42 protein-coding genes (1 of these 42 running past the window's edge) are annotated in these 57,671 nt (G+C 58.5%); 22 read left to right on the plus strand and 20 right to left on the minus strand.

What is annotated here, in order from left to right; all coding sequences use genetic code 11:
• Positions 1 to 713: 713 nt before the first annotated feature.
• Both N0B31_RS21520 and N0B31_RS21525 read left to right on the plus strand, forming a co-directional pair.
• The gene (locus tag N0B31_RS21520) at positions 714 to 1,451 is read left to right on the plus strand and encodes a TrmB family transcriptional regulator (RefSeq protein WP_260644095.1); all 738 of its coding nucleotides are present in this window, start codon (positions 714 to 716) and stop codon (positions 1,449 to 1,451) included.
• On the plus strand, positions 1,451 to 1,903 hold the full coding sequence (locus N0B31_RS21525; protein ID WP_260644096.1) for a PadR family transcriptional regulator: 453 nt from the start codon (positions 1,451 to 1,453) through the stop codon (positions 1,901 to 1,903). The genes N0B31_RS21520 and N0B31_RS21525 overlap by 1 nt, the downstream gene beginning before the upstream one ends.
• A 131-nt stretch (positions 1,904 to 2,034) precedes the next feature.
• On the opposite strand, the gene N0B31_RS21530 is transcribed toward N0B31_RS21525, so the two are convergent.
• Positions 2,035 to 2,382: a hypothetical protein gene (locus tag N0B31_RS21530; RefSeq protein ID WP_260644134.1), complete on the minus strand. Its 348-nt coding sequence runs from the start codon at positions 2,380 to 2,382 to the stop codon at positions 2,035 to 2,037.
• 26 nt (positions 2,383 to 2,408) lie between these two features.
• A complete protein-coding gene (gene dgt, locus N0B31_RS21535) occupies positions 2,409 to 3,467 on the minus strand; it encodes a dGTP triphosphohydrolase (protein WP_260644135.1) in 1,059 nt (352 codons plus the stop codon).
• Between the two features lie 593 nt (positions 3,468 to 4,060).
• On the opposite strand from dgt, the gene N0B31_RS21540 reads away from it, so the two are divergent.
• Both N0B31_RS21540 and N0B31_RS21545 read left to right on the plus strand, forming a co-directional pair.
• Positions 4,061 to 4,378 (plus strand): helix-turn-helix transcriptional regulator, encoded by a 318-nt coding sequence (locus tag N0B31_RS21540; protein WP_260644098.1) that lies wholly within the window; start codon positions 4,061 to 4,063, stop codon positions 4,376 to 4,378.
• A 426-nt stretch (positions 4,379 to 4,804) separates the two neighbouring features.
• Positions 4,805 to 5,338 carry a DUF1643 domain-containing protein gene (locus N0B31_RS21545; RefSeq protein ID WP_260644099.1) on the plus strand — a complete coding sequence of 178 codons (534 nt, stop codon included), beginning with the start codon at positions 4,805 to 4,807 and terminating at the stop codon, positions 5,336 to 5,338.
• Positions 5,339 to 5,480: 142 nt separating this feature from the next.
• Here N0B31_RS21545 and N0B31_RS21550 read toward each other — a convergent pair whose 3' ends face one another.
• Positions 5,481 to 6,023 (minus strand): hypothetical protein, encoded by a 543-nt coding sequence (locus N0B31_RS21550; RefSeq protein ID WP_260644100.1) that lies wholly within the window; start codon positions 6,021 to 6,023, stop codon positions 5,481 to 5,483.
• Positions 6,024 to 6,695: 672 nt separating this feature from the next.
• Here N0B31_RS21550 and N0B31_RS21555 point away from each other — a divergent pair.
• Positions 6,696 to 7,229, plus strand: a complete 534-nt coding sequence (locus tag N0B31_RS21555) for a hypothetical protein (protein WP_260644101.1) — start codon at positions 6,696 to 6,698, stop codon at positions 7,227 to 7,229.
• A 5-nt stretch (positions 7,230 to 7,234) separates the two neighbouring features.
• Here N0B31_RS21555 and N0B31_RS21560 read toward each other — a convergent pair whose 3' ends face one another.
• Positions 7,235 to 8,662, minus strand: a complete 1,428-nt coding sequence (locus N0B31_RS21560; protein WP_260644136.1) for a hypothetical protein — start codon at positions 8,660 to 8,662, stop codon at positions 7,235 to 7,237.
• Between the two features lie 1,068 nt (positions 8,663 to 9,730).
• Between N0B31_RS21560 and N0B31_RS21565 the strand changes: the two genes are divergently transcribed.
• On the plus strand, positions 9,731 to 10,327 hold the full coding sequence (locus N0B31_RS21565; RefSeq protein ID WP_260644104.1) for a site-specific integrase: 597 nt from the start codon (positions 9,731 to 9,733) through the stop codon (positions 10,325 to 10,327).
• Positions 10,328 to 10,543: 216 nt separating this feature from the next.
• A complete protein-coding gene (locus tag N0B31_RS21570) occupies positions 10,544 to 10,879 on the plus strand; it encodes a hypothetical protein (protein ID WP_260644105.1) in 336 nt (111 codons plus the stop codon).
• Positions 10,880 to 11,140: 261 nt separating this feature from the next.
• On the opposite strand, the gene N0B31_RS21575 is transcribed toward N0B31_RS21570, so the two are convergent.
• The 5 genes from N0B31_RS21575 to N0B31_RS21595 form a co-directional block, all read right to left on the minus strand.
• Positions 11,141 to 11,812 carry a DUF192 domain-containing protein gene (locus tag N0B31_RS21575; RefSeq protein ID WP_260644106.1) on the minus strand — a complete coding sequence of 224 codons (672 nt, stop codon included), beginning with the start codon at positions 11,810 to 11,812 and terminating at the stop codon, positions 11,141 to 11,143.
• Between the two features lie 103 nt (positions 11,813 to 11,915).
• Positions 11,916 to 12,053: a hypothetical protein gene (locus tag N0B31_RS21580; RefSeq protein WP_260644137.1), complete on the minus strand. Its 138-nt coding sequence runs from the start codon at positions 12,051 to 12,053 to the stop codon at positions 11,916 to 11,918.
• Positions 12,050 to 12,418 carry a hypothetical protein gene (locus N0B31_RS21585; protein WP_260644138.1) on the minus strand — a complete coding sequence of 123 codons (369 nt, stop codon included), beginning with the start codon at positions 12,416 to 12,418 and terminating at the stop codon, positions 12,050 to 12,052. The genes N0B31_RS21580 and N0B31_RS21585 overlap by 4 nt, the downstream gene beginning before the upstream one ends.
• Entirely contained in the window at positions 12,415 to 14,700 is a 2,286-nt protein-coding gene (locus N0B31_RS21590; protein WP_260644139.1) for a hypothetical protein, read from the minus strand. The genes N0B31_RS21585 and N0B31_RS21590 overlap by 4 nt, the downstream gene beginning before the upstream one ends.
• Before the next feature lie 246 nt (positions 14,701 to 14,946).
• Entirely contained in the window at positions 14,947 to 15,483 is a 537-nt protein-coding gene (locus tag N0B31_RS21595) for a hypothetical protein (RefSeq protein ID WP_260644109.1), read from the minus strand.
• A gap of 483 nt (positions 15,484 to 15,966) precedes the next feature.
• Here N0B31_RS21595 and N0B31_RS21600 point away from each other — a divergent pair, with 483 nt between their 5' ends.
• From N0B31_RS21600 to N0B31_RS21650, 11 genes are all read left to right on the plus strand, one after another.
• Complete coding sequence (locus N0B31_RS21600) at positions 15,967 to 16,443, plus strand: hypothetical protein (RefSeq protein ID WP_260644140.1); 477 nt, start codon at positions 15,967 to 15,969, stop codon at positions 16,441 to 16,443.
• Positions 16,443 to 16,697 carry a hypothetical protein gene (locus N0B31_RS21605; RefSeq protein ID WP_260644111.1) on the plus strand — a complete coding sequence of 85 codons (255 nt, stop codon included), beginning with the start codon at positions 16,443 to 16,445 and terminating at the stop codon, positions 16,695 to 16,697. The genes N0B31_RS21600 and N0B31_RS21605 overlap by 1 nt, the downstream gene beginning before the upstream one ends.
• Complete coding sequence (locus tag N0B31_RS21610; RefSeq protein WP_260644112.1) at positions 16,694 to 17,209, plus strand: hypothetical protein; 516 nt, start codon at positions 16,694 to 16,696, stop codon at positions 17,207 to 17,209. Before N0B31_RS21605 ends, N0B31_RS21610 begins: the two co-directional genes overlap by 4 nt.
• On the plus strand, positions 17,202 to 18,779 hold the full coding sequence (locus N0B31_RS21615; protein WP_260644113.1) for a cell division protein CdpA domain-containing protein: 1,578 nt from the start codon (positions 17,202 to 17,204) through the stop codon (positions 18,777 to 18,779). Before N0B31_RS21610 ends, N0B31_RS21615 begins: the two co-directional genes overlap by 8 nt.
• Positions 18,776 to 21,097, plus strand: a complete 2,322-nt coding sequence (locus tag N0B31_RS21620) for a VirB4 family type IV secretion system protein (RefSeq protein ID WP_260644141.1) — start codon at positions 18,776 to 18,778, stop codon at positions 21,095 to 21,097. The genes N0B31_RS21615 and N0B31_RS21620 overlap by 4 nt, the downstream gene beginning before the upstream one ends.
• A complete protein-coding gene (locus N0B31_RS21625) occupies positions 21,097 to 22,974 on the plus strand; it encodes a hypothetical protein (RefSeq protein ID WP_260644142.1) in 1,878 nt (625 codons plus the stop codon). The genes N0B31_RS21620 and N0B31_RS21625 overlap by 1 nt, the downstream gene beginning before the upstream one ends.
• A gap of 301 nt (positions 22,975 to 23,275) precedes the next feature.
• Positions 23,276 to 24,871: an ATP-binding protein gene (locus N0B31_RS21630; protein ID WP_260644119.1), complete on the plus strand. Its 1,596-nt coding sequence runs from the start codon at positions 23,276 to 23,278 to the stop codon at positions 24,869 to 24,871.
• Positions 24,872 to 25,324: 453 nt separating this feature from the next.
• Positions 25,325 to 26,170 carry a replication factor A gene (locus tag N0B31_RS21635; RefSeq protein ID WP_260644143.1) on the plus strand — a complete coding sequence of 282 codons (846 nt, stop codon included), beginning with the start codon at positions 25,325 to 25,327 and terminating at the stop codon, positions 26,168 to 26,170.
• On the plus strand, positions 26,130 to 26,411 hold the full coding sequence (locus tag N0B31_RS21640) for a hypothetical protein (protein ID WP_260644144.1): 282 nt from the start codon (positions 26,130 to 26,132) through the stop codon (positions 26,409 to 26,411). Before N0B31_RS21635 ends, N0B31_RS21640 begins: the two co-directional genes overlap by 41 nt.
• 5 nt (positions 26,412 to 26,416) lie before the next feature.
• A complete protein-coding gene (locus N0B31_RS21645) occupies positions 26,417 to 27,214 on the plus strand; it encodes a DNA-binding protein (RefSeq protein ID WP_260644121.1) in 798 nt (265 codons plus the stop codon).
• Between the two features lie 2 nt (positions 27,215 to 27,216).
• Positions 27,217 to 27,594: an HNH endonuclease gene (locus tag N0B31_RS21650; protein WP_260644122.1), complete on the plus strand. Its 378-nt coding sequence runs from the start codon at positions 27,217 to 27,219 to the stop codon at positions 27,592 to 27,594.
• A 308-nt stretch (positions 27,595 to 27,902) separates the two neighbouring features.
• Here N0B31_RS21650 and N0B31_RS21655 read toward each other — a convergent pair whose 3' ends face one another.
• Positions 27,903 to 28,697, minus strand: coding sequence for a hypothetical protein (locus tag N0B31_RS21655; RefSeq protein WP_260644123.1), 795 nt, complete (start codon positions 28,695 to 28,697; stop codon positions 27,903 to 27,905).
• Positions 28,698 to 29,696: 999 nt separating this feature from the next.
• Here N0B31_RS21655 and N0B31_RS21660 point away from each other — a divergent pair.
• Positions 29,697 to 30,983 carry a Cdc6/Cdc18 family protein gene (locus tag N0B31_RS21660; RefSeq protein ID WP_380628635.1) on the plus strand — a complete coding sequence of 429 codons (1,287 nt, stop codon included), beginning with the start codon at positions 29,697 to 29,699 and terminating at the stop codon, positions 30,981 to 30,983.
• A gap of 405 nt (positions 30,984 to 31,388) precedes the next feature.
• On the opposite strand, the gene N0B31_RS21665 is transcribed toward N0B31_RS21660, so the two are convergent.
• Genes N0B31_RS21665 through N0B31_RS21675 form a run of 3 tightly spaced genes read right to left on the minus strand, consistent with a single transcriptional unit; the run spans position 31,389 to position 34,686 of the window.
• Positions 31,389 to 33,536 (minus strand): type B DNA-directed DNA polymerase, encoded by a 2,148-nt coding sequence (locus tag N0B31_RS21665; RefSeq protein WP_260644220.1) that lies wholly within the window; start codon positions 33,534 to 33,536, stop codon positions 31,389 to 31,391.
• Between the two features lie 2 nt (positions 33,537 to 33,538).
• A complete protein-coding gene (locus N0B31_RS21670) occupies positions 33,539 to 33,844 on the minus strand; it encodes a DUF8156 family protein (RefSeq protein WP_260644221.1) in 306 nt (101 codons plus the stop codon).
• Positions 33,845 to 33,846: 2 nt separating this feature from the next.
• A complete protein-coding gene (locus N0B31_RS21675) occupies positions 33,847 to 34,686 on the minus strand; it encodes a hypothetical protein (RefSeq protein ID WP_380628638.1) in 840 nt (279 codons plus the stop codon).
• Positions 34,687 to 35,727: 1,041 nt separating this feature from the next.
• On the opposite strand from N0B31_RS21675, the gene N0B31_RS21680 reads away from it, so the two are divergent.
• Positions 35,728 to 36,417 (plus strand): SOS response-associated peptidase, encoded by a 690-nt coding sequence (locus N0B31_RS21680; RefSeq protein WP_260644146.1) that lies wholly within the window; start codon positions 35,728 to 35,730, stop codon positions 36,415 to 36,417.
• A 15-nt stretch (positions 36,418 to 36,432) separates the two neighbouring features.
• Here N0B31_RS21680 and N0B31_RS21685 read toward each other — a convergent pair whose 3' ends face one another.
• Positions 36,433 to 37,461, minus strand: coding sequence for a Cdc6/Cdc18 family protein (locus N0B31_RS21685; protein ID WP_260644125.1), 1,029 nt, complete (start codon positions 37,459 to 37,461; stop codon positions 36,433 to 36,435).
• 439 nt (positions 37,462 to 37,900) lie between these two features.
• On the opposite strand from N0B31_RS21685, the gene N0B31_RS21690 reads away from it, so the two are divergent.
• Positions 37,901 to 41,203: a PD-(D/E)XK nuclease family protein gene (locus tag N0B31_RS21690; protein WP_260644147.1), complete on the plus strand. Its 3,303-nt coding sequence runs from the start codon at positions 37,901 to 37,903 to the stop codon at positions 41,201 to 41,203.
• The gene (locus tag N0B31_RS21695) at positions 41,203 to 44,970 is read left to right on the plus strand and encodes a UvrD-helicase domain-containing protein (RefSeq protein ID WP_260644148.1); all 3,768 of its coding nucleotides are present in this window, start codon (positions 41,203 to 41,205) and stop codon (positions 44,968 to 44,970) included. The genes N0B31_RS21690 and N0B31_RS21695 overlap by 1 nt, the downstream gene beginning before the upstream one ends.
• Before the next feature lie 69 nt (positions 44,971 to 45,039).
• Here N0B31_RS21695 and N0B31_RS21700 read toward each other — a convergent pair whose 3' ends face one another.
• From N0B31_RS21700 to N0B31_RS21725, 6 genes are all read right to left on the minus strand, one after another.
• Positions 45,040 to 48,969: a DEAD/DEAH box helicase gene (locus tag N0B31_RS21700; protein WP_260644149.1), complete on the minus strand. Its 3,930-nt coding sequence runs from the start codon at positions 48,967 to 48,969 to the stop codon at positions 45,040 to 45,042.
• An 87-nt stretch (positions 48,970 to 49,056) separates the two neighbouring features.
• The gene (locus N0B31_RS21705; RefSeq protein ID WP_260644150.1) at positions 49,057 to 51,957 is read right to left on the minus strand and encodes a DUF1156 domain-containing protein; all 2,901 of its coding nucleotides are present in this window, start codon (positions 51,955 to 51,957) and stop codon (positions 49,057 to 49,059) included.
• Between the two features lie 2 nt (positions 51,958 to 51,959).
• Positions 51,960 to 52,601 carry a DUF7680 family protein gene (locus N0B31_RS21710; protein WP_260644131.1) on the minus strand — a complete coding sequence of 214 codons (642 nt, stop codon included), beginning with the start codon at positions 52,599 to 52,601 and terminating at the stop codon, positions 51,960 to 51,962.
• Positions 52,598 to 55,897, minus strand: a complete 3,300-nt coding sequence (locus N0B31_RS21715; protein WP_368389265.1) for an ATP-binding protein — start codon at positions 55,895 to 55,897, stop codon at positions 52,598 to 52,600. Before N0B31_RS21715 ends, N0B31_RS21710 begins: the two co-directional genes overlap by 4 nt.
• A complete protein-coding gene (locus N0B31_RS21720; RefSeq protein ID WP_260644151.1) occupies positions 55,894 to 56,061 on the minus strand; it encodes a hypothetical protein in 168 nt (55 codons plus the stop codon). The genes N0B31_RS21715 and N0B31_RS21720 overlap by 4 nt, the downstream gene beginning before the upstream one ends.
• A gap of 200 nt (positions 56,062 to 56,261) precedes the next feature.
• Positions 56,262 to 57,671 carry the 3' portion of a DUF8612 domain-containing protein gene (locus tag N0B31_RS21725; RefSeq protein WP_260644152.1) on the minus strand. 279 nt of this gene lie beyond the right edge of the window, so only the last 1,410 of its 1,689 coding nucleotides appear in the window; the start codon falls outside the window, past its right edge; its stop codon occupies positions 56,262 to 56,264.

Genomic DNA, 57,671 nt, shown 5'->3' on the forward strand with positions numbered 1-57,671 from the left:
ATCGTATTCGGCTGCGATGCGGTGAACGCGAGCGAAGCGCCTGATACCGATACCCGTACGAGAAATACTGGACGCAGTAGAATGCAATCTGTGTCCAGTCCAACTCGTTGAACACCTCATAGCAGAGCCCCCGCTCATACGAAGTCGTGCCCTTCACCAGCGGAATCACGTCAATGCCTGCTTCACGGAACTGCGGAGCGAACTCTTTCAAATCCGCCACATAGACCCGAATCGTCTCAAGCCGTTTCGAGCGATGGTCTGTGTTGTACACGGGCCGGTCAAAGGGGACAACTGCATCCGCATCGACCCGTTCTGCAAGTCTTAGTTCCCGCTCAGGGAACCACTCTCACACCTCTCATCGTCCATCGTGGACGTCAAGATAACACGGGCGTCCACCTCAGCAAGGTCTACACCCCGCTGCTCCAGTAAGCGAGCATGGCGCAGGTTGAGCATGACCGACTCAATCTCGTCCACCTCAGAGGCGATTCTCAGTTGCTCACGCTTCGCCTCAATTCGAGGTATCGCTCCGGTGAAACAGCTACTCTGCATCGCCCACCCCTCTTATTCCGGATAGACCTCCTCGCCTCATATCGCGTTACAGCACGACCGACGTTGCCGGGGGGTATATAACGGGGTTGACACCACTCGGTTTATTGTGTTATAAACACATGTAGATAATGTTTTGAGTAGCAACCACAATAGTGGTTGTAACTGTGCCAGACACTTACGACCTTGATGAGTCGCTTCAGACCATCATGGATTGGGGAAAATACGAGGCAGCTGCCTATCGAGTCCTCGTCCGGTATGGGCCTTTAGAAGCATCTGACGTGGTCGTCCGCGCGGATATTCCACAGGGCCGGGTCTACGATATTCTGAACAGCCTATACAATCAGGACGCCGTGGTCAAACGGGGAATTCAGCCTACCGAATACGACGCTCAGAGTCCGCGCAAACTAATCGAACCGAACAAGCAGAAATTTGAGAACATGGCAGTTGAGGCGATTGAAGCACTGGAGCCTGCCTACTCTATGAATCTCGAGACTGAGTCGCATCCAGCGTGGGTCACGACCGGCATTGGAGATACTTCAACGAAGGCCCGAGAACTGTTCGATGAGGCTGATGAGCGAATTTGGATACTGGAGCGTTCTTTCTGGCTATCTTCGCCTGATACTGAGTTGCTACAGAGGAAGGCTGAAGCGGGAGTTGATGTGCGAATCGTTGGTTGGAGCGGAAGGCAGGGACTCCGTGAGATGCCTCGTGAGGTTCCGGGTGCAGAGTTCCGAGAGGCTAGCGAGGTGGAAACGTCGTTCTACGTTAGTGACGACGGCACCGTTCTAATCAATCTGAATCAGGGTGAAACAGGGCTGCTGTTCCACGATGTGGCCACAGCAACTATTTTCACTCAGCACTTTGAGTCGATATACAGGACGGCAGAGGAGGTAGAACTATAATGCACAGAAAACTGCTCCCGATGGCACTCCTCCACGCCTGCGGTGGGGATCAGATCGAGGGCAGAACCCGGCTCCAGAAACTCGTCTTCCTAATGGAGCAGGAATTGGATGAAGAAGCCAAGACCGCGCTAAATCTACCAGACTACAATTTCATCCCATACGACTACGGCCCGTTCTCGAAAGCTCTCTACGACGACTTGGACTCATTAGAGGAAGACGGCCTGATTCGCGTTGAAGAAGAAGATATGGCGGACGGGAAAGTCAAGTATACCTACCAACTGACGGACGATGGTAAGTCGTGGGTCGATCAGCGACTACCACAGGATGCCCCAAACTCGGTTCGCGAACGAGCTGAGGCACTAAAATCCGAATTCAATGGTGTTCTGCTTTCTGATCTCATAGACACCGTTTACGCCGAATACCCCAAGTACGCAGAGAATAGCGTGTGGTAGCGAGAATCTGTATAGCTCTGCTTAAGTGGTGGGGTTTGTGAAAAGAACAACACCGAAGTGAGGTCGGTTATGATACAGTGTCGCTATTTTAGAACGGGGCTCGGATTCTCTGGCAGCATTATTAGGGCTACTTAGTCCAAGATATTACTGACGAGGGATCGAGGAGTGTCTCCACGGATACGCCGATGTAGAGCAACAGCCTGCCGCTCGGTCAGTGAGGCAATCAAATCTGCGACGAAACGGGCACGCGGCACGTCACGATCTCTATACCCCTTGAGCCTCTCTCTATATGGCGATGGTATCGCACTTTGCGGCTGTACCTCCGGTGCAGATTGAGAATAAAATTCCTCGAATAGCTCCCTGACGACACGCTTCTGCCCCAACTGTTGTTGCATTAGACCGCTGTTGGTGATGACGTAGAACTTCGTCAGGTGTTTCAGAATTTCTATCTGCTGCTGAACGACTTCCAGCGCCTTCATGTCATATAGTCCGCTGTCAAGTGGCTCTAGCTCGACGTATGGTGTTCCATCAGTATCCTTCCCTTCCAAATATCAGATACCAGCATTGACACAAACTTGTTCAGCGCAATGCGGTCTTCATCCGAACCTGCGAACCGGGTATACAGGCTGGAGTCGAAGTTTTTAGACTCTGTTAGCCCACGGAAGAACTCCTCAACGCCGATTTCTAGTTCGCCAACTTCATACTCGAACGAGTCTGCGTCCACGAGGAAATCCATGAATTGGTTTATTTCTTCCCGTGAAGCTGTCTGGTACTCATCCTCGGTAGTGACTTCTAAGAATATTCGATTAAGCGGAATCAGTCCTGCTCGGTAGAAGTCAGCAGTATCATGGAGTGCATAGGTGAGATCGTCCGCGAAGTCCATAATTTGTGCCTCTAGTGTCTTCTCTCCATCTCGTTCTGGTGGCAACGGTTCTCGAGCGAATTTGAAGGCGTCCTCATCATCCGGGTAATAGCCCCATTTTGAGTCGTTTGCCTTCCTACTCCACGGATATTTCAACGTAGCATTCAGAGTCGCTCGGGTCAGCTCCAGTCCCCTCGGTGACTTGTGATTCGCGAGTCTGGTGATTATCCTGAATGATTGTGCGTTCCCCTCAAACCCGATTGTCCGTCCACATGACTCCGTTTTCTTAGTGACCAAGTCGTCTAATAGAGTCTCAATGGCGTGACCGAACGGGGGATGTCCAATGTCATGAGCATGTGCGGCTGCTTGTACGACGAAGGGGTCTAGACAATGGTATAGGGAATCTTCTCGCTCAGTCGGTTGGCCACAGACTCCGGGATCGACGTTATTCCGTATCATCAAGACCCGAGAAAGTGCATCACCAACCTGTGCTACCTTCAGCGAGTGGGTGAGGCGGTCGTGGTAGAGAGCCGATTCGTCGGCCCGTGCGACCTGTGTAACGTTCTTTAAACGCCGGAATTCACGCGCATATCTCAGCCGGTCACGATCCTGCCTACTGTGAGAGCGAAACCGCGGCTCTTCCTCAGTCGTTTGCCTATTGTGGCGCTCTGTCCTCTCTTTGTGAGAAAGTAGATTAGACATCGAGTGTGGCCTGCGAGCGATTCACTCAGCCTGTGGGCCAGTAAGAATTCGATAGCTGAAATCGGCTGAAGAACCCAACTCATGTTCTTCATCAATCTCGTTCACGATTTCTCGGGCCTGCTCTCGGGTCACCCCAAGCTCATCTGCCATCTCAGGAATCCGTATACCCCCTGAGCGCTGTAATAACTCGCGGGCCTCGTGTAGCGTTTCGGGTGATATGCTGGTCATTTCTCCTTACAGACTCCGTTGGAACGACGAATAGTTAATACTTTACTACGGTTTGAGATACGCCGGTATTGTGGGTTCTTAACTCGTAAATTTTCACTTTGGACTCAGAAACGCCGCATGTATGGGTTTTATTGAATCAAAAATCTCCGTCCGATAGATGTGATTTGCCTAACGAGCAGATGTCTTACCGACTTCTGAGACGCTACTCTACAGGGTTCCAGACTGCTTTTAAATCCTCTCATATCTATGCCGATTAGAATCTCAGGGATACAGCGAGGACGTCTACTCGGCGTCCCAACCCACACTCGCAGCACTTCTCACCGTTATGTACCTGTCTGAGAGACCACCTGATGAGGTCACACAGAATGCACAACTTGTCCTCATTCCAGAGAGACCTGCTCATAACCGTGGCGGGTATGGGCCCGATTAGCGGTACCGAGATCAAAGATCACATCGAGGAACGATGGGGTGAAGAAGTCAACCACAGCCGCCTCTACCCGAATCTCGAAGATTTAGCGATGATGAACCTCATCCGCATCAATAAGAACACTGGTGGGCGGCACAATCACTACAGCGTCATGCCGATGGGGGAGCGGAATATCACCTCATACCGCGAGTGGGAGTCAAATCATTTAGACGAAGAGGAGGATGCAGAGCGCGAAGAAAATGACGAAATAGAGTAGAGGGGGACAAGAGCCTTCTATCGACGACTTACAGTGGAAATGTGGGGGGTGTTCGGGAATGTTGTTGTCGAGAAAGGTACGTGGCGCGCCAAGGAGCGCCGCTTCTGACGACACGACCGACTCAACCACAGCCTTGACGAGAGAATCATACCTCCCAAGCAATCTGAGGGGGACTATATCCTCCTGAACACCTACTTCACGCTGCGAGTAACGTGTGGTCGCTCTCGGCGTTCTCCACTTACATTCGCAACGAACCTCATCAGGGCTCTGCTTGGACAGCGCACAGGATACATTCAACCGAGGTAGTCTGATCAAGATCCCTGTTTGGTCCGTTCACACAGAGGTATGCGCCACTAATCAGAACAGACTATTTTCCAACCTCGAAGCCTCCAAAGGATACTTGCAATAGGGGATTGACAAGAATACGTGGACTGTAAGAATATCTCTGTAGACCAGACTAAGCGGGAGCCTGAGTACACCCGAAGTAATGCAATCCCAAAACAAGATTCGGAATACCGATATCTGTTAACTCGCCACTGGGATGATACACGCCCTACCGTCTGTTATATCGGACTGAACCCTAGCACGGCAACGGCAAGTGACAGTGACCCTACGATGACTAAACTGGCAACCGCTGCTAACATGATGGGGTTCGGGGGCATGCTGCTGGTGAATCTGTTCCCTGTCCGCAGTCCAAATCCATCAGATATTGATCGGCATGACTCCCCGAAAGGAAGCGATGCGGACAGTTATATTGAAGACGCAGTCGACAGCGCAGAAGCCGTGTTTGCCGTTTGGGGCGGCAAAGGAAAACAATATACCGACCGGATCGCAGAGGTGATCGATATTATCGATAAGCCAGTATGCGTCTTGGATTATAATAAGGATGGAAGCCCGCTCCATGGGGGCGCTCGTGGAGAGTTCTACAATCGGCTATCACCACAACCGTACTCTCTGTAGTGGATTCCAGTCGCTTTGTAGACTCCAGTAATCAAGTCAAAATCATAGCCCCAGTCGTGCTGTGAGGAGCTGACCGTTTGCTCTGTGTTGATATACACTGACACATCTTTAGCGATATTACCAACTCTAAGTAGGTCTGCCTCTAGTCCTTCGAGTCGTCCCGCTCTACGTACACCGGTGTGACACAGATGATGCCATCCTCTCCTTCGAGCAAGAGCCGCGGGACGGTCTTGTGGAGGGTGTAGTCGTCGGTGTTGTAATGCCCGCCACCACTCAGCACTCGCAGGGCAACTTCGACGTATTCGGCGTGCCAGACAGCCCACACCTTCATACCGTCCAAGTCCATCGGCCGGTCGCTCACGACGAAATCGAACTCCTCACGGAAATCCTCACCAAACTGCTCATTCCATACGGTGTAGGTATCCGGAATCGTGATTTCACCCTGTTTGCGCTCTTCGATATACTCGTCCACGCCCCCGACAACCCATCCGATCCGCCCCGGAGTCAGTGTGAACCCAGCTGCCCCGCCCCATGAGGGGAGAAAGACTAAAGCGCCACTCGTCTTCGGCCGCCGTCGGAATGTTGCGTTCTCGAAATTCGGTGCGAGGTCGACCATCCGGCTCAGGTCGAACCCTCCTTCTGCCGTAATTCCTGTTGCTCGCGGGTCAAAATGGTCGGCAGTCATCGGAATACCTCGTGGTGATCCGGGGTGTCGTGATGTGTCGCCTGTCGAAACACACCGACTGTACTCGTGCAAGGATGCGACCCTGTTCCGCTCTCTCCGTTTGGTTGCGTCCTCATATGAACTGTTCACAGACATCCCGCATAAGCGCTTGGGGCTTCAACCGGCTAATGTGGATTAACAACGTCTCTATGCCTCGAAACCCCTACTTCCGATACTTCCAGTTCGTTCCATACTTCCGATTCTTGTGCTGGCTTGGCTGTTGTCGTCTTGCGCCCTTAGAACGTGCAATAAAGGCTTGTGGCGTCATGGTAGCCCCATGACACTCCCGTAAGAGTACAGAGGAATAACACTTCTCGCTCCCCACTGTCGGTGGCCAGAAGCCCCGTGCCACCGGAATCCGATCTGATACTGACTCCCGCCAGATTACTGTTTCCGGATAGGCGATGAACTCACCCACCCACTCCTCTCGACGCTGACAGACACCCGGAACCCGGCCCCATTCTCACCCCTCTGTTGAAATCGGGCCGGGGTGTAGGGTCTACTATTGACGTTATTTTCGGGGAAGTGTGTGATATGTCTGCTCACAAGTGTCCTCGGGTATCTTGTCAAAGATGTCCGTGGAAACAGAAGTAGCCACAAACCCTTATCAGGGAAGTGACTATAGTTCCGAGTATGGGAGAAATCACGCACAACACACACAAAATCGACGAAGAGAGTCAGCGACTCGCCGGAGAACTGTATCGGGAAGGGTCGCTGACGACGAGCGACGTGCGCGAACTGCTCGCGTGTAAGAACGGCAAAGCCAACGGGAAGATAGACCAGCTAGTCCGACCGGGGTTCGCAGAGGCGCCCACTCCGGAGAAGAAGCCCGGAGAGCCATGGCCGCCGAAGGAAATCGAACTGACCGAGCGGGGGCGTCGGTGGGTGGAGAAGCACCGTCTGCACGAGGAGACGCCCGGTAGCGTCGAAGATCGCATGGACGCTATCGAGAGCCGTCTCAATCGAGTTGAGGAACGCCAGCGACAGATTATCCGGATACTTCGGGGTGGCGAGTCGGCTGCCTACCCGACCGTCCCGCAGGCGGTCGCTGGCGTGTACGGTATTAATCGGTTCCTTAGCGACAGTGTTGACGAGTTCGACGGGGAACTCCCCGACAATATCGAGCGGCGGATGAAAGACTTAGAAGAAGATTTAGACGGGTTATAAATGAGTTATAAAAGACTACGCAACATATCTGGCTTCGACAGACGTTTTGCATATTCTGGGTATTTATCTGAGTCAACTTCCGGATACTCAGCATCTCTAGTCCAGTCGACACTCTCACGATACCGTCGATCCAACTCAACAATACCCTCGACGAGCGAACCCTCTGGCAGTCCCCCGCAAGCAAAGGTAAACAACTCTGCACGAACTCGTGGATACACATACGTACTCTCGTCGGAAGTTGTGTAAACCTCTTTTCGATACTCTCGATAAACCGCTTCAAAGCCGTCTCTGACGCCCTCTGGACGCTCGTCCGTCCATATCGAGTCGAGTGGCTCGTAGTCGGGTTCCTCAGCGTCGTCAGCGGTGTCGTCGGGCCGCTCATCGCCCATCTCGCCACCGTCGTCGGTGGGCGATGAACTCCCGTCAGCGACCGTCTCGTTACTTTCGCTCTTCTGGTCAGACTGCTTTTCCGTTGCTACCGATTCAGGGAGTTCATCGAACATACGACGGGCGTCGGCTGCCAGTCGCTCCCCCTTCGTCGCATGTTGCTCAAGTGCGTCAATCGCGTCCATACAGCGATAGAACTCGTTGTCTAACTCAGCCCGCGACTCTGCTTCCCCGAGTATATCCAATACGGTCTGCGCATACCTCACAAAGGCAGCGTCAGTCGCGGTCTGCCCATCTCCACGGAGAATTTTCACCCCCGAATCCGGGTAGTCAACGCCAGTACCGGAGAGGTTCTTCGCCGGAACCAGTTGGGACAGTACCCTTTCAGTCCACGACTGACGCTTGTGGTCGCTATTAAGTTGGTTCTTCAACGTCGTCCGGATACGATCTCTATCATTCGCAGACCACAACTCCCTACGAAGTCCCGCACGGAACAGGGGGAGAGCTGCGTCGATCCGAGAGTAGTATTCCGTAGCCGCTTGGATAGCGTCGGACATGTCTAAGCACATCTCGACTCCCCTGTCAGCAGCTTCGCAAACATCCTCAGCCTGCGATTTCGATAATCTCTCGTTGGGATACTGCGGGGTAGAGACTTCCGCCAACTCAGCTGGCGTGTACCAGTCCGGGTACTCATTGGCGTCAGTAGATTTACTACCAGTCGACGTACTGACTGATGTAACCACGCCGCCCCCACCGTCAGGGGTGGCTTCTTCCGCGATCTCACCGTCACCAGAGCTGTCTTTCTTTTTTCTCAGAGAATCAGGGGTGGCCCCTTCTTTCCGAAGTGCCCGTATCTCAGCAAGAATCTCCGCGTTCGTCGCCGCCGCGAGTTCTGAATCTCGGGTACGCACATACCCGAGCATGAGAGATTCGACAGTTCGGCCCAACTCGCCGCGCAGCTTCCCGTTCTCTTCCCGCACTGCGTCGCGGAAGCGGTCGCACACGTCAGCGTCCACTTTGACGCTAAAGGTCGTAGTGTCGGTCATTACTGTATATCACGTTATACAACTCCAAGTAATATAAGTGGCGTGCGTAATACTACCATCAGTAAGATAATCAGATAACAAACCAAATAACTCAAATCAGAAATGTAAACTACGACAAAATAACAATAAATAAACAAAATTATTAAATTGGTTAGTCCCTAACAGGGCCGTAGGCCACACGGTGTGTGGCAAGCGTCGGTGTTTACCCGACGCGCCGCACCCACACCGCCGCTCGCCACCGCTCGCGCCGGTTTCGGGTAACCGCGCGTCGGCTGTTGACACCGCGCTTCTACCGCTCTACCGACCGCGTGAGAGGGGCACCCCTCTCTGCGTGAAAAAAGAGACATCAGCACTCTCGTCAGTGTCGACGGTGAGTGCGTGAGAAGCGCCGCGTCACTGCCGTACACCCTCTCCACCTATTTACACCTCTCCCGCGGGGTTACTGTATCCACCGCGTAGTTGTCGACGTGTCCGGGGGACGACACCGGTACGACGACATACCGCGGGTATCGGTGTCTCTCTCCGGAAGCGTCTGTCGATGACCACAGAGAGATCGTGTGTCAAGATGGCCGCTATACATGTGCGGGACGCAAGTTATATTCCGGTTTGACGGCCAGCCGTCTCATGGGCAGTCGGTGGGGCCGTTTCCTGCTAGCCCGTTGACGCTGACAACGACTGGTTCGTACGCACACGTCGAGGTAGGAATGGGATGGGCGATGAACGGCTGCTGGCCACCGGGAATGAGGCAGCGTCAGCGCAGAAAAGCTCAGCGTGGAGTCGGCCGTATGCGTGCTTAACGCGCTGGCGGGGCAGATGTCGCGCTCGGAGTCAGTTCGGGGGTGGGGGCTTGCCGTGTGTGTTACAGAAGTTCCCGTCTGTCTCGCACTCCTCACGCGCTCACAAGCACGATAGTTGTTGTTTTCTGTCATAGAGGGGTAAGAATTTCAGACAGATGGATAGTCGAGTTGGAGAACAACTCGCTCACATTCTCCGGCTTGCCCCCTGATTTCGGGTCGAACTGCTGCGAGAGCCCGAAGGTACTAGACGGATTGGCAGCAGAACTCGACTATGGTCAGAGTAGACGATTCGGGGGAGGTCACGAAGTGCTGGCTCGAGCCTGAGGAACTCTCCCTACTCGAGGAGGCAGCAGCCCGTGCTGACTGGCAGCGAGAGATCGCGATGATGCTCATGGGACGGTGTGGCCTCCGAGCGGACGAGGTGAACTACCCCGGCGATGCCGAACTCCGGAGGTCGGGGAAAGGCGACTGCTGGTTCGTCGAAGTCCGCGGGAAGAACACGCAGGGCGGAGACCCCAAACTCCGCGACGTATGGATGTCCGATGACGTGCAGGCGGTTATCCGACGGTTCTCCCGTGAACGCGACCGCGAGACGGGTGAGGCGTGGGTACAGGCGTCTAATTCAAGTGTCCGCCGATGGGTGAAGGAATCCGCAAAGGAGGTCGCACAGGATGCCTCGCAGCCAGACCGCTGGCGACACGTGTCCAGCCACGACCTGCGACGGTCGTGGGCGACGTACCATCTTGTAGAACGGCAGGTGGATGTTCGGACGATGATGTCTATTGGGGGATGGAGCGATTACTCGGCTATTGAGCCTTACCTCGCGGAGCCGACTGAAAGACACATAGGAGCCACAATGCGTGGGTAAGGGTTTCCGCCTGCTGATAGATTAGACCAGTCGTGCTGAACACCCTCTCTATTCAATAGCGGTCTCGCCACATACTCATCATCTGCCAGTAGTGGCGTGCGAGATACAGAGGGTGTATTCAGCAGTTCGGCGCTGTCTTATTGCTACCCCCGAACGCTTAATGTTACTATGTCGGTGAGCGGAACGGTTTATTTGTCGAGTCTCCGTGTTGTAGATATGAGCAGCGGAGATGACGCTGAGTTCAGCGATGAGGAGATACGCGGCTACATGAATGATGTCGTCATTCTCATGTCTGGGTTCCTGCTGGTCATCGCTGTCGCTATCCTGTCGGTTGAACTTCTGCTTGGCCCACTCATCGCAGGTGTGATACCTGCGTTCTCGGGGAGTATCATCGACTGCACGTGGACTGGGACTGAATCCGTCTGTACCGGTGGGGTTGGGCCGCAAGCCGCTCTTGCCGTCGCTGTCGGGCTTCCCTTGACCATCATTTGGCTGAACACGTATCAGAACCGAATTCGCCCACTACTTGCTCGGCGAGGCATCGTACCGTAAGCAAAGCACCGAGGACGACCATCGGTTTCACAGACTCCACGCTCGCTCAGACGGGTGCCCGCGACCGACTCGCGCCCTGTATCTTGCACGCACTCTCTGTCAATTTCTGAGGATTTCAACAGAGCCTGACGCACTGTGCGTGTTCGCTGGCGCGATTCAACTGGTTTCCGTGAGACATCGCCTCCGAGAATCCTACGCAACAATTGACCTCCAAATTGAGTACACTGTGTTGCGTAGGAACAACAGCCCCCGTGACCTGAGTCAAGCGCTCGATCGGGGGGAACTCGGGGGACGGTATGGCTCGGGGACGACCACATCGGGTCCGTGTTCGTCCTCGATGATAGCGACGACAGTCGAACCGCCGTTGCGGACTCGCGGTGGGCCCCACTCGATTTGCACTGTGTCGCCGACGGCAATGTCGTTCTCAACCGTCCACAGGTATGGTACTTCGAGGACGTACTTCGCTCGCCCCCGATATTCCGTATAGGGTTCGCCGTCGGTTTCGAGTTCGCCGTGGTGGATGGTCGTGATGGTCCCGTCGGCGTCGATGAAGATGATATCGATGGGGAAGGTCATATCTCGCATGACGTAGGCACGCTCTTTCTCCTGTTTGTGGCGGAAGAACATCCCGTGGCCGGGGTCGAGCGACTCGGTTTCTGAGAGCCCGATGGCCAGTTCGCGCCACGTCGCGGCGACGGGGCCCTCGACAAATTCGAGGTAGCCACCATTTTCGTCGTAGATGGTCGCTGTCGCGTAGTTCGGCGACGTCAGATCAGAGTACATCGTGAATCCGACCCAGCCGACCATCGGCGCGAAGACGATGATGAGGACGGCGAGAACTCGGCGGTCTGTGAGGCGGTCGATGATTCGGCGGGCGGGCGTGTCTTCAGGGAATACCGGGAGATCGGTCGGGTCGATGACCTCCTCATCCACCGCCGTGTGCCCCGGTCGGTGCTGGTCTTCGTGATCGTGATTGTCGGTGTCTGTGCGGTCTGGAGTGTTTGAATTTGAGTCTGTAGTCATGGAGGTGAGACGGTCAGAGGAGAATCCATGCGAGCGTGCTGAACACGTTGCCGCCGATACTCGCCCCGACGAGCGTGAGGCCGATGACGATACCCCGCCGCCCTCGGGCATTGGCGAGCGAGTCGCGGCTGCCGAACGCCCACCAGGTCATCCCGATGATGAAGACGGCGAGGCCAGTGCTTCAAGTGCGAGACTGAGGGCAGTTGCGAGTTGTGAGATCGAGCTTGCGTGTGAACCCGTGACCGCGCCGTATGGCCAGCCGGCGGGGAGGAATCGAGACCCCAAGATAAACACGAGGACGTCGTAGAGGAGGTCGAGGCCTGTGATGGCGACGAACCCGCTTGCGCCGCCGACAGCCATCCCCCGGTAGCGGTCCATCGAGCGGGCGTTCTTTGAGCCGTAGAACCATCCGATCACGCCGACTACGAGTGCGATGAGCATCCCGTAGCGCCCGAGTACCTCTGCGATCTGGTAGATCCGGAGGAAGGGCTCGACGAAGCCGCCGACGCTACTCATGCTTTCTTCCCTCCGCCGCGTTTGGTCGTGCGGCGGCGCATTCGCACGTACCAGAACGCGAAGATACCGAGGGCAAGCCACTCGACGAAGATGAGGGTGTTATTGATCGCCCCGGAGATGTACTCGCCGACGGTGCCGGCGGCTACGAAGGCAACGTCTCCCGGTGGAAGGAGATAGAGGATGCTGTCACCCTTGTAGTATGGGTTGTCCGGGCCGGTGTCCCATACATCGCCGTCGTACCTGGCTCGGAGGGTCATCCCGTCCCACGTAACTGAGGCACGCCCCTCAGAGTCGGTGGTGACGGTCCAGTTCGTTCCGTCTGCTTGGGTGACGGTGATGGTCTTGTTGTCGAGGAAGTTGCTGTTCGTATCGGTCAAGATGAGTGTGCCCTCGTGCCCTTCGCCGGTGGGTGAGCGATCTATCTCCATCAGCCGAAGGACGGTTGGAGAGTAGGGTTTAGTGGAGACGTTGAGTTGGTCGTCGAGACTGCCTCCGAAGGGGTTGTCGGCAGTCGCCGTGGCCGTCTCGCCAGTTTCGAGGTCGTTGGAATTGAGGGTCACGACGTACTGCGTGTAGAGTTCGGTTGGTGCGTCGTTGTCCGTGTCGCTGACACCGGCAGGGAGCGGTGCTCCACCGGGTCGAGCTGCGACTTGCGTATCGACCGTTCGGAGGTAGCCCCAGCGTTGGGTTTCGACGGAGTCCTGTTGACGTGGGAACTCCATCGTGACGTTGGCGACGCTCGTTTGATAGTGGTAGATGGCTGGCCAGCGGTCGCCTTGTGTGTGGGTTACGTCGTGTATGTTCGACCCGCTTGCCGTCCGGACTTCGACCGCGTCGTTCCGCGAGACGCCGTAGAAGCGCCACGGCGAGTCGATATTGACGACTTTCCCGTTGACGTCAACCTGAATCTGTCTCCACGGGTCGTGGGGAAGGTCCTGGTCGCCCGTCCACGTGATGAGCAGTCGGTCGTCGCCTTCACCGTCAATGTGAACGACGCTGATGTTGAGATTGGGCGAATCGAAGTCGGTGATCGTCACGGGGACGCTGTATTGTGTCGTGTGAGTGTACGTGCTCGTACTGGATTTCGACCATTCGTTGCACCGCGAACTCGTGATGCCCCAGCGACTTTCGACCTCGCTGGTCACCCGGAGCGTGGCGGTGAGGGTGTATTCCCCTCGGGGGTATTCGAGGGGCATACTCGACGGGTCTTCGATAGCAATCCAGGTTGTGTCACCGAATTTCGCCCAGTCGGATTCACCGCTGAATCCGGGGCGGTCGAGCTGGACAGAGGTGACTTCCGCACTAGAGTTGATGAGTTCGTACTCGGCCCACTTCGTCCGGTCGTAGTAGTGCCAGTGGGTACTCTTGTGCGTGTGCGTAGAGTTATCGTGGGTGTGCGTTCGGCGGTGGATGTGCTTTATCTTACACTGGTCATCGTAGCTGTAGTCTGGCGGTGCGATGGCTCGGTGGTCGAACGGGACGTAGGCTCCCCGCGTGGGGGTTCCGCCCACGACGTAACTATCGCGATACCAGACGCCACCGAAGACGTAGTTGATGCCGACCCACGCATCGCGGACGGTGTCGAAGTTCGACTGCCCCCACTGTCGGGACATACTCGCGCCATCGCTGGTCGGATAGAGTTCTCGACCATTCACCGTCGGGATGGCGACGCGGTCGGAGTCTTGGGCGTACCGCGAATACTGGCCGGCGGCGTGGAGGTTTCGGTCTATCGTGTTCGAGTAGTACGCAGTGTGGATGAGCGCTTCCTCTGGGTTTGCCACGTAGAGTTCCTCCGCATTACGGTCCCACCTGACCTCGGCATTATAGACGGGTTGCCATTCACCGTATTGGCTGGTGACGCGGACGAACCACTTTCCGTCGGTGCTCGTCGGGCCGTCATAGGTGTTGTTGCCGTGGACGAGGAGGAACTGCGTCTCCTGGTAGGAGGTGATATCGGCATAGCGCGTCCACCGATCTTGATACGGAACGGCTTGAAAATCGCTGAGGTCTCTGATGTAGACGTCTTGCGTCGCGACGTATCGGAGTGTCTGTGAGGGTGATTGCGATTTGGCTTGGAGCTCGACCGGCCCATATGGATAGTCGTTCTCGAAGTAGCCGTTGTAGGAGATGTCACTCGGGTCGACGTCGTCGTCATTGTTCGCGAGGATACGGTAGGTATCGTCGTAGGACTTCTCGACACCGGGGTCTGGGGACGGGATTGCGGTGATAGCCCCCAGGCCAGCGGCGACGACGCTGACGGACGCGAGCAGGAGCGATCCCACGAGCGCTATCGTAATGCACGCGTGGATGTGCTGTGCGTACCGCCCGTCGGTGCGCTTGGGCCGGGGGAGACTGAGACATCGCTCGGAGAGTCCGGTTCGGAATGCGCGACCAGCCGACGTGACACGCCCTCCCAGCGTGGTGTCGTCCTGGTGCGCTCCGGTCCCAGTCCCGGTCTCGGTCTTTGACTCGTCCTCGGTCTCGGGGTCGACCCGTTGACTGTCAGTATCGGCCCCTTCCGGGGGAAGTCAGCCTGAGAGGACATGGTCAAGCAGGCGGATGAAGACGGGGAAGGCGAAGCCGATAATCGAGATGACGATGCCTGTAGTCGCCATCATGAATCCGCGCCGTCGGTTGTTCAGAGAGGGGCTGATGAAGTACGCGATGATGCCGACAATCATCGTGATGAGGCCACTCCATTTGAGGAGGGTTCCGACCCAGCCGGGGACCCTGATTGCATCTTTCAAATCGGCAACGAGCGTGCTGAGGTCCGTGCCGGATTGTAAGGGAAGGATCGAAGCTCGCTGTGCATCCGGGGTCGAAAGGAGTGCGTCCGAGTAGAGTACTTGTGCACGCGTGAGCGTCTGTATGAGGTTGAGGTTATTGCCGAGTCGAAACCCGGATCCAAAGCCGAATCCGGGAGGTTGGAGCGGGCTGCAAGCTGCTCGAAGCGACGGGGCGACCGAGGAGGCCACGTCGATGGCTGTGCTGGGTAGTGAGAGAGGCCCGGCGAGGATGAGCCACCGGCTGGCGACATCGATGGCCTCTGGCTGTAGTGCTATCATGGGGAGGGTGTTCTCTCCACGCACCGTCTGGTGTAGCGACGGTGGTGTTTGGTACAGCACGGGAGGCCATCTGCGGCTAAATACCCTCCTCGGTCACATCGGATGTGGTGCTACAGGGACCACATTGAATGTAGAAATGTGGGCGTGAAAACATCTTAGGGTCGGCTGGCTTACGGATGCCGATGGAAAATCCCGGTCATAACCAGTCGGTCGCTCACAATTCGAGCGACTGCCCGCCCACCCGAAATGGGCGCGAGTCTGCGGAGCGTCTCGAGACGCCCGGTGGGACTCGCGACGCTCCGGCGAGCGCCATCCGGGACTCTGTCCACAATCCAAACAACGGGAACACCCTCCTATGCCTGAAATCCAAGTTGATTGGCACTCTCAACAGGAGGCCGACCGCCTACGCGATCTCCGTGACCGACACGGGATGGTGTGGCGCGGCGTCCTACTCGAGGGGCTAAACACGCAGAAAGTGTAGATTTGCTTAAGGCGCTCACAGAGCTCCACCCAGCACTCGCGACAACGCTCCCCAACCCGACCGGGGACGGCGCGGCCCCGAGCCGGTCGGAGCTGACCGAGGAGTTGCGAGAGCAGATTCGTGAGCAACAGCGCATCCGAGCGACGGCAGAGATCCCACTCTCTGCGTTCGATGATGAAACGGACGCCAACACGCAACGACAGCGTGAGGGCAACATCGAGAGCGACCCTACTCCCGAAGTAGCGGGCGTGGAGGCACAGCCGTCGCGTGTTGATACCGACCGAACGCGGGCGTACAAGCAGTGGGACGTACAGGAAGCCCGTGCCCTCGAAGACGGCGAGGTACTCCATCTCGATGCACACGCGGACGTGGGGGATGTGCTTCGCCACGAAGGGCAAGAGGCCGACCACCCTGATGACGAACTCGAGGAGTGGGAAGTCTATGACGACCATCTGTACGATTATAGCGGGGACTACTGATGGCGGGGAGTACCCGGATCAGAATCACGTCCCAGGAGGAGTACGAATGGCTCGACTCCGTTCGTGTAAAGTACGGACTCACCTGGCGTGGGATGCTGTTGAAGGCCGAGCAGCGGTTGCTCGCCGCCGAACGTCACTGGCCGGAAGAGTTCCAGACACCAGAGCACCTCCGCGCGGGCGGCGTCGCCGGCGTTGCGAGTGACACCGGTGGTGACAGGGACGCGTCGGCAGAGACCGACGAGGTGGTTGGATGAGCAAGGACGTCCCGATGGCGTCGCATTTGCTTTCCTCGAAAGTGTTCGGTGTCTCGGCCCGGAAGCTTGCCGAGTCGTTGGGTCCGCCGCTCATCGTCCCAATCATCCTCTACGCGATTGGATTACCGCTCCTGGTCACGGCGCCGTTCGTGATTCTCGGGGCCATCGCTGGACTCGTTATCTACACACGGACGCCGGAGGGACAACGCCCGATTCGGTATGCAGCAGCGATGGTTCGCCACTTCCGAGGGCGGACAGAGTACCTCTGGAAGCCCCCCGAGGCTGGCGACCACGATATCGCTTCGCGTGAGCCCTTCGAGGGCTGGATCACGGAGCGGCCAGACCCGGCTGGGAGTGGCAGTGTGAGTGAGAACGAGGGCGGGAACGAGAGTTACCGCTCGGATACTGTGGACAGAGAATTGACGGTGAATACGGATTCGGATGCGGATGCTGGGCCCGCTTCGGAGTGCCCCGCTGTGACGACAACGCTCGGAGAGACATACAATGACTGAATACGAAGACGCCGGTTCGACGCTGGACCTCATGGACTTCAAGAATGTCCGTGACGGCGGTGTCGTAGAAACGCCAACGACGTACGCGATGCTCATGCGGGTCCAGCCCCGCGAGTGGCTCATCCTCTCGGAGGAACGCCGGGAGAGCCTCTACCTGTCGTTCATGACGTTCCTTCGCGGGCTACAGTTCCCGACGCAGATTCTCTCGGTGACGACTGCGTACGACCCTGAGCCCTACCTGGGACGTTTTGAGAACGTCGACCGCCCGCTCATCGGGACGAGCGAGGATGGGGGTGACGAAGAGGACGCGCTCGACGAGTCGCCGCTGATGGATTACGGGCGACAGTATCACGCTGAGTGGCTGCGGAACGTCGTCGACGTCGCGGAGATTCGTGACCGCGATTTCTACGTCGCGGTCTCGGTCGCGAAGGATGGAGAGGCCGACGATGGCGTCATGGCCCAACTTCGTGGGTTCCTGCCGGGTGGGAACGATGTCGAGACAGACAGCGAAACGGAAGCCGCGTGTCTCGAAGAAGTGAAAGCCCGCGCCCAGCGTGTGGCCTCGAAACTCCCGCAAACGCAGGTGAAAACAGAACTGCTCGACACGCGAGCGTCTGTCTTGGAAGTCCTCTATGAGGTCTATCACGGACAGAAGCCACCGATCTCGTTCACGCAGGGTAACTACACGCGCCCGGACGACCGCGCTCAGGAAGTTGCTGACGCGGCCTACGATGTCGAGGCGGCGGCCCAGGCGGAAGCGAACGAGGATGGCGACTTCGAGTTTGACCGTATCTCCGAGGAGTACCCCGAGATTGAGATTGAGTCGGATGCCGACCCCCTCGCGGCCGTCGGTGATGGTGGCTATGCCCACCCCGACTTCGTCGAACGGGTGGCGAGCTCGCGTATCCTTCGCTGGTACGCACGGAATATCGGGCCGGTTGGCCACGGTCCCCGCCCGGTCGTCCCGCGAGCCATCTACGCGGGAGTCAGCGTCGGCCTGCTGAGTTTCCTCCTCGGGGCCGTGGCGCTGGGGGGATTCGTGTGGTCGATGGAAGTTCCCCAACGCGGGTCGGACATCTACTGGCTGGCTCGAATGGCCTCGTTCGCGACCGGTGCGGTGAGCCTCCCTGCCTTCCTGTTGAGCCTCGTCGTTCTCTTCCCTTCGGGACGAAAGACGAAGGCGCTCTCGCTGGTCGGCCTCGGCGTGGTCGGCTATGCGATCAGCCTGTTCCTTGAGGCGTACCCCTATGAGTGGGACTCGAATGCGGCTGTGACGACGCTCACGGTCGAAGTGTACGCGGCTGGACTGGCCGCGTTACTGCTCTGTGTCGCCCTCGCAGTGCGGTCCCGGCAGAAGGTGGACCTCTCGAATCTCACCACGCTGCCTGTCGGTGGCGTCGACGGCGAGATGGACCTTGACCCTCTCACCGACGGCGGCTGTACAGAGTTAGACACTGACGAAACGAACGGCGACGCGGTTGCTGACGACCCGCTCACGGCGGCAGACGCGGACACGGACACGGACGCGGAAGTGGACACGACGGACGAGCGAAACGAGGCAGACCAATGAATCCCCTACACAGACTCCTCGGGCGAGACAGTACCGAGGATGACGAGACTGAACGGATCCCGATTGACGACCTCACGGGCGAGGAGACGCAACTCTCACTCGAGTATCTGAATCTGCTCGACCGGGACGCAACTCGGAAGAACATCGAGTGGGCGGCCTACCAGTTACAGGCTGAAGAACTCCCGTTGGTCTCAGCCATCGAATCCCTCGAAGAGCGCGGGAAACTCGACAAGAAGCTCGTCGCGCCCCGTGCGATGGAGCGCCACCCCGAGTTCCAGATTCGCAACGAGAAGGTGACGCAGATTATGACCGTCACGGGCTTTCCCCGGAAGGTCAATCTCGGCTGGCTCGTCCCGCTGACGATTGCGGACGTCGACCTCCGACTGTCGTTCCACATCACGCCGCGTAACCCCGCGAAGACTCGCCAACAACTCCAGCGACGCTACACGCAAACGACGACGTCGCTGGCGCTCAAGAGTCGCAAAGGCCGGACGGACACTCACCAAGACGAACTCGAACGCGAAGACCTCCTGCGCATCCTTCAGGACGTGGTTCGGGGGACGACGAAGGTGTACGACATCGCGATCTACATGGAGTTGATCGCGGATTCCCACGAGGAACTCGACGAGATGCGCGAGCGCGTCGACACCATCCTCGCCGAACAGGACGTCGAGACGACCGTCCTTCGCCACCAGCAAATCGAGGGTAACGGGACGATTGTCCCGCTCGCGACGGACACTATCAAGAACGTCCACCCGATTCAGTTGGAAGCGCTGGCGACGCTGTTCAACCTCGTCGAGCCGCCGATTTACGACGCGGACGGCATCATGATGGGGTTCGACGACACGAGTCGGCCGGTCATCATCGACCGCTATGCACACTCCGGGTACGGAATGGTCATCTCGGGGAAGACGGGGTCGGGGAAGTCCTACGCCCGGAAGCTCGAGATTTACCGCCGCTTGCTGGCTGACCCGACAGTCCAGTGTGTACTTTTCGACCCAGCGGGTGACGACTATCCGTTCTTCGCGGAGAAGCTGCGCGGGGAAGTCATTCGCTTCGGCGGCGCACAGAAGGTGAACCCGATGGATATCGAACCGCCGTCGGGCGACCTCGGTGCGGCCGAGGATACCTACCCACTGACGGTTCGCTCGGTCGTGGAGATGCTGAACACGCACTACGAAGACCGGGGCGGCCTCCCCGCTGCGGAAGAGGGAATGCTGATCCAGGCGGTCCACTACGCGTATCTCTCGAAGGGGATTGTCCTCGGTGAGTACGAGACGTACGCGAACGAATCGCCTATCATCGACGATCTCATCCGGGGCGTCGAGGTCATCACTCACGGTGGTTATGAGGCGGCGCTCGAGGAGGGCCTCGTCGACGAGGCCGAGTTCGAGCACTTCTGTGAGATGGGCGTGCTCTCTGAGGAGGGCGAGCCAATCACGGACGCCGGGATTTCGGTCCCGATGGCGGTGTTCACGCCCTCGGAAAAGCACCAGGAGGTCGCGAAGTCCCTGGAACCCAAATTTGAGTCGTTCAAGCCAGGCGGTATCAACTACAACTTGAACGGGACGACGAACCTCGAGTTGAACTCGCGGCTGGTCGTGATGGACATGAGTTCCTTCGCAGACACGGGCGAGATGCCGCTCATCCTCCACGCGATGTTGCAGTGGGCGTACCTCGAGGCCAAGCGGTCGCCGAATCGCTTCGACGTGACGTTCGACGAGGCCCACTATCTGTTGGGTCGGGAGTCGACGCGGGATCTCATCAACCTCTTCATCCGCCACGCCAGGCACTACGATGCCGGGCTGACGCTGATGAGTCAGACCGCACACGAGTTCCTGCGGACGGAAGAGCGCCGCGAGATTTACGAGAACTGTGACATCAAGATGCTGTTCTATGCGCAGTCGGTCTCGGACGCGACGAAGGAGTACTTCGACCTCTCGCCGGCTGAAGTGAAGTACCTACAGTCAGCCCCGCGAGGGCAGGAATCCGGGTACTCTGGCTGTCTGTTGTCGACGACGAAACACGGTCGTCGCCGGCTCGAGGTTCACTCTGGTGACTTTGAGCACTACATGATCGACAACAACCTCGACCCGTGGACGTACATCGAGGAGCGCGAGGGAACGCGCCGTCCCGAAGATGCCGGGTCGGTCGAGTCCGAGCTGGACCTGACTGATATGCCGGATATCACGAACCGCGAGTTGGATATGCAACTCACTGGTGAGTTCGCACAAGACCGGGCCGCATCGGAACCGTCGCCGGGGTCGGACTCCGTCGATGGCTCTGTATCAGATGTCCCGGCGTCTGGTGAGCGCTGATGGACCCCACGCTGCTGGCTCTGATGGTTCCGCAGCTCGCGGTGGGGTCGTTGGTGCCGCTCCAGTTGCTCGGTCCCGATTCGGTCGCAGAGGCAATCTGGGGATGGCTCATTGATACGCTCAATTCGGCAGCGTCGGAGATGTCGTCGGCGCTCACTGACGAGCTCCTCAAGGGCCTACTGAAGGTCCCGAACCCACACGGTTCGACGGCGGCGAACGGAGCGTGGACTGGGATATTCGAGATTTCACTAGTCTTGCTCCCGATCATGATCGCGTTGGCGCTCATCGCGTGGCCGTTCAGTGAGGACCGGGAGTCCGGGTTGATGGACCTCGTGGTCCGGACGGTGATGGTGCTGTTGTTCATCGGGGTTTCCCAGCCTGCCTGGGGATTCGCGATTGACGCGACGAACGCCGTCACGATGGCGATTCTGAACCTCGACCCCGACCCGGGGGTGGCGAACTATGGGTACGGAAACGGTCTCGTCGGCGCACCCACGACGTTCGCCACGTGGACGCTGAAGTTCATCGTCTCGATAGTCGCCGCGATTCTTGCGGTGCTGTCGCTCCTACTGGCGTTGTTCTTCCTGCTACTGCGCTGGTTCATGATTTGGATGGCCTACATCGGGACACCGTTTTTCGCGGTCGTCTGGTTCGTGGGCCGTGGTCCCTTCAAGTCGGTGGGGAGCGTCGGAGCGACGTTCATGCGGATGGGCGTCTTCGCGCTGTTAGCCGGCCCGATTATCGCTATCATCGTGTTGGCCTTCCAAGTCATCGAACACGGTGGTATCCTCCAGGCCACGGGCGGGAGTTCCGAGAGCGCCGGGGCGATGATTCAGAATGTCGCTGGCGAAACCGGCCTGATCTTCGCCGAACTCGCGTTGATGTTGCTCTTCCCAGTCGTGCTCATCGTGGCGATCTGGAAGCTCATCTCGTGGGCGGGCCAGCCCATCGGGGTTGGTGAGGCGGCGGCAGTCGCGACGATGGCTGTCACGGCCGCTGTCGGCGGCGCCGTCGCTGGCGCGACCGGTGGTGCGGCTGCTGGTGGGTCCGGCGGTGCGGCCTCCGGTGGCGCATCAGGCGGTGCATCGAGCGGTAGCGCCGCTGGCGGTTCGAGTGCGGCGGCCTCGGGCTCGGGAGCGAGCGCGGGGACTGCCGGGAGTGCGAACGTCGGGGCCGGCGGGTCCGGCCTCTCGAGCCGCATGACAGCGCGGGCGAAAGGCGCTGTCAGCAGCGTCAAGCAGAGCGCACACCAGCAGGCGACGAAACGTATCGGCCACTATGGAACGTCGGGGAAGTTGGATTCGGCACAGGCCTCGTTGTCTGAGGCGCAAACCGATCACAAAACCGCGTCGTCACAGGCGAGGTTCATCCAGAACGCGATGGTGAACGAGGAAATGGACATGGCCGAGGCCAAGAAACAGGGCTTCCTCGACGCCGAGCCGATGGAGAACCAGATGCCGGAGTTCAAGACCGACCCCGATACCCTCGACCGGAAGATGACGTATATGGGGACGGATGGAGCGAGTCGGTCGGTCAACCTCTCGCGGAAGTTCCGGGCGGCCAAGGCCGACCAGCAGGATGCCAGCGAGCGCATCACGACCGCCGAGAGCGACATCGCGAAGAACGCTGCACGGAACCGCCGTGTGGAGACCGGCAAGAAGGGGGTGAGAACCGGGAAGAAAGCAGGGACGATCACGGCGAAGACTGGCGCGGCCGCGATGATTGGCGGGGTTGGTGGCAACTCCTACCTCGCGTATTCCGCGGGCCGCCGGGCTGGTGGGCCGATGATCGGCTCGAATGGCTCGGAGTTCGGGAAAGCAGCGGGCGGCCAGAGCAAGCCACCCAAGCCCGACGATGGAAACGGGCCGGAGGTATAGATTCAGCACTGAGTCGAGAGGGCTCTGAGCCGCTCTGTCTTCGCTCTCGCGGAGATTTAAATACGGGTATGGGGCTAAGAGGTGTGTGATTCAGAGGGACCGTCCCGCGATGCTGTGAGGGCCACAGACGGACCGTGGATTCATCTCGCGTAATCGCAGTCGGCCCTCTCGTCGATTTACACCATACAAAATCGCATCACCTCCGACCCCGCCTTCGGGCGACGCATGGCCACTCACCCATCGACATCACCAACAACAAACCATGTCACCACCATATTACGGGGACCTCGCCACTGGAACTGTGGCAATCATCATCCTCGACCTTGCATACGTCTACGTCCGCCCCCGCTTACCGACCCCCGACGGCGGTCGTCGCGAGCGCGCACTCGAAGCGGCCATCGTCGCACTTCTCGTCTCGGGCTGGGGATTGCTCGCGTATCCGGCTTTGTTCACTCCAGCGTGGCACGGAGCAGCGGGAATCGCGATGTACGGACTTCTCACGGTCCCTATCGTGGGCGTCCTCTTCTTCCTCGGGAAGCCGCTCATCCCGCCGATTGGAGCTGGCGGTGTAGTATTCATCCTGATGGTGATCGGACTCGCATTCCTGAATATGCTCCTCCCGGGGACCAACGGGGGGAGAGAGCTCTCGAATCTCCTGTCCGCACCGTTCCTGCTCGCTATCCCGGTTGGCCTCTTCATCGGCGTGTACGTTGTAGGGATCCTCCAACAGGAGATTGCTGAGGACGACGAGCCAGAGTATGACCCAATCGGCTTCGCAGGGGGACCGACCTCTGAGACGCCGGACCCGAACAGCACGGGCAGTCCGTCCTCGAACACCTCTCCCTCGTCCCACACGCCGAATCCGCCGAAGCGCGTCTCGATTGACGAAGTCCCACAAGACCTTCGAGAACAATTCCAGCTCGGGGATTCGTCTCCCACAGAACGAATTCCGCTGGAGGAGTACCGCTATGACTGGCGATATTCAGAGACATCGTTCGACACTATCGGCGGCTACTACGACCTGAAGGACGCCCTCCACGAAGACGTGCTCAAGCCACTCCGAGCGACACAGCGAGGAGATGATCGCTACTCACGATTCGGTATCGAACCGGAGCGCGGCATCCTCCTGTATGGGCCTCCGGGGACAGGGAAGACGATGTTCGCGAGAGCGCTCGCCGGAGAACTAAACATCCCGTTCGTGGAGCTGTCGCCGGCGGACGTGACGAGTATGTGGGTCAACGAAAGCAGCGACCAGGTCAAGACGCTGTTCAGCGAGGCCGACGAGATCGGGCAGTGTATCATCTTCCTCGACGAGGCGGAACATCTCTTCGGCGCTCGCGAACACACCGCCAAGAGTGCCCACGCCGAAGACCGGAAAGTCACGAGTGAGTTCCTTGCGCAACTCACGCGGGATGACCGCGAGGCGATTGTGGTCTCGGCGACGAACCGACCGGGCGATATCGACCGGGCGATTCTCCGACCGGGTCGCCTGACGGCACACTTCGAGGTTGGCCTCCCCGACGAAGAGGCCCGCCACGCGATTCTCAAGACCCATCTCAAGGACATACCCTCGAGAGTGTCGGGCGATGAGTTCGCGGCGCTGGCCCGTCACACGGCTGGGTTGACTGGCGCTGATCTCGCCAATCTCGTCGGACAGGCTCGCCGGAGTGCGGCACACCGGGACGCGAGCGCGGTCACCCGCGAGGACTTCCCCTCAGAGGACGCTCTCGAGGAGCTGTCGGCAGAGTTAGCAGTGGCGAACGAGACGGGCGAACTCCCAGACGCCGACGACGGGTCGGATACTGAGACTACCGACTCGCCGGAAGCGAAAACGGGCGTGCGAGCGGATGATGAGGGTGATTCCGGACCCGACGGCCCTGCTCGCGGCTACCAGTAGGGAAGACGCTCTCTCACGAGGCCGGGGACTCGGAATGGCGGTGACGGGTTTTCTGTGGCGTAGCAGCGCGAGGGCGGCCAGGGGGTTTGGTCCTACGCAACAACTGAACCGGCTACTGACTTCACTCTGTTGCGTAGGAATCATTGGCTCGCCGTTCCCCACCCGGCGGCTCTGTTCGCGACGTCGGGGGTCCCTCGGTTCGCATACTCCCCCACCAACCGCTGTGCAACGGTCGGTGGCAGTACGGTACTCCGGCGTGGCTGGCAACGAGGCCACGTATCGCGATGATTCGATCTCGTCGTCGACTTCACTTCGATAGAGGGGGTGTGTCCGCATTCGTGGCTCGTGACGCTCGGTGGAGATATGCGGGATTGTGGGGAATGGCGACGAAAACTGCCCGATTACGCCCGATTTCGCTGTCTCGTTTTATAGCGAGATAGAGCGTATAGTTGAGTGGACATGAACACCCTCCGTGAAGATGCCCAACTACTCCACGAGCAGGTGGCCCCCCACCTCTCGGACGACCAAGCAGATGACTACGACGTCGACGCTCTCGAGACACTGTTCGACTCCTACGTGAACACGTATCGAGTGCCGAGAAACGCGGCCTTCGACAGCGTCCGTAACCACGTCCTCAAAGAGGCGGATGTGGATACGGAAGCGTTCTGGGCCTCACTCCGAGGCGGCGACCAGGGAACGACCGAGGAACCGCTTCCGCTCTCTGAATGCACCACCGACGGCGCATGGGTGACGGTGCGAGCGAAAATTGTCGAACTCTGGGACCCCCGTGAGGACTCGATCCACCAGGTTGGTCTGGTCGGTGACGAGAGCGGCCGGATGAAGTTCGTCGCGTGGACGAAGTCGAACCCCCCAGTCCTCGAGGAGGACACGACGTACACGTTCAAGGACGTCGTCGTCGATGAGTACGACGGCAATTACTCGCTGAAGATTAATTCGCGGAGCGAAATCATCGAGCACGCGAGGGACAGTCCGGAGGCCATCGGCACGGTCGGGACGATGACGACCGTCTATGAGGGTGTGTTCGTTGCGATACAGAGTCAGTCGGGCCTCATCAAGCGATGCACAGATCCGGAATGTACGCGCGTGATTCAGCAGGGCGAGTGTAGCGAGCACGGCCCGAACGAGGGTGAGTTCGACCTCCGAATCAAGGGCGTCCTCGACGATGGGGAGTCCGTTCAGGAGTGTCTGTTCACCGCTGGAATGACGGAAGTCGTGACGGGCATCGACCTAGACGGCGATGGAGATGGCGTCGGACGCGCTCGACCTCACTGTGGTTGAGCGGCGACTGACCGAGATGCTCATCGGCCGCCGATTCACGGTCGAGGGGCCGCTTCTCGGTCGGTATCTCCTTGTCGACGAGGTGACGGATTCATCGAACCGGGCGTTCGCTCAGGGCTACCACGATGCGGTTGATGACCTGCTTTCTGAGTACGGCTATTATGGGCCGGGCCTGACGGCCGAGAACATCGAGGATCTCCCGCAGACCTATGACGCGCCGGTCGCGGCAGGAGGGAACTAAGACCAATGGCAGCAGCAGACACCACCCCCCAGCAGACGGACGTACCGACTCGCGAAGTCGCCAAGCGCGTCTTCGCCGCAGAGCTGAACACGGCGACCTACACGTTCAAAACCTCACAAGATGAGCGCGCCCCGGTCTACGTTGCGCTCCCGACGGGCGAGCGGGCCAACCGCATCTGTATCGCGGGGACGGTCACGGATATCGAAGACGTCGGAGAGAGCGCAGAGTACCTCCGCGCTCGCGTCGTCGACCCGACCGGGACGTTCTGGGTGTACGCTGGCGAGTACCAGACAGACGCGCTCAAGCAACTCAAAAAGGTTCAGGCGCCGGAGTTCATCACGATCGTCGGAAAGCCACGGACCTACAAGACTGACGACGGGTCGGTGAACGTCTCGGTTGTTCCCGAAGACGTCGGCGTGATCGACCTGGAGACGCGGAACGCGTGGGTGTACGAAACAGCGGCGCGGACGCTCGAGCGCGTTCACTCTGCGCGGGAGACGTCGCCGAAAGTAGCAGCACTTGCTCGCGAACAGTACGGCCACGATGGGTCGTCGTTCGCGCACGTCGCGGCGTTCGCCCTCCAGGACCTCCTCAATGTGAGCGGTCACGACGCGATGAGCGGGACGAGTCTCGACGAAGAGGCGTTCGAGAAGCGTCTGCTTGAAGTCGAGTCTGAGGACTCGGCAGAATCCTCGGGCGGCGACGTCGACGACGCTGCGGATCTCGAGAACGAGTCGCTGTCACCGGAGGAGCTGGGGAAGCAACTCGGTGACCCATCCGGCGTCGACAGCGAATCCGACTAGTCATGTTCGGACGGCGTTCCGGAATCAACGGTCGGTTTGATGACCCGCGAGCTCACGACGGGAAGTACCCGCCGGACTGGGATGCTCGGCGGAAGGCGGTCTATGAGCGCGATAATTATACCTGCCAGCAGTGCGGGCGACGGAGTGGTCCCCACGCCGGTGATGGTGGGGTCGTGTTGCACGCTCATCACCGGCAGTCGCTTCGTGACGGTGGCTGGCATCATCTCGGGAACTTGGTGACGGTCTGCCAGTACTGCCATGACGGGATTCACGGTCACCCGACGGGGAGTGGCTACGGAGTGGGTGGGTTCAACGGGCTGCGCGTCCTTCGAGCGGCCGGTCGAGCCTTCCTGCGAGGCCTCCGGTGGGTGCTGCGATGACCGAGACGATGACCGCGATGTCCGAGAGGAAGCTGGGCGTCCTGGCACTGAGCGTCGTAGTCCTACTCGTGGGCGCGGTACTCGTCTGGTATTCGTATCAGTTCACGGTCTGTCTCCTCGACGCCGTGGGACCGAATCCACCACCGGGACGTGTGCACCGAGTATGCGCTTTTTCCTCCCGGGGATCATCGCGATAGTCGCCGGCGGTGCCGGACTCGTGTATAGTCTCGCCTCGAGATTCGCGTAGGAAGACACCACATAATCCAGATCAGGATTCTCGACTAGGCCGTGAACTGGTTCTCGCTATGTCAGGCGACGCGTGTGCCGCCAGGGAGTGGCACAGTTCGTGGGCCGGGTTCTGCCATCACGATGTCGTCATGGGGTGCTGACCGGACGGCGAAGGTACAGCCGACGACGGGGTCGAGTTCGTTCATCAGTCCCGGTTCCGTCCGGTAGTAGGCGAACGCGAGTTCTACAATCTGCTGAACCTCGGCGCGCATTAGTTGCGAGTGTATCCCGGGAAGGAGTCGGTCTTCGTCGAGCGAGGAGATCGTGAAGTCGATATCGAGGGCTTCGTCGATGTCCATGTCGGCGAACCCATATCTTGGGCGTCTGTTCTCGTTCTCGTTCCTATCCCCGGCTCCGTCGGGGTCGTCATCGGTGACGTTCTCTTGGGCTCGCTGCAAGTGGTCGTCGTCGACGCCAAACGATGAGGGCGACATTGGGTAGGGGTGTCCCGTGGCGGGGCCCTCGAACTCGGGCATCGCGATGCCGATGGCGTCGGTGAGGATCGTCTTTGCGTAGGGCCCGCTGAAGAACAGGAGGTCCTCGAGGCGGGTTCGGTCGGAGATGCGGTCGACGTCGAGGACCTCGAAGCGGTCGGCCTGTGGTGCGAGCTGGTCAAGGAGGAAGTGGCCGTCGTTGGCGGCGGAGATAGCGAGTTGAAATTCATCAAGAGCTCGAGCGACGGTGGTGACGTACTCGGGAGGGTATCCGAGGTCGGTCACGGCGTGGTAGATGTTCGTGGCGGTGACGGGAGAGTACAGCGGCGTGGTGGATGGCGAATCGGTGTCGAACGGGTCGGTTGGAACGGGGGAGGTCATCGGCGAGCGGTCTAGCCGCGTAATCGCTTATAAACCTCAGCAGGGCAGAAATCTCGAACCAGAGTGGGAAGGTGTCGGAAGAGATGTCGATCAAGGTCGGACACCCCCACCCCTTTTTCGAGTTGTAACAGAACGAGGGTGGGTAGGGGGTCACTGCCGCGTTGCGGCTCGATCAGGCTGTATTTCACGATTCCAGCCGTTACAAACACCGTATCGTCCATTTTCAAGAGCGTACTACAATAAAGGAATCTTTATGTAGTGCGGTGGCATACCACAACCGCACTAGACAATACCTACGAACGATACGTAAGCTTGCTTACGTATCCGTGAGTGGTGAGGGAATCGTGGGTTAACATCTAAGAACCGCGCTCTGACAACCTCTCCCGTTTGTCCTTAGTGTTCTCGTCGTGTTCGACAGCTTCTCTCCCCGTGTCATCGCTATCCGTTACAACTCGAAAAAGGGGTGGGGGTGTGGGTTGATTCCTCGAGGACGCTTCGTGATCTCCACCGAGTGCTGTTCGTGGTTTGCCCTGTGGTCCTGTACTCGAGGCTCGTGTGGAACTCGTTCATCCTATTCTCACCATCTGATACAATCGTCCATCGCATAATTCTCAAAACTGTGTTAGAGGCTCCCAATCCGTTACAACTCGAAAAAGGGGTGTGTCTCAATATTATATTCTTCTTTTGACAAGACGTTACAACTCGAAATAGGGGTGTGCCGGCCCGTCGACAGCGGTTCGAGCCTGGAAAAGAAGAGATAGCCGACTCAGTCACTCCATCGGTTGAATCCTCGCGTTTACAAATCGAAATCGGTGGCCTTCAGTTATTTATACTAGGGCTACAGAGGATGGAGACATGGGTGATGGATCGCCGGATATAGATCATCAGACGGAACAGTCTGGTTCTATAGACGAAGTTCCGAGAGATGGAGGGAGCAATTCTGACGGGTCCGACACCAGTCAATCTACGTTCGGTGATTCGGGGAGCGGCATCTCGATCATGGATGAACTCCAATCCGAATCTGTCGAAACCGTCTTCGAGAACAAGGATTTGGTTCGCCCCGACACCATCATCGACGAAGATCGAATCGTTGGTCGTGATGACCAGCTGAAGACCGTCATCACGAATCTAAAGCCCGCACTCCAGGGTCAGGGGATTCCGGATATGTTGTTGACCGGACCGTCTGGAACCGGGAAGTCGCTGATTATCCACGCGGTCTGTAAGAAAATCGTTGAGCTGAGCGAGGCTCAGGGAATGCGGTTCGGTGTGTTTTCGATAAACTGCGAGGGACCCGGCACCACCAGTCGCGCTGTCTATCGTCTGATCCAGGAAGCGACGATGAATATCGAGGAGGAACCTGGTGTTCCCGAAAGTGGTGTCTCGACAGACCAGAAACTCGAGCGCCTCTGGGAAATCATGCGCGAGCACTACGATGGCGTCATCTTCGTTCTCGACGAAATCGACATGCTTGATGGTCCATACTCTGAACCAGAGTACAATTCGCTTCTCTACCAGTTGTCGCGAGCTCGCGATCTCGGTCGCTTTGACGGTCCCGTCTCTGTGACTGCGATTACCAACTACGTTGATTTCATGTCTGATCTCAACAGCCGCGCAAATAGCTCGTTCAATCCTGACGAGGTTTTCTTCGAGGATTACGACGCGACCCAGCTACGACATATCCTCCGAAACCGCGAAGACGCATTCAAACAAGAAGCTCTCGCGAGAGACGTCGTTCCGCTCGTGGCTGCGTTCGGCTCGCAAACCCATGGTGATGCACGGAAGGCTATCGACCTGCTTCGGTGGTCCGGCGAATTAGCCGATAAACAGGGGGATGAACGGGTATTGGAAACCCACGTCCGGACTGCTCAGGAACGATACGACTCCGATCGCAAATTGCGACACATCGGCGGGCTGTCGACTCAAAAGAAGCTCTGTATTTTCGCCGTGGCCGCAACGGACTATTATTCAAATGTGAGTGTCGACTGGATCCCCGCTGGCCCTTCCTACAGTCTCTATCAGTACGTCTGTGATGTCCTCGATACGGACTCCTATGGCCGGGAAACCTTCGTCAACCACGTCACTGAGCAGGCAACCTACGGCATCCTCGAGTTTGACCGACGTGGTCGTGGGAGGGGCAAAGGTATCCACATGCACTTTGATCTCGCCGAGGACCCTGAGTCAATCATGGAACGAATACTGGAGGATGACCGCTTCTCAGAGTTAGAGCGCGAAGAGGAGATGATGCGATCGGTCGCCAAGTCGCAGATGAACTCGTTCCTGAACTGAAGCGCGATTGCGACTTTCCCCCACCCTCCGGTGTTTACAACTCGAAATAGGGGGGTCATCGGACAATACCCTTCGATAGCCATGCCGAATGTCGCGTTACAACTCGAAATAGGGGTGTCCACCACCCTGTCCGCTGTTCTTGTGGGTGTCATCTTCGCTTACAACTCGAAATAGGGGGGTTGTCCTTCGAGCAGGCTAGCGATTCAACCCTTCCGCTGATTCTCATACCCCTTTGTTTCTACTCGACACTTTGAGCCAACGACTTCAAAACAAGAAACCAGCTTAGATGAGCTGGCAGCCACGAATTCCCTATATTTACAACTCGAAAAGGGGGTGTGTTACAACACGAAATAGGGGTGTCTGGCCACGTCCCTATCCCCTTCACAACGCGAAATAGGGGTGTGGTCAGCTCCAGTTCGTGATGCCAACCACACGAGATCCATCGAGTTCTCGTCGAATGTCGGTCCGATCCCAACCGAGCGGAGACAGTATACTCTCGACCGCTCTGACGAGCTGAACCTCGTAGTAGGAGGCGTCGTAGGCGTTGATATCTTCGTGGGCGAGGGCCACCCGGTCTCGCGAGGATTTCTCGTTGTCGACGACCACGTACTCGATATCCTGGCCCGGGTGGACTGCAAGGTCCTGATCGCGAGCTCGTTTCAGCGCTGCCACGTTCAGGGTGTTCTGTGTGTACCCCTCTAGCGGCTTAGAGACTCGATTTCGCTCGACGAGCCGATCCACTGCGACGGTCCCCGACCGCAACTCGGTGATTGCTCGTTCGAGACGCCCGAGTACCGCGTCCGGTGACCGTGTGGTATCGAGACGGTCGAGACAAGCCCGCTGGATATCCTCGATGAACGGCGAGGTCGAGCGTTGTCGGGCTTCGATGCCTCTGATCTTGAACTCCTCACTGTCCGCTTCTTTGCCGAAATACTTCGTCAACGCGCCGGAGTCGCTCTCACGCTGCGGGACGAACGCGACCCAGTCGTAGTGTGCCTCGTGTTCGAGCCGAATCTCGACTGCATCAGAAATCTCCGTCGCGAGCGTCTCGAGATCCTCGCGGCCATCATCGGCGACGTCGGGATTTGGCGTCACCCAGATGGAGTCGACGATACCGTGGACAACGCGCCAGCCACCGGCCTCCAGACGCTGTTTCGCCGTCAGCAGAATCTCGCGAGCAAACGCGTTGATCGCCTCGTGGCACTCGATACGGCCGAACTTCGCGTTGCTGAACCCTTGATAGCCGAAGCAGGCGACGAGGATCCACTTCAGCGCTCCCGACCGTCCTTCGAGTTCCGCCAGTCGGTCTTCGTTGGGGTCGTCTCGATTTCCCTCTCGACGGATTTTTGCTTTAATCTCGTCACGGGCATCGATAATCGGCTGGAGGACGTCGACGAGATAACCGCGCTCGTCGCAGATCGAGTATCCAAGGCCGGGGACGTCGTCGCGGTCGTGACAGTCACACCGGATGACATCCGGTGAGACGTTCCGCGTACAGATGATATTCGGATAGAGGCTCGAGAAATCGAGTTCGTGAACGTTCTCGTGGAGACCGACCTCGGGCGCGAAGATGAAGCCGCCACGGTCGGCATCGTGGAGCGTTCCCATCGATTTATAGAACTCGTGGCGCCAGGAGTTCCACGGCACAAGGACGCCGCGGTCGTGTGCCTCACATATCTGGATCGCTGTGAGGACGTTCCCGATTGACGCCCACGCGAGTTCCTGGACGGGCTTCTTCGAGCGCGACACGAGGTCGAGGACGCCGTCGAGGTTTGTCTCCCCGTAGAAGAACGTGTTCGACTCGTCGATAATCGCACGGCCGGGCACGTTGTACCGCGCCGGAGAGTGCCCAACCCGGCCGTAGCTCGAGTACGTCGACCGCCTCGCGAGCTGCTGATAATCAACGCCCGGCCACCGACTCAACGAGAAGTCGTCGACGCCGGCGTCCGTCGCCATCTCGTAGAGCGTCGGAACAATTTCACTTGTCGAGCAGACCAAGACGTCCGGGTTGTGTACTTCAAGTGCAGTCACTACGGCCGACAGAATGTCTGACTGCGAACCAGTGACGGTGTCGCCGGCGACGGACAGCTCTCCATAGCTGTCGTTGCTCGATTCGGTCAGCGGGACGCTGAGTCGGAGTGTCGACAACTCACTCGCCGGCGTCGGATCGATGTCTTCCTCCAGGCAATACCGAAATTCCTGTGAGAAGTCGACGTTGAAACAGGCGAGATCACCGACTGGATACTCCGACAACTGGCGCGCTTGCCGGGCGAGCGAGGTGATGCGGTCGATGTGCGTAACGTCGACCGCGAGGACTGTCTCTTCGTCCCGTCGAAAGCTGGGCCGTCGTGCAACCGTCTCGGTCGCGACGACGTCCGGATGCGGGTCGTACACCGACTGGAGTGTCGTGAGATCGATGTCGGCGTCAGGATTACGAGGGGCGACGTAGAAGCGTGGCGTGTAGTCCTCGCGTTCGGTCGCGACAGCTCCGTCGGGGGTTGCCTCCCACTCGAGGACGCGCCCATCGTCGAAGAAATCGATACTGAACGGCATCGTCACGAGTTCGAGTCAGGTGGAGCAGCCTCCTGGTCATCGTTTGCTGCGACCGCGGCTTCGAGTTCATTGAGACGTTCTTCGTGGTCGTCGAGACGGGTTTCCTGTTCCAGATGGATGCTGAACAGTGCCGGTAATAGCGGATTCTGGTGGTTCAAAAGCCCGCTGGCGTCGGCGTGTTCGCGGGCGTACTCGAACAGCCGGTCAAACCGCGGTTGGTCGCGTCGCCGCAGTGCCCGTCGGAAGTCCGACCAGCGCTCCTCGATGACCCGCAGTGCATCTCGGTACGTCGGGTTCGTACGCCCCATCGCTACCGGCCTCCTGTGCCGGTCGCCGTCCACGCATCGAGCAGGGGATCCGTGGTCATCGCCAAAGTCTCACCGTCAGCTGTGACGCCTGTCCCGACGCCCTCCGGAGTCGGCGTCGACGGCGTCGGCGTTGACGGTTCCACGCCCACCTGCGAAGCGCGTGCCGCGAGCAGTTGCCTCCAGTACGCGAACGTCGTCTGGTAGTACGCACCGTCGTCGACGGGATAGACGAGCGTCTCGAAGTCCTCGCTGACGATCCGCGGCCCCATCCGGGTCTGCTTGCACTCAATGTGGTGGTCGGCGGCTGTCGCGACCGATGTCGTGAAGTCGTCGTCTCGGGTCCGGGTAATGAGCACAGGGATGTCGTATCCGTCGGCGTAGGTTGCCAACCGGGCGAGTGTTCGAGCCTGCAAGGTTTTCGCGTGGGTCTCGCCGAGGCTATCGTCAGCGCGATACTGGGCGTCGACGGCCGGTGCGACGATAAGGGCGGGTGTGTGGTGGGATGCGTCCTCGTCATCACTTGGTGACCGCCGGCCGCGTGTCCCGACATCGGCGGTGGACTTCTGGAATGTCTTGTTCACTGCTGTTGAGAGATCGCGGACGGCGCCGTAGTGCTGGTAGGCGGTGAAGCCCCGTGCGACGTGGATCCTATCGAGCAACCGCTGGCTCGGGGCGATTTGCGAGAGCGTGGTCGTCGTCGCGTGGCCGTTTGCATCGACCCAGAATGAGGGTCCGTTGTGTAGGAGGAGATGGTCGAGCACGAGTGACTGCAGAATCGGAACCCCAGGGCCGCCCTCCACGTCGAGCAGCGTGATACCGTCCTCGAGCGACGGTAGCAGCATATCGTCTGTTGGTGAGTCGGCTTGGCCCGCGAGGGACTGATTGCGGTCGGCGCTCCGAGTCGGCTGGTTCACCACGAGACGGTTCGATGGAACTGTCGATTGGTCGGGCATACTCGTGTGGATGCCCACAAACCCGATAAGCCGCGGCGTGTCGCTTCCGCGTTTCAGGGAACGCGAACGGGGCGTACCCAATCAGGGTAAAGTCTCGGGAATCCTCTGTTTAGAGACTGTTTCCGAGAACGGTTCCAGAATCGAGAGCCACCTAATATTAACCAACAGTTCCACCCCTTGCATCGGAATGTTGGTTAATAGAACACGGCCGTAGAGGCTCCGATTCTCTCGCTCGGAATGTTAATGCTTGACACCACGTTGTAAGAGGTGCTCAATGAGCTATCCACGAACCTACGTCAATCACCGCGATCCGAATCATCACGAAGCAATCCACCCGACTCGAAACATCGGGAACTCTCACGTTGTTGCGGGAGAATTCCTCACCTCGCGGTTTCACGATGCTCTCCAGACCGTTCTCCACCCACTTGGGGAGTCTTTGGACACTCAAGACCAACACGCGCTCAACGATCTCGGGATCGTTCATGCCGATGGCTCGCTCAACGATATGTCTCCTATCGTCCGTCGATACGTCAAGCTCGACGAGTATTGGACTCGAACCCATCGTACTGCCCTCAACGAGTTATTCGCCGACCGACGTGCTCACGTCCTAAGCTGTTGTACGCGGTGCCTTCCTGAGTTCTCTCGACGCGCATTCGAAGTCGAAACTGGGCGGTCTGGTGCTGCACTCGATACTACCCTCGCCCCACTTCTCGAAAGTGGATTTATCTCACATAACGATGACGAGCAAACGTCCTATACCGTCGATGAACACCATGCGCTGTATCGGCCGACGGAACGACTCTTCGACGCACTTCTTGATCAAGCAGCTGTTCTCTGTGATCTTCTGCCACCGACCGAGCTCTAATCGAACGAGTCAGGGCTTTCGGACATCCAGATACGTTGAATAATTCCCCGGTCGAACCAGAGTGTATGTGTGGCCGGAACTCGCTCTTCATCGACCAGGCCGACCTTGAGGCCCGCTTCAACGCGGAGGTTGTCACGGATGGGGGCTATAGACCCCGATACAACATCGCACCTGGCGAGGACCTCTACATCATCACGAACGAAGCTTCCGACGAGATCGACGCCTACCACTGGGGATTGATCCCGTTCTGGGCGGACGAGCCCGAGGAGGGCATCATTAACGCTCGCTCCGAGACTGCCGACGAGAAGAGCGCGTTCAAGGGGGCGTGGGAATCCCGCCCCTGTCTGGTTCTCTCGTCAGGGTTCTACGAGTGGAAATCGCCGAACGGCGGGTCGAAACAGCCCTACCGGATTCACCGAGAAGACGACCCTGTCTTCGCGATGGCTGGCCTCTGGGATGTCTGGGAAGGCGACGACGAGACAATCTCGTGCGTCACGATTCTCACGACGGAGCCGAACGACTTGATGAACTCAATCCACGACCGGATGCCTGTCGTCCTCCCGCAGGACGCCGAATCCGACTGGCTCACCGCAGACCCGGCTACCCGCAAGGAACTGTGCCAGCCTTATCCGAAGGACGACCTGGGCGCCTACGAAATCTCGACGCGAGTCAACAATCCCGGCAACGACGATCCGCAAGTCATTGAACCGCTAGAACACGAGCAATCAGGCCTCGGTGAGTTTGGTTCGGGATAGCTGACGGGGTCACAGTCACTGCATCGGCGACGCAGCAGCCGAATCCACGAGCGAGTATTCCCGGTCCCGACTCGTTCCCTCCGCCTTGAGGAGGTTGTACTGAGCCATCTTCGAGAGGTATGTCCGGACTGTTCGTTTCGTCCGGGGGTCGTCGGCTTCCTCCGTGTAGCGATCGTGAATTTCGCTCGGCCCGAGTGGGCCGTGCTCGCGAACGATATCGTAGACGATCCACTGGTGCGGCGTGAGCGAGTCAAGGCTCTTCTGCTTAATCTGGGCACGGGCGTCCTCGGCGGCGTTCAGGAGGATATCGTCGGTGATGCGCTCGTGGTTCTCGCGATCCGCCTTTCCGGCCGCCGTTCGTAGGATGCCGATTGCGAGCCGGGCGTCGCCGGCGGCCGCATCGGCGATCCGGTAGAGCTGGTCGTCGGTGATGATGTCCTCTTCGAGACCCCATCTTGCGCGAGCACTCAGGATGTCATACAGTTGCTTGTCGTGGTACTTGTCCATCCGGACGTGTTCGCTGGAGCGCAGGCGACTCACGAGTCGCTCGTCGACTTGGCTGAACAGCTCTTCTTCCTTGTTTGCGATGCAGATGATGGCGAACTGCGGGAGGCTGTGGAGGTCGTAAATAACGCTCGGATCTTCGAGTTGATCGACCTCGTCGAGGATAACGACGGTTCGAGGGCCGTCGTACTGCTGGAGGCGGTCGACGAGTTCGTCGTGCGGGGTCGACTGCCGGTGGATATCGATTGTCGCGCCAAGGTCGTCAAGAATCTGGTAGAGGGTGCGGAATCGGGTGTAGTTGCGCCAGCAGTTGACATAGGTCGCCTCGACGTCGAGGACCTCTTCTCGGAGACGTTCAGTGACAAACTGCGCGATGCAGGTCTTGCCAGCCCCGCTGGGACCGGTGACGATGGCGGTGTCGGCGGGTTCACCGTTCGTAATTGGTTCGAGAACGCTGGAGAGGTGATTGACTTCGGCGTCGCGATGCTCGACTTCCCGAGGGACGAACCCGGCGCGGAGCACGCGAGCATCACGAATCATCTTGATCTGTTAGACTGGTTTTCCGGCTAATACTAAAAACGTGATAGGGGTCTTTCCGGTAACAACCCGATTGATGGCTCCTTCGGCACCGAGATTACGGCGATGTCGCGTGGTTTTGTTTGTAGAAAATTCTCCTTTCCGGGAACTTCCGGAAAGCACCCTTCGCTGTGATTATCGAATGACCTGTTGTTGATGGCTAAGATTGTCGATCTTCGCCGAGATGGTCAAACTTACTGGTTCCTAGTAGTAGATTCGCCATTCTGAGGGAGTTCCACACCATCTCTCAAATTTTGATATTCGGCACATGGCACTTGTTCTTCGGTAGGTGGGTGTGATTAGTTCTGATGACAGCTTGTTCGCTCTCTCCTCGTACTATACAGACAAACTCCTGAGTTTCAGGTAGCATTATGTGGTTTAGTCGACACACTACTTAGAAGAAATGTCTCGGCTTCTCTGTGGCCCAGATGCTGTTACAGTTGATCGGACAGCGCTCAACTGGGCCGCGAACCACTCGGACGGAAATCCTGAAAGCGTCCTCTACATCGCGAATCAACCTCATCGTCTCCGAGAAATCGAAGCGCAGTGGGAAGGCGTCGGCCGGCCGCTGGAACTCACTCCGCTCACCCTCGACGAATTCGTCGACCGGTGTTACGATAGGGAAGAGATCGGCGGTGCTGCCTCACGGATGGACCAGCCAACCCGTCTCCGGCTCGTCGAACAGGCTCTCTTGGACTTACCTTCCAAGTGGTCGCTTATGGAAGGGGACGGACTGCCTCCGACTGGTCTCATCGAGCAGATTGAGGACCTCCTGAGTCTCGTCGAATTCGCCGGGCTGCTCTCACCTGAAGCTGTCCGCAACCGCCTAATTGAAGAAGGGCTAATCAATCTGAGTTCCGAACTTGAGGCCATCACCGAGCGGTTCTACGATGGACGAGAACGGCTCCCCGACGGTTCATCTATGACCCTTTGGGCAGAGCGGTACCGACGGGTAGCCAACTCCAATCCTGCTCAGTGCTTTCCACACACAGACGCGGTCATCATCGGAGGTTTCGACACGTTTTCCGTTCTCGCATCGCGCGTCGTCGAAACGATCACCGAAACCTGGCCAACGGCGGCGACCTTCCCCCGATTGACCGGAACAGCCGCTCCGAACGGCGTCGACGTCGCAACGGCCCCCGCATGGGAGTTCTTCGTCGACGACCTCGGATTCGAACCGGATACGGTCGCGGCCCGTGAGTCTCGCCCACCGGCGAACCGACGGTTAGCGTGCGCACCGTTCCGTCCTGATGCCGACACACTCTCCCTGGATGAGACGACTGCCGAAACCGTCGTCCTGTCCTCACTTCCGGGTGAAGTCCGGTATACCGGTCGGCAGGTACAGGAACTCCTGAGTGACGGTGTCAACCCAAACGACATCGGCGTGGTCGTGACTGCGCCGTCAGCGTATGCCCACTGTCTCGCCGGTGAGTTCTCTTCGCGATCCGTTCCATACGCTGTCGCTCGGGACTACGATCTGGATGGAACGTCGGTTGGTGCTGCTCTCTTGACCGCGCTGGAGCTGCTCGATGACACCGAGACGGGAATCACTGATGACCTTCGCAGTCTCCTCGATAATCCGCTCGTAGAGCCGGTGCTGCCGAGTTGGGAGACCATCGATAGCGAACAGGCATACGACGCGATTGCGGACGTGGAAGAACTCAGTGACGTCGAGGAGCCGTACCGAGCGGCCATCGACGAACTTCTCGCCAAAGCAGAAACCGTCGAAGATGACGGAGGCGTCGAAGCCTACCGCCACTTCGTTGCGTGTCTCGGAATCAAGGACACCGTGGAAGATCGAACGACGACCGGGTCACAACGGGTCGTCTATCGCAGTGCTGAGCGAGTCCTCAACGCCGTCGAACGGACAGGAGACGGGGACGACCTCGAACGCGCCCGACACGCACTCGGTGCCGTCTCCGTCACCGATGATTCGACAATTCGCGATGGGCGAGTCGAAGTGCTCGGCGCGGCGGAACTCGGGATGCGGACGTTCGACCACGTGTTCGTCCTCGGGCTGACTGCGTCACACTTCCCAGGGTCTGCGAACCGACTCGCACTCGTGAACGCCGTCACCGACGCACACCCAGACTTTGCCGAAGCCGACCAAGCTCGGCGCGCTGAGTACCGTATCGCAAGCCTCGTCGCTGCCGCAGAGTCAGTCACGCTCTCGCGGCCGAAACAACAACTGGACGGGACAGAGTATATCGATGCCGGCATCCTTGCGGAATTCCGTCGAATCACCGACACTGAACCACAGCGACGAGACGAGTTCGGTCACCTCGTTGGACAGGCCCCGACCGGTCGCCGAGACAAAATTGGGGCGCGAGAAGACGCACAGCGAGCGCTCGCGACCGCCGGCGCTCGTGCTGGCCCCGAAACACTCGGCGAGTATGCGACTGCCGCGTCGTCGACCGAACTGTTCGCGGAGGCGGCCGGAAGCAGTGACTGGCTCAGTACGGAGGCAGCACCGGGGGAGGGAGTAATCGACGGGATCCAGACAGCGTCTGATCGCGGGCTTGCGCGGCCGTCAGAGCACACGGGCTGGCTCACTCCCGAGACAGCGCAGAGCCTTTCGTTCCAGCTCGACCGACTCTCGCCGACGCAGGTAGAACGATACGCCAGTTGCCCGTTCCGTTTCTACGCGAAGGAAGTCCTCGGGCTGGAGGAAGAAGACCGCGACGAGGGGCCGATCAACCGCGGACACTACGTTCACGATGTTCTGGAACGGTTCTACACGGAGCTCCGGGACGAGGTCGGGTCTCCAGTTTCGCTCACCGGGTTCGACCAAGAAGATCTGGAGACGCGACTCCTCCGCGTCGCGGTTGATGAACTACAAGCGGTCGACGACGAGTTCGACGACCGCTGGCTGTTCGAACTACTGGCTGGCCTTGGTGATGCCGACCAAAACGAGTACTACAATCGGACCGCCGTCGACGGCCGCCCCGCTGGTATCCTCGTCCGATTCATCGAAGAAGAGCTCGCGCTGTACGTCGATCCGGATGGCCGACTTCAAAACGGCCCTCTCACGGCAGCACCGGTCTGGTTCGAAACCAAACTCTCGTTCGACGTCGACGGGACTACGATTCGCGGGGTCCTCGACCGCGGCGAAACGACATCCGACGGCAGGACCATCGTCCGTGACTACAAAACGGGGTTCACCTCCTCCGAACGCGACACATTGGACGGACTCAGCTTCCAACTCCCCATCTACGCGAAGATGCTGGAGGAGAACATCGACGAGGTTACCGAGGCGGTCGGGGGCGGGTACTACCGACTCAAGGAACCCGGAACGGTGAGCAGCACCGCTGGTCAAATTGGATTTGTCGGTGATGACCCGAAGAACGCGTCTTGGCGCGGGAACTCCTACCGTGACGGATATGGTGGGACACCGATGGTCTACCAGAGTTCGGACAAGCCCAGTATCGAAACCCGGGCAGGCTTCCGCGAGTTCCTCGACGATGTCGTTCCGCAACGGCTCAGCAATATTGTCTCCGGCATCGAAGCCGGAACGTTCCACCCGACGATCAACGACCCCGACGACGCCGGATGTTCGAACTGTCCCTTCCGCGATGCCTGCGACGTCCGGTCCTATCGACGCCAACTGTTCATGGAAAATATGGAATCCGAGGGACGGGGTGCGTACGTCCCACCGATAGCTCTCGGCGTAGAATGGGCTCCTGCGGTTGAGGAGGGAGAGAACTGATGCGGCGAGACGACCTCACCAATCAGCAGGACGACGCCGTCACGGCGCTCTCACAGAACTATCCACTCACGGCCGGTGCTGGGACCGGGAAGACAACGACACTCTCATTCCGATATCTTGCGCTTCTGGAGGACCATCCTGACGCCCTCCCCGAGAACATCCTCGTGACGACGTTCACGCGAAGGGCCGCACGCGACCTCACGGAGACCGTCCGCGAACGCGTCTTGGACCGACTCGCCACCGCAGACGCGGACCACGAACGCTGGCGCAACGTTCTGAACGGGCTGGACGACGCGTACATCCACACGCTGCACGCATTCTGTCAGCGCATCCTCTCCGAACACTCAACCGCAGTCGCCGGACTTGACCCCGGATTCGACACCCTCGACGACGTCGAAGCGAGCAGACTCCAGCGGGATATCGTAGACGAACTCATCGAAGAAGAACCACGAGAGGTCGAGCTCCTGCTTGACGCGTTCTCTGAGTACTCTCTCCGCGAGGTTCTCGAGGATCTGATCGGTGAGCGGCCTGACAGCGAAGTCTGGGCGGACGTCTGGAGCGCACCCGCTCGTACCGTCGATGACTACGTCACCTACGTCGAAGAGGAACTCCATCCGTTCCCGGCCGACGAGGTGGATGCACTCTGTGCCGACGAGGAACTCCGGGCGCGCGTAGAGGAACTCAAAGGCCTCGTTGTCGATCTCGACGAAACCGACCCCGGCGGCCGAACCGAGCGCGTCTGGACCGCCGTCAGACTCTTCGATGAGCCTGGCGGGCTGGATACCTTGGACTCCGTTCGTGACCGCCGAACCCGGATCTACGACATCTGTGACGAACTCACCAAATCCGGGCACGACGAGTACGCGAACTACTCGCCGGTGAAAGGAGATTGGAGCGGTACCGACGAAGACGCCGACCGCATCGGCGAACTCATCGCCGAGATCGTCGACCGACTGGATGCGACACATCGGTCTGCGGAGGGTGACGGTCTCGACATCACCGTCGACCGCGAGAGCGCCCCGTACTACTTCGCGTTAGCTCGTCTGTTCGACGAGGCCGCCCGCAGGTACGCCGAGCGAAAACACGAGCGGAACGTACTGGACTACACCGATCTGGTTCAGCAGACTCGCAATCTCCTACATCCGGAGCGCGGGAATGACGCCGTTCGTGAGTCACTCGCCGACCAGTTCAACTTCGTCATGATCGACGAGGTTCAGGACACCGACCCGAACCAGTGGGATATCGTTCAGTCACTCACCAGCCTCGCAAGCGACGATACTCCCTACAGCGCGCAGAACGTCTTCGCAGTCGGCGACGAGAAACAGTCGATCTATCGCTTCCGGAATGCGGACGTCGCCGTCTTCCACGAAGCACGGAGCGCACTCGTCGGCGCAAACGGGAGCGAGAACACAGCAACGACAGGTCAAGGGGACGATGTTGTCGGGTACCAGCTTCAGGACAATTTCCGAACGCTCCCACCACTACTCCGCTTCCTGAACAGTATCTTCGAGGACGTCTTTGATGACGAGGCGGACGACGCTTTCGAGGCAGCACCCCAACCCCTCCGTCCCCGACGAGACAACCCTCATGACGTAACGCCGACTGTGGAGTACCTGTTCGTCCCGGACGACGACCTCCGACCGAACGTCCTCGCTCCTGATCACCCGCTAAACGATGCACCCCCCTCGGCACGACGGTGGACGGAAGCGCAGTCCGTCGCAGCGCGTGCTACGCGCCTCGTCGACGACGAGACACAGGTCTACGAACCTGATCCGGACGACCGCTCGGAGAGTCGGCCGGTGACGTACGACGACATCGCGGTCATCATCCGGAAACGAACCCACCTCGACGAGTTCAAGCGCGCGTTCGACGACCACGAAGTTCCCTACACCGTCGTCCAGGGAGAGGGCTACTTCGACACGCCGGAAGTGCGGACGCTCACGAACCTGTTCCGCGTTCTCGCCGACCCGACAGACGACATTCACCTGTTCGGACTGCTTCGCTCTCCGATGTTCGGCTTCACCGATGACGAGCTCGCGCCGGTCGTGGAAGGAGGCGACGTCTGGGAAACGGTCGGTGAGACGGACGACCCGGAACTCGCACGCAGTCATTCCCTGCTTGCCGAGTTGCGAGCGCTCGCTGGTGCCACTGAGGACACCGCCGGTCCACAGGTCGACTCGTGGGGCGAGATTCTCGATATTGCGCTTGATGCAACTGGCTACCTTGTGAGTCTCAGTGCTGACGAACGACCGCGACAGGCACTCGCTAACGTCGAACAGTTCGAAGAGTACCTGCGTGAAGCCGTCAGCGACGCCGGCAGTCTCCGTTCACTCGTCACACGCCTCGACGAACGTCAGGAGTTCACCAACTACGACCCGGAGGCCGCGATTCCCGACGGCGAAACCGGGGTCCAGATACTCACTGTCCACGCCGCGAAAGGCGAAGAGTTCCCCGTCGTCATGGTACCTGGCCTCGGTGACAAATTCAACACTGACCCACCACTCGCCGGTGGTACCGAGTTCGAAGACGTGAACGACCGGCCAGCACTCGGTCTCTCTGTTCCCGACAGTGACGATCCCTTCGACTCCAACGACACTGTCGCGAAGAAGGGACTCCAAGCGCGTCGACTCGCCAAGCTACGTGCAGAAGAGAAGCGCACGCTGTACGTCGCCTGTACGCGCGCCCGGGACCACCTGATTCTGGCCGGCACGCACGGGACCGAAGACGACGAATCACTCACCACCCTGGAAGAACCGGATAGCGACGAACCAACCCGATGGAGCGACTTCGTGCAAGAGTCACTGCTCGGTGACGAGGAGTTACTCGCCACTCTTGAGGCTAACGGGAAGGTGACTGATCAGCTGCACGTCGACTCGCTCACCCGGAGCGAGGACCCCGACCGGGACGGGCCCACCTACTCGGTTCAGCTCCCGCAGCCAGGAGTGCCTCAGACACAGGATGTCGACGTCGAGGCGCCACCAACCTCTGTCGAGATACCGGAGCGACAGCCCGGCCCCATCCAATACCGCCTCTCGCCCTTCCAAGTCGCGGACGTTCTGGGAGAGGACCAAGACGGCGAACTGGTGTTCGACGAAGCGAACCGTATCGTCCACTACCGACGAGGAACTGACGACGACACCGAGTGGGACGAAGACGACGATACGCACGCAGAAGAGGGAGATGGGCCGACCGAACTGTCCGGCCGCTTCTTCGGCGAAGCGGTCCACCGAATCTGTGAACTCCAGCATCCGCCCGAGCGCTGGGACGACATCATCGACGACGCTCTCCGGTCGATGGACTACGAGGGAGCCGTCACCGAGGACGACCGCGATCGCGTGGCTGAACACGCCCAGCGAGCGAACGGATACGTCCGTCACGTGGTCGACAGCGACGACGCCGTCTATCGCGAACTCAAGGCAAGCGTGGAACTGGCCCACGGCTCCATCTCCGGAATCGTCGACTGCCTCGTCCTCGGTGACGAGACAGCCACTGTGGTCGACTACAAGACCGGTCGCGTCGACGAATCGAAGCTGGAGCAGAAGACCGAGTACTACCAGCCACAACTCGAGGCGTACGCTCTGATGGTCGCGGCGTTCGACGACCGTCCGGTTACGACGAGCCTCTACTTCACCGAAATCGAAGCTGACACCGGCGTCGAATTCAGCGCCGGGAGTGGCGACGGGTCGCTCGGAGAGCTCAAATCCAGCCTGGACAGGCGGCTTCGTGAGGAAATCGAAGCGCAGATAAAAGCTGAGTTCGACATGTAATCTAGAACGCCAGAGTTGGGGCCAATGACCCGGAGAGTCGTCTCGAACAGCTCTTCGCTCACTTCTCTCTCAATCGGCGCTATACTGTTCCCGATTCGCGACGAAATCGTCGTACCAATTGGACAGTTCGGTCACAGTGGTTGCTTCTGCGACAGTGCCGTCGTCTCCAACCACGCTGATAGTGCCGTCTCTACCCCAGCCGCAGACAACCGGGCGGGACGACTGTCCTTTAGACTCGGTGAATTTCACCAGTCGCTCAGTCCCATCCGAGGTCGTCCTCCAAGTCTCGACAAGATGCCGCAATAACGGGTTTCCGGGCGCGAGATAGTGAAGCGATGGGAACTCATCCGCACATTCGTCCGAGAACGTCACTGCAACCTCCTCATCGTCCGGAGCAATCACGGAAGCCAGAGTCCCCTCTGTGTCCAACTCTGGAATAGACTCTATGTCGCTGACTTCCAGTCGGTACGTACACTCTCCGAACTCGAAGCCGTCCCCGTATTCGGTGTCAGTCACATCTATCCCGAGCTCGTCGACGCTCGTGAATCGGATTCCAGCATCGACGAGAGCTTCGCTGCTGGTCAAGACCGACTCAAGGGATTGCACAGTGAACGGCGTATCTGCGTCGTAGTCGTCAGCACCGACATCGAGGATATCTGGATGGTTGAACGATTCCCAGGCATCGAGCTTCGCCTCGTCAATTACGTCTTGGGCGAGGGGTTCATCGATGTCGTCCAGCGATTCACCGACATCAACCCTGTCGCTCTCTTCCTGCTTCTCGATCCGGTCAGAGAACTCCTTATCAGCTCGCTCAACCGCATCTCGGCTTTCATCCCGCTCCGTCTCTAGCGTCGCGGAACGAATCTGGCTGCTGACTCCAGAGAGGATCGGCTGCATATCGCCAACAACGTTTTCGAAGAGACCAATCCGTGCGTCCAGTCGCTCGTAGATGTCCGTCTCGACCGTGTCCTCGTAGCTGTAATTGAGAATCGTCACCTCGTCGTACCGCTGTCCGATACGGTCGATTCGCCCGATACGCTGTTCGACACGCATCGGATTCCACGGGAGATCGTAGTTGATGAGAGCGCCACACTCCTGAAGGTTCAGCCCCTCACTGGCAGAGTCCGTACAGACGAGAATATCGACTTGCCCATCGTCCGCTGCGAACTCGCGCTTCACCCGCTCTTTGCCGACGTGAGTCCACGACCCCGAGTCGCCATCGTACATCTCGCCGCCGCGGCCAGAGTAGGTCGCGACAGTCTCACCGTGGATAGACACGAGGCTCTGACGGATGAAGTCCATCGTGTCCGCATACTGCGTAAAGATGATCGCCCGGTTGTGCCCCTCGTGATCCAGTTCGTTGAGATCGTCGATGAGTTGGCCGATTTTGGGGTCCTGGTCTATCTCCGCCAGTTCGTCGACGAACGACTCCAGTTCCTCGATTTCCTGGTCTAAGAGATGGAGTCCCTCGTCAGTGACGTTGGGGATGATCTCAGCGAGATCAGCATCTTCCAAGTCGCCCTCCAGTTCTTCCAGCGCCTCCACATCCTCAAGATCGTACTCGGAGAGCGTCTCCATCACCACCTGACGAGAGCCGCCCGAATCCGCTTCCTGAGCACGCTGTTTCCCCCTAAGCACTGTCCGCTGTCCCCGGAGTTTCTTGAGGCGGTTCTGGAGACTCTGCGAAATCGCATAGACGCTGCTGGTGAGACGTTGACGGTACGTCGTCATCACGAACCCAATCGCCCGGGATTCTGCCTCGTCAGACTGCTGGGCGAGCTTGTAGAACTTCCTCGTGTAATCGTCGATCCGGTCGTAAACGCGGCGCGTTTCGTCGGTCAGCTCAATCTTGTGCTGCTCTGGATTTCGGTCGGGGACAGTCGCATCAAGGAGTCCCACACGCTCGTACTTGCGGAGAGTGTCACGGGTATTCCGATGGATGAGCGCATCGACAGGGGTCGACTCCCCGAGGACGTCCTGAACGACCTTCCAGCCTGATTCCGAGAGCTCGTCGAGCGCTGCAAGGCGTTCGTTCCGCGAGAACGTCAGCCACTCCTCATCCGCTTTCCACGCAGGGTACAGGAGGTACTTCAGCTTCTCGTCCTCTTTGGCGTCGAATGGGTCGACATCGTGCTCGTCCATCGCGGATTCGAACACGTCGATGTACCCATCGTAGTGTTCGCCGTAGTCACTGGCGAGGTCACATGCCCGAAGCACGCGTTGTTTGGCGATAGACCGGGCCTGCTGGTCGTCACCCACGTCCAGTTCGGTGCCGACCGCGTCGAACACGAGGTCGGAGAGGCTCCGTTCACCAGGGAGCCGGTCTTGATACCGGCTTTCGGTGAGCGTCGCCTGTGCGGACCACGACTCGTCGTTGGAAGAGGTATCACTACCCACCTCCTTGTCCAGCGCTTTCGTGAGCGCACGGCGGGTTTCGAAGAACTCGACGAACTCGTCTTGATTGTCCCACTCCCCAGGGAGGTCGAGCAAGGACATCAGATCGTACAACTCGCCCGCATGCAACTGCATGGGTGTCGCGGTGAGGAGGTAGTACGCCTGCGTGTGGTCGCGGAGACGTTCCAGCATCGAGTAGAAGCTGCTCCCTTTGCGTCCGTTGTGGGCCTCGTCGACGATGACTGCGTCCCACACACCCTCTCGGTTCGACGTCTGCCGGCCGCGACAACTCGCAGGCACCTCGTCGCGTGTTCGCGTCTGGCCGCCATCCTTGGGGGCGACCTGATCCCATCGATCACGTAGTCTCGCAGTATGCCAGGACATGATGACGATCGCGGGGCCGCTGTTCTCGTCGCCGTCCTGATGGTCGTGGAGGAACCGCCACATGGGGCTCTCCACCCAGGCCTGTTCTCGTTCTTGGCCCTGGAGGTCGAGTTCGGACGCTCCTGGCGGGGAGTGTTCGCGTCCGAACGCATCGATGAAGGCGTACTCGTAGTTGCTTCCTCGCTCGTAGCGGTAGGTGTTCAGATTGAACTTCTCCCACATCTCCTCCTGCCACTGAACAGTGAGGCTTGCCGGGACGAGCAACAGTCCAGTCTCAAGCTCGTCAGTCAACCCGAGGCGAGAGAGTGTGAGCCCGGCTTCGATGGTCTTCCCGAGACCGACCTCGTCACAGAGCAGGAAGCTGTTCGGATAGGTGTTGACCAGCGTATCGGATACGACGCGCTGGTGCGGCCACGGTGTAATCGTGCTGCCTTCCTCGGCAAGTGCGAGTCCGCCCGGAGAGAGGTGCCCATCGGAGATGATGTTCGCCTTGTCGCGTTCCGTCGGCGGTGCTTCACCACGGGCGATTTGAATCGCTTCCTCGAGTTTCGTCTGCGAGTCCGGATCCTTCCAGTCGATGAGTTCCTTCTCGATGGCTTCCGGGAGGTCGTACACCTCGACGTAGGGGTGTTCGTTCTCCCAGAGTCGGTCGAAGGTATCGATGTCGCCGTCGACGTACGTCGACTGCTGGTCGACCCACGAACGGTGGACTTTGAACCGCTCGTAGTTGTTCTTCCACCCGCCGACGGTCTCGTTCACGCTCCCTTCGAACGAGAGCGCATTCCCATCATCGTCGTGAAAGATACCCATCTTCGGGTGGAAGATACGCCAAGAACCCTCGCGGGGAACGGCGACCTTGATGTGTAGACGACCTTCTCGGAGGAGTCGGGCGAGAAGTTGGAGCTGTGCGTCTAACTGCTCGTCCTCCAACTCTTCGAGCTCGTCGGTCAGTTCGTCGGTGAGTGCCTCGAAGATCGGGCGGTCGGTGGAGTAGAGTTCGGTACCGACGACGAGTCGCATCTCGCCGTCGTTCTCGAGGAGGGCGTCGATTCCTCGGGAGGCGACCGCGAGCGCGCTGCTAGAGAAGTACCCGGCGACGCGGTCGTAGCGAATGGATCGTTTGAGGGCAGGGACATAGAATTCATCGACTAGATACATCCCGTCGGCAGTGGGCTTGCTCTCGTAGATTGAAGACCAAGATCGATCCGGGAATGTCGACATTATGAGGACGTGACTCTGAGTTCACAGCATTCCCACTTATATTGTGTGACGGGATACTGGATATCCGAGTCAGGGTAAAGAAGGGAGTCAGGGAACTGCTGACTCAGTAGTCGTCGATGCCTGTCTGCTGGGTCTGCTGGTTGTCTTCAGCGAAGACGTTCGGGCTGAAGTCAGGTCGAGGACGTCTCGGGTTCGTCCGACTGCGAGGTCGCGGGCGAGTTCCCAGTCCTCGTGGTCGTGAGGGAGAACTTGAAGCAGAGCCTGAAGCGTCGCTTTGAACGTCGAATCGGAGTCGAAGTTCCGTTCACGAAGCCAGTCGCAGCAGGCGCTCTCTCCCTTCACGTCGTAGATGTGCATCGCAGCGTGAACCTTGTCCAGAGCAAGCCCAAACGAGAGGTCGTCAGGGTTCACCGGGATACGGCTGGATCGGTTCTCTGGTTTTTCATTCGCGTTCTGGACACGATCTGCGTGCCCCCGGAGTCTCATATCGCCCCTGCTTTTGCGCCAAGTCTTCGTGCTGCGCTTGATGTCATCGACGTCGACACCGATACCGTACCCGAGCTGAAGCCCCTCATCGTAGGAGAATGTATCCGATTCGTGAACGAGCCAGCAGAGGATGTACCACTCCGTGATATCGTCAAGATCGCCGATTCCTTCTGCTTCGAGATACTCGTCGACCAGGACCTGAGTAACCGCTTCGCGCGCCTCCTCAAGTGCACGCCGTGGAGGTACTTCGTTGTCTTCGTCGTCGACAACAGGATATGCGTCAGCGAAGACGCGGAGGGTTGGACCGAACGCGCTGATAATCACGTCAGTCTTGGTGAGACTTAGGCCCGAGTCAATGAGATCGCGTGCAGCGTTCTTCGCGGCCGCTCGTGTGTCTGATTTCACGTCGTTCCAGAGCGTCGGAACTGCATTCTCTGGATCGCGCTCCTGGTGCGGCTTGCGCCCCGTTAGCAGGAGAGTGCTATCTGCCGATGCACTCTCGCGCATCCCTGCTCGTTGAGGCATTTCGCTCGTGATAGGGTGCGTTGACGTGATAGTGAACCCAGAGTTGATGAGCGACATCGTCAGCGTGTCCCAGGCATCAGTTTCCTTGTGAGTGAACATCACCGTCATTACGCCGCCCGGTTCAAGGACCCGATAGAGTTCAGAGAAAATCTCGCTCATTTTTCGCTCGTAGGAGTCATTAGCGAGGTCTCGTTTTGAAGAACCATTTCCAGCGACGCCATCGAAGCGGTCCGGATTCGCTACAGCTTCGTTCTCTTTATCAGTGAGACTCTCTCGGAAGATGTCCGGGAAGACATCATCAAGCAGTTCGCGCATCCATACGTAGAACACGTCCGAAAGTTCGGCGTACATGATACTGCTGTAGTACGGTGGATCTACAACGACCGCACTAACACTATCTTCAGCTTGGTTCAGATTTGCAGCATCACCGACTGAAACATTAGCTGGGTCTGAGCCTTCGGGGAGATAGCCCACAAGTTCACCATACGACTGATATATTTTGTCGACGTACGAGACGAAGTCGACACCACCGACCGAAATATTATTATCTGTAAATACCCGCTTGAAGGCGAGGTTTTTGCCTTTGAACATACGGCTGGGATATCCTTTGCTCGTGTCCCAGTCTGCCAAACGACTATTCCGGTCGATCAATTTGCTGAACGAGAGGGTCAGCAGTGTAAGGATGGCCTCCGCAGTCTTTTGATTATGTTCTTCCTCAATCTGCGGCTGGAAGTGATTTATAGCGTCAACATATTCGTAATTACATACCAACTGTCGTGGAGAGAACAACTCGCGCCATTGATTGATACCGAAATTACGAGGCTCTGCTGTTTTGTTCCCTTCCGGAATTGGTGTCGATAAGAATGTCGAGAGCTCGAAATCAGATTGGATACGATCTCGGGCGGCGTCTAATGCTTCCACATCAGCTTCATTTGGTGACCGGAACCCATGGTGGCCGTCACTTTTCAGATATCGGACGCAATATACATCGTAGTCAAATTCGCCTTCGTTAAATCGTTCTCTTACCTCATCATCCTCAGTTACAACCCCACACCTCAGGCATTCTGCATCGCCTCCTCTGGAGACCGGGCCATTATCAGCATCAAACCCACGGAGATCCTCTTCATCTGGATTGACGATGACTTCGTACTCTACCGTTCCGTCATCTAATATCTCGGGCCGAACGACTACCCGTATCCCATCGCTTCTGGTTCGAATCCACCACTTGGTCACCAGTGGAATTTCCGCTCCACACGAACGGCATTGGACGTGGTACGTGCAAACGTAGTTATCGGGCGTGTGGCTTTCTCGGGTGCTGGGGAAGTATTCCTGAATTCGAGGCTTCGCCCTGTCGTCGACTTTCTTTGCCCAGCGTTTCACCTCGCTCTCGATATCACCTACTGCTGGAGCATATTCCAGCATGACTTTCAGAATCAGAGACGGTACTGGGTTGAGCTCGTTTGCATGGGTCGGAAGTCCATATCGAAGAGACTCATACGGAATCACACCGCCCCCAGCGGTTGGATCTAATACCGACGGAAGCTCACCATCCCAGTGTTCACGGAGCGCCTCGTGAATCTCTGCTCTCTCTGAATCGGTAGGAGACTGGGTGAAGGGACGGGGATACCCGTAGTGACTTTCTAAGTTCCCACTTCGTTGGTCTTCGGTCGCCTTCTTTCGTTCTACGTATTCGTTTAGACTGCCCTCGACCTCCCGGTTGGGCCCAATTTGCATCCAGCGAAGCAGGTCGTCAGAATCGATGCCTTGGGGCAGCACCGAAGCAAGAATAGCGAGCCGCGATGCCGGCGTCGGTCGTCGTGCGAACCAAGGGTGGAGATACCTATGGGGAGGGAGATACTGTGGGTTTGCTTCACGCAGGTTCTCAATGCCGACCGTTTTCAACGGGAGTTTCCCCTCGATGGCGAGAGGCTTCAGAGACGAATCCTCCTCCGAGTCGTGAATTGGATTTTCACTCATGGTTAGATATGATCAGTCAGTAGCGTTCGTAGTGCTTTTTCGCCGTTCGGTGAAGACGGGGAACGACACTTTGCGTGCCAGTAGTAGCACTCTTCGTCGCTCATTCGCGCGATACCACGACAGAACGCCCGCATCCGGTCAACCCGCTGAATGGGCTTTACACCAAGGAAGCCCAGAGCCAATCGAACGCCGACGGTCTCCGGGAGGAACACCTCGGCAGCACCGCCAGCGGTGAGTACAGACTCATCTCGGTCTGCCCCACGGAGCGTCTCCCGTACCAGCGGGAGGATAGAGCGGAGCCGACTCTCAGACAGCCGCGTGACTTTCATCGCCGTCCAGTCGTCCCACTCCCATCTGTCGACCTCTGGATCCGCTGACTCTCCGAACACCGATTCGAACGCTTCCGTCACGAGGCCCCGATTGGGGTTACCACGCTGGAGACGGTCACGACGAGCGGACGCCTGCGCCTCGGGCAGTAGTTCGTACAGTGTCAGCGATGCACCCTCGGCGTCGTCACGACGGACGAGCGCGAAGGTTGGGCGGCCCCCGTAGACGCTACTGCCGAACTGGCCTGCTCCGATCGTCTCATCTTCGGGGCCGAGCGTTGGTGGCGCGTCTGCGTCGGGGGTAGGGTGGGACGTCATTGCTGAACCTCTGCGGGTACTTCGACCGGTCCTCGGCCTTGAACCTTCACGTCGATGTTCGTCGAGCCGAGCTCGTCCTGGAGCTCCGCGAGTACGTCGTCTTCCGCGTCCGTGATTGGCTCGGGGTCGTTCAGATCGACGCGGAACTTTAGTTCGACGAGCGACGCGCCGTCGAACGGGTCTGGCTGGTTCGTTACACGGGAGAACTCGTCGATACCGCCGGTGAAGTCAGCCTGGTACGACGCCCCGGCCGACGACTCCGTCTTGTACCGCATCCGTACCGAGACGTTGTCTGCCCGGTCCTTGAACGCTTGGCGTTGGGCGATGAACGAGCCCTTCGACAGCTGATCGTCGCCACCAAGCTCGATAGTGACGCGATCAATGCCAGGAGTGCCGCCCGAGGAGGCTTTTCCGAGAGCGTGCGTCCGAACCTCGTTGAAGGCTCGGGAGGTCGCCATCAGACTCGTCGACCGCTCCCAGTCGTTCGGCCCGTCACACCGCGAACAGAGTCCATCAGGCCCCAGCTGGTCGACTTCCCGCCCGCATTGGTGACAAGTCAGCTTCTCGGGCTCGTGTTGAGGGCAGTACTGCTGGTCGACACCGATCTCGTTAGTACATCCTTCCTCTGCGCACGTATCCTTCGTCGTCTCTGGCGGTCGGATGACATCGTGGTGGACGTCGAGGAGCGCGTTGACATCGGTGTAGACGACGTACTCGTCGCCGATCTTGACGTCCGAATCACGAATGCTCGTGCGGACGTCCGGCGACCCGGAGAGCGGATTTGCCTTCCGCCAGTTCTCCGGACGGTCGTCCTCGTCACCGTCCCAGTAGGCGAGACCGTTCTCGCCAGCGGTGCTGTCCCAGTACGTGTACCCCGCGTCGTCGACCATCTTCGCCACCGTCTTTCGAAGCGGCTTGGTGTTGAGGAGGTACGGGAGCCCGGGCTTCTTCGCGAACTGCGTGACCAACTGTTCGGTGGTCATGCTGTCCTGGGTCTGCTGCCAGAGCTTCTGTTTGAAGAACGCGACCCCTTTCGGACCCGCGTCAGCGCGAATTAACCGGTCTTCGAGCGTCTCTTCGACGGCGTTGACGAGCGTCGTGCCACCGTTCGCTTCAGTGGCGTTGATCGCCAGATGCGTCAGGCCGTCTCGGTCGACGTAGTACAGGTGACGGTACACACCCCGGACGAGTTCACCCAAGAGTCCGTGCGTCTGATCACGGCGCTCACGGAGCTCCTCGATCTGCTCGTTGGAGAGGTCGGCCGTCTGCTGGGAGTCGTCGAGGAGAGCCTCGATGGCTTCCAGCTGACGCGCCTCGTCGATCGCACCTTGGATACGTTCCTTGTCAGGGGCGAGGAAGAGGACGTAGTTCTTGTAGACTCGGCTCTGGGTCTCGCCACCGTGCTTCGAGGCGGATTTCTGGTACAGCGTCTGAATCTTCTCCGGAATTTCACTCCCACCGTCGGAGACAGGGGCGGTGTCCATATGCATCACCGCGAGCTGGGGCTTGGAGACCTTGTCCGGAAGGTCAGCTGGTGACTCGGGGAAGACGACGGTCTTGAAGCCGCCAGTCCCAATCTCTGTTTTCTCTAGCCGGGATTCGAACCGATTGCGCGCCTGCGCGTCGGGCGTGTTGTCCACCCGCTGGTCGATGATACGGATGAGGTTTGGATCAGACTTGAACCGGACGCGCTCCTCGTCGTAGAGGTAGTAACACGCGACGTTCATGTCGCCGCCAGACAGCGCCTCCAACGCCGAGTCGTAGTTGTCGAAACGGATGTCGGGGTGGCCGAGTGCGGCGTTCATCTCCGCACGCGTGAGTCCGGTTGCTTGCTCCCCGTAGGCCAGGCTATGCCAGAGGACTGTTGTCGTCAGATGGCCGCCCAGCGGTGGAATCCCTTTCTCTGTCCACTTGCGGTCTTCGAGCTGGGCATGGGCCGTGTTGTCTTCGCTGTAGATGTCAGCCGAGACAGCCGCACTTAGGTCGACGAATTCGAACAGCGTCTCACGAAGCGTCGAGTCGATACTCCCGTCGGGAGCGTTGTCAGCGGGCGTGAGGTCGTACAGTCGAATCCAGTGGCGGTCGTAGTGATCGGGCTGGTGGTTCCAGAGGTAGTAGACCGCCCGTGCGAGGAGCTTCAGTGCGCCTCGGGTTCGCTGGAACTTCGGAATCGTGTCGATCTTCTCCGTGAGCGTATCGATGATCGTCGGGTGGAACGGGTATTCGCGTTCCAGCCGGTCGACGAAGCTGGCGTCCGTCGCCTCCTGCGGGAACTGTCGGTCACTCCCCGCGTAGTACTGGAAGTACGATTCGGCGAGCGTCTCTGCCTGGTCCCGTTCGATTTCCTCGAAGAGTCGGTGCTGGAGAACCTGGCCAACTTCGTTTTCGGAGGTCGGCGTGACGGTCTTGTGCTGTCGACGGCCGATCTGGTTCAGTTCGTCGATGAGCGTCCGAACTTCCTCTGCCTCTTCTTCGAAGGCAGTGTCCGCAATACTGTATACGACCGTGACCTCGTCGACCTCTGACGCGGTTTCGAGGAGTGAGAGAACGAAGCTCAGGGTCTGGCTGGCTAGCGTCGCGTTCCCGACTTCGACCGCGGACGCCGCCTCGAGGTAGGCTGCGATCTCGTCGATGAGGATGAGGGCAGGACCATCACCAAGCTCGAACAGCCCTTTTAGGGTGTTCCCGCCAGGTGCGTTCCGATCCTGATCATATTCTTTGATATACTCGTAGCCATCGAGGCCATACAGCTGGTAGGCGATTTCTCCCCACATCGTCCGCGTGTTCGGAGCGTTCGGGTCTGACCGGTCGCTCCGGGCGTTTCGGGCGTCGACGTGTCCCCCCACGAAGACAGACGTGTCGACGTTGAGCCCCTGATCTACCGCATCCAGATAGGCAGCACCGAGGTCTTCCTCACCCTCGACGAGATGGCGGTTCAGATCGTCGATATCTGTCGGATTATTCGCGAGGTGGTACGAGGCGATGAGGTCGTGCGTCTTCCCGCCACCAAAACGGGTATCCAGGCACAGAATACTGCTGGAGTAACCACCGCTATCGTACCCGCCAGCCGCGAGGAACCGCCCCGCGAGGTTGCTCAGTAGCGTCCGAAGCCCGTCGGTCGGGTACGTCATATCGAAGAACTGCGTCGCATTCCGATAGACTGGAGCGGCGTCGTCCGGCGAATGTGCGACAGTTGCCAGGCTTGCGGCGAACTGGTCCTCCTGTAGCGTTCCGTCGAGGACGTCTCCCCGAGGAGTACATGCGTCAAACAGACTCGGATAATCTGAGCTACTCATGAGTCTACCTCCTGCTGGCTCGGCTTGGAGACGATGATGAACTCCCCACGATCGCTATTGTTGATGAGTGCGTGAGCGATTTCTTTCGACTCAGCGATGTCGATCTTGATTGGCTCGCCCACCTCTGCATCGAACTTATCGAGTTCAGGTCCGGACAGATTCACTCGTCCAGACCTCCCCGTGTTTTTCCCTATTTGTTTACGAGTCATCCGGATGTTTTGTCTGGCTTACCGAAACAACATAACCTTTACTTAGACTAAGTCGGCTGAGTGACCCTATTGGACATCGACGGATAGGTGTTCAGGGCGCAAATTGGAGGGTAAACTTCCTTGGACTGGAACCTGCTGCGCAGAGATTCAACTGACTAGCAGATGAGTAAGAATAACCAAAATGGAAGGTAGCAGATGTTTACATCGTTCTTTTCGACAACTAGTGACCCGTTTTCTCGCACCTCTTTCGGGAGGCTATCCGTGATGATGAAGCGGTATGGTGCTTCGTAATCGAGGTCACGGAGATCCTCACTATCGTCCTCAGTATGCTGCCCGACACCGGGGTCAAACTCCGTCGCGATTTGTTCTGCCGACTCAGTATGTGGATGGTAAGAGAGAATGAACGGCAGCACTTTCCCCTCTCGATGGAGAACATAATCAACTAATCCGGCGTCAGTTGGACAGTACTCGACTTCGTATGCTTTCACCGCGAACGACAGACGCATCGCGTGGTCGAACGCCACAGTTCGAGCCAATTTGTACTCGAAGTCGAAATTGAGATCGTTCTGCTGACTGTATTCCTCGAATCCGAAGTGTTCCTGGCGCTGTGAGAGTAGCACAACGTGTCGAGGATTGCGAAGATAGAGTCGCGTTCGTCGGTGGCGTCGCAACGAATAGTCGTGAGACTCAGTTACTGCGATTCCATCGTCGAGGATGCCGAGGTAGCTATCGACCGTTCGTCTATCGACGCCGATTCGGTTGCTTATCTCTGTGTATTGGAGCTCCTCACCCCCCTGACTAGCAGCAATCGAACTCAGCCGATGAAGGTTCTCGGGGTTCTGAATAGAGCCGTATTTTGCTAGTCCCTTGTAGAGGTATAGGAGAAAGTGCGAACGGACAATCTCGTTTCTGATGGAGGAGTCGTCAGTCTGGTGTAACGTACCACCTTTTCTCAGGTAATCACGCGCAGCGTCATGGAAATCGTCGCGTTCGGATGGATTGAAGAACTCGAAATATAGCGAATTGAGGGAGTCGATCGCGGAATTAATGCTAGTGTCGGATGATTTCAGGTTGAGTCCCCTCCGAACATCTTTGATTGGATGCGGGCCAGCAATCCGATCAGACCGGAGGGATTCAAGCTCTTCCCTAAACTCGTGGTTGAAATCAACGCTCAGCCCTCCCTCTTCTTCTGGATGCCCGATGGTGTCAACAAATTTCATCGGGAGTACTCCCCAGGGTCTTTCGACGTGATCAATCTTATCGGCCTTCGTTAGTTCACGGAGGTTGACCTGCTCCTTGACGATTCCTGTCAGGAATAGATAGGTGTCCTCATTTACGAACTCTAAGAGGGTCTCTTTCTCATTCTCGTCAAGGTTCAGAATATCGACATCGTCTATGAGAATGTACTTCGTTCCATGTCGAGGAGCAATATGAGAGTAGAAGTAGTCAATTACCTGCTTCAATCGTTCAATTCCCTCACCCGGGCGTTCTAAATGGTATTGGGATGCCTCAAGGGGGAGGTAGAGTATCTGACGTGGTGAGATAGATGAGACTATGTCGAATTC

Origin of the sequence: Salinirubellus salinus (genome assembly GCF_025231485.1) — an archaeon.
GTDB classification, from domain to species: Archaea; Halobacteriota; Halobacteria; order Halobacteriales; family Haloarculaceae; genus Salinirubellus; species Salinirubellus salinus.

Bases quoted from the DNA above. Each gene is read 5' to 3' on its own strand.
- N0B31_RS21525 (WP_260644096.1), top strand. From the start codon at position 1,451: ATGCACAGAAAACTGCTCCCGATGGCACTCCTCCACGCCTGCGGTGGG.
- N0B31_RS21530 (WP_260644134.1), bottom strand. From the start codon at position 2,382: ATGAAGGCGCTGGAAGTCGTTCAGCAGCAGATAGAAATTCTGAAACAC.
- dgt (WP_260644135.1), bottom strand. From the start codon at position 3,467: ATGTCTAATCTACTTTCTCACAAAGAGAGGACAGAGCGCCACAATAGG.
- N0B31_RS21540 (WP_260644098.1), top strand. From the start codon at position 4,061: ATGCACAACTTGTCCTCATTCCAGAGAGACCTGCTCATAACCGTGGCG.
- N0B31_RS21550 (WP_260644100.1), bottom strand. From the start codon at position 6,023: ATGACTGCCGACCATTTTGACCCGCGAGCAACAGGAATTACGGCAGAA.
- N0B31_RS21555 (WP_260644101.1), top strand. From the start codon at position 6,696: ATGGGAGAAATCACGCACAACACACACAAAATCGACGAAGAGAGTCAG.
- N0B31_RS21560 (WP_260644136.1), bottom strand. From the start codon at position 8,662: ATGACCGACACTACGACCTTTAGCGTCAAAGTGGACGCTGACGTGTGC.
- N0B31_RS21565 (WP_260644104.1), top strand. From the start codon at position 9,731: ATGGTCAGAGTAGACGATTCGGGGGAGGTCACGAAGTGCTGGCTCGAG.
- N0B31_RS21570 (WP_260644105.1), top strand. From the start codon at position 10,544: ATGAGCAGCGGAGATGACGCTGAGTTCAGCGATGAGGAGATACGCGGC.
- N0B31_RS21580 (WP_260644137.1), bottom strand. From the start codon at position 12,053: ATGACCTGGTGGGCGTTCGGCAGCCGCGACTCGCTCGCCAATGCCCGA.
- N0B31_RS21585 (WP_260644138.1), bottom strand. From the start codon at position 12,418: ATGAGTAGCGTCGGCGGCTTCGTCGAGCCCTTCCTCCGGATCTACCAG.
- N0B31_RS21595 (WP_260644109.1), bottom strand. From the start codon at position 15,483: ATGATAGCACTACAGCCAGAGGCCATCGATGTCGCCAGCCGGTGGCTC.
- N0B31_RS21605 (WP_260644111.1), top strand. From the start codon at position 16,443: ATGGCGGGGAGTACCCGGATCAGAATCACGTCCCAGGAGGAGTACGAA.
- N0B31_RS21610 (WP_260644112.1), top strand. From the start codon at position 16,694: ATGAGCAAGGACGTCCCGATGGCGTCGCATTTGCTTTCCTCGAAAGTG.
- N0B31_RS21615 (WP_260644113.1), top strand. From the start codon at position 17,202: ATGACTGAATACGAAGACGCCGGTTCGACGCTGGACCTCATGGACTTC.
- N0B31_RS21620 (WP_260644141.1), top strand. From the start codon at position 18,776: ATGAATCCCCTACACAGACTCCTCGGGCGAGACAGTACCGAGGATGAC.
- N0B31_RS21625 (WP_260644142.1), top strand. From the start codon at position 21,097: ATGGACCCCACGCTGCTGGCTCTGATGGTTCCGCAGCTCGCGGTGGGG.
- N0B31_RS21640 (WP_260644144.1), top strand. From the start codon at position 26,130: ATGGAGATGGCGTCGGACGCGCTCGACCTCACTGTGGTTGAGCGGCGA.
- N0B31_RS21645 (WP_260644121.1), top strand. From the start codon at position 26,417: ATGGCAGCAGCAGACACCACCCCCCAGCAGACGGACGTACCGACTCGC.
- N0B31_RS21650 (WP_260644122.1), top strand. From the start codon at position 27,217: ATGTTCGGACGGCGTTCCGGAATCAACGGTCGGTTTGATGACCCGCGA.
- N0B31_RS21655 (WP_260644123.1), bottom strand. From the start codon at position 28,697: ATGACCTCCCCCGTTCCAACCGACCCGTTCGACACCGATTCGCCATCC.
- N0B31_RS21660 (WP_380628635.1), top strand. From the start codon at position 29,697: ATGGATGAACTCCAATCCGAATCTGTCGAAACCGTCTTCGAGAACAAG.
- N0B31_RS21665 (WP_260644220.1), bottom strand. From the start codon at position 33,536: ATGCCGTTCAGTATCGATTTCTTCGACGATGGGCGCGTCCTCGAGTGG.
- N0B31_RS21670 (WP_260644221.1), bottom strand. From the start codon at position 33,844: ATGGGGCGTACGAACCCGACGTACCGAGATGCACTGCGGGTCATCGAG.
- N0B31_RS21675 (WP_380628638.1), bottom strand. From the start codon at position 34,686: ATGCTGCTACCGTCGCTCGAGGACGGTATCACGCTGCTCGACGTGGAG.
- N0B31_RS21680 (WP_260644146.1), top strand. From the start codon at position 35,728: ATGTGTGGCCGGAACTCGCTCTTCATCGACCAGGCCGACCTTGAGGCC.
- N0B31_RS21685 (WP_260644125.1), bottom strand. From the start codon at position 37,461: ATGATTCGTGATGCTCGCGTGCTCCGCGCCGGGTTCGTCCCTCGGGAA.
- N0B31_RS21690 (WP_260644147.1), top strand. From the start codon at position 37,901: ATGTCTCGGCTTCTCTGTGGCCCAGATGCTGTTACAGTTGATCGGACA.
- N0B31_RS21695 (WP_260644148.1), top strand. From the start codon at position 41,203: ATGCGGCGAGACGACCTCACCAATCAGCAGGACGACGCCGTCACGGCG.
- N0B31_RS21700 (WP_260644149.1), bottom strand. From the start codon at position 48,969: ATGTCGACATTCCCGGATCGATCTTGGTCTTCAATCTACGAGAGCAAG.
- N0B31_RS21705 (WP_260644150.1), bottom strand. From the start codon at position 51,957: ATGAGTGAAAATCCAATTCACGACTCGGAGGAGGATTCGTCTCTGAAG.
- N0B31_RS21710 (WP_260644131.1), bottom strand. From the start codon at position 52,601: ATGACGTCCCACCCTACCCCCGACGCAGACGCGCCACCAACGCTCGGC.
- N0B31_RS21715 (WP_368389265.1), bottom strand. From the start codon at position 55,897: ATGAGTAGCTCAGATTATCCGAGTCTGTTTGACGCATGTACTCCTCGG.